Raw genomic sequence first — 57,671 nt, forward strand, 5'->3', positions numbered from 1 at the left:
TAGCGATATGCGAAGCGGTGACGCGACGTAAGGAGCTAATCCTTTAGGAATCCTTTAGGACTGCTTCAAGAAGCTTCGAGACCGAAGGGCGGAGTGCGGTTTATCCGTGAATCCGCGATTGGCAAATGCTTACTTCATACCTCTACGCATATAGCTTTTAGCTACGCAAATATATCTTTGATCTTCTTAAGATTAAACTAGAGGAATTATACGCTTTTATTTAATTAACTAAATGTTCCAAAATGAGAATTGTTGCTTATATTTACAGCGATCCGCTTTTAGAGCCTGCACCAAGCAAAGATATTTGGGGTTTAGAAGTCGATCGCGTTTATCAAGACTTTGGTGAGCATCAACAATTGGAACAGTTGATTGCCGACTGTAAACCAGACAAACTTGATTATTTATTAGTTCGTCGCCTAGAAGAATTAGGGGATAATGTCAAGATTATTAGCGATCGCCTCAATCAGTTGGAAGCCTTGGGGGTAGAAATTATCGCCACAGAACAAGAATATATTTCGCCCCAACAAAATCAGCTTAATTATGCAAATATTAAGTTAAACTTGGGCAATTTACTAGAAATACAGGCAGCTCAGCAGCGCGATCGCCTGAAGCAGGGTCATGCTCGTAATCGCTTAAAACTGCTTCCGCCTCCAGGTAAAGCCCCTTACGGATATCGCCGAGGACAAGATAAATACATTATCGACAAAAGTACTGCACCAGTAGTCAAAGATTTTTTTGAAAGATTTTTGCTATTTGGCTCTTTACGGGGTGCGGTTCGATATTTAGAAAAGCGTTATGGTAAAAAAATATCGCCCTCAACTGGACGTAGTTGGCTGATTAATCCCGTATACCGAGGCAGTTTGAAGTATAAAAACAACGAAATAATTTCTAATACTCATGCCTCAATTATCAATTCTGAAGAAGCAGCGCAAATAGATCGTCTTTTACGTCGCAATCGCCGTCTTCCTGCCCGTACAGCTAGCGCACCTCGTTCACTGGCTGGATTAGTTGTCTGTCAACAATGTCAGTTGACAATGAAGATTACTCGCGTCACCCAACACAATAAAAAGGCTGAGTATCTATATTTACGCTGCCATGGTTGCCCTCATAATCCGAAGTGCAAAGCGATCGCCTATACTCAAGTTTTGAATCAAACTATTGCTAAAATCTGTCTTGAGCTTCCTTTAGCAGTGGCTCAGTTAAATTTATCAAACAACTCAACTATTGAAAATAAGCTTAAACAAGAAATTATTCAAAAACAAGAAATTATTAAGCAATTGTCAGTCTTATTACAACAGAGTGTTTTGGATCGAGAAACTTACGAGCTTCGTAACTATAAATTACGCCATGAAATAGCTCAATTGGAAAATCAAATTGCTCAACTACCGCCAGCAAATTTAGCTGCGATCGCGCTTGCTGTTTCGCTACAACAGTTTTGGCTTGACCTCTCCGAAACAGAAAGACGATTCTATTTTCGCGAATTTATCAAGCAAATCAAAATTGTGCGCCCCGATCCTCAATCATGGAGCTTGGAGTTAGTCTTTATTTTCTAATTTACTTCCTAAGTTGACCAAACATTGAACATTAAACAAGTTGTTGATAAATGTTCAATGCTAAATGAAATGATTTGACGGTGCAGCATCTTTGGCTTTGTTTAACAATTATTGACATCAAATTTCAATAACTGTATTCTCAGTATTAATATTGGTTTCTGTTAGGCAAGAGTAGAAATAGCGATCATTATTTCTATTTCTCTAAATAATGTTAAATAATCTTTAATATTATTCAAAAACAAGAATCATTATCATTATCATATTTGCATTGGTGTTTGAGGATTTTCATGATTAATATTTTAGGCAAAACTGCCCCAATTGTTTTTGCTGCCTTGATCACAGCATTTTACAGCAATTCAGTCCAGGCTCAAACTACAACGAACGAATTAATTAACCAAGTCGAACAATACGGAGAAAATCAACCAAACAGCATTGGTCAAGTAACCAACGTCAATCAGCTACGAGATGTTTCGCCGACGGATTGGGCTTACGAAGCATTAAGAAGTTTGGTAGATCGTTACGGGTGTATCGCTGGTTTTCCTAACCAGACTTATCGTGGTAGTCAGCCTCTAACCCGTTATGAATTTGCTGCGGGTTTGAACTCCTGTCTCAATCAGATCGAACGTTTGATTGCTTCTCAAGGTTCTGTAGGTCAAGAAGATATTGAGACAATTAATCGTCTCAGCCAAGAATTTGAGGCAGAATTAGCTACCCTAGGTGGCAGAGTTGACGAGATTGAAAGCCGAACTGCCGTATTAGAAGATAGTCAGTTTTCTACTACTACTAAGTTAGCGGGGGAAGCAATTTTTGGTGTTGCTTCTGTGTTAGGCGGATCTAACCAGGAATTAATCGCAGAAAATGGTGATGACGAAATCGACCAAGAAACTGTATTTGGCTACCGTACTCGCTTGGAGTTAGAAACCAGTTTTACGGGAGAAGATTTACTATTTACTCGCCTGTCTACGGGGAATTTTCCTGAGTTTTCCGAGGTAACAGGCACATTCCAGGGAGAAATAGCTTTTGCCGAACCAGCAGATAACGATTTAGGTTTAGAAGTCTTATTTTACAATCGCCCGATTGGCGAAAATACCAATATTTTGATCGGTGCCGCAGGACTAGCAGCGGATGATATTGCCAATACTCTGAACGTGTTAGATGGTGATGGTGCTTCGGGGGCAATTTCTGCCTTTGGTACTCGCAGTCCGATTTATTTGCCACCAGGAGAAACAGGCGTAGGCATAATTCACAACTTTGGCGACAAGTTAGAGTTTAGCGCGGGTTATCTCGCAGGAGAAGCCAGCGATCCGAGTAATGGGGCTGGTTTATTTAATGGTTCATATAGTGCGATCGGGCAGCTGACTATTACTCCCTTGGAAAAGTTAGGTATTGCCTTGACTTATGTTCATGGTTACGACCAGAGTGATACTGGCGTAGGTAGCGATCTAGCCAATATTAAATCCTTGACCGCAGCAGGAGAAGTAGAACCACCTCTCGATCCAGACGTTTTTGTAGATGGTGTGCCTACTGTTAATAATTCCTATGGCGCACAGTTTTCTTTTGCCTTGAGCGATCGCCTTGTCATTGGGGGCTGGGGTGGCTTGAGTAAAGTCAAAACTCTCGCTCAATTTGTTGCCGATGGACAAACTGTAGAACGTGGGACGCAAGATATTTGGAATTGGGCAGCTACTCTAGCTTTTCCTGACTTGATTAAAGAAGGAAGCTTGGGCGGAATTATCGTCGGGATGGAACCCTGGGTAGAAAGTTCTACTATTGATGCAGAAGGGTTTGGTGAGGATGAAGAAAAATCTTTGCACGCGGAAGCTTTTTATCAATATCAGTTAAACGACAACATCGCTATTACCCCTGGAGTTATTTACGTCAATAAACCAGATAATAACAGCGATAATGATGATCTGTTTATTGGTACTCTGCGAACTACGTTTAATTTTTAGGGAAGCTTGAGTTAAAAGCTATTAGCTATTAGCTTTTAGCTTTTAAAATACCCTTTATGTTTCGATAATTTTAAAGCAGCAGTGGATTTTTTAAGATTTTTTAAACTGTTGCTGCTGCTTCCTTCTTCGCCGATCCTTGTGTACCTAGCTGAATTAATTCAATTTTGTAGCCATTGGGATCTTCGACAAAGGCAATCACAGTGCTACCGTGTTTCATCGGTCCTGGTTCACGGCTAACTTTACCGCCTTGAGCTTTAATGCGATCGCACGTGCCATAGATATCATCAACTCCTAAAGCAATGTGTCCATAGCCTTTACCCAGGTCATATTCAGACACACCCCAGTTATAGGTAAGTTCAATTACGGTGTTGTCTTTCTCCTCACCATAGCCGACAAACGCCAGAGTAAATTCGCCCCCTGGGTAGTCTTTGCGTCGCAATAGCTTCATCCCCAAAATATCGCAGTAAAAAGCGATCGACTTATCTAAATCACCGACTCGCAGCATCGTGTGTAGCATTCTCATGGTTCTAATTCTCCGATTAAAATCAGCTTTCTGTAATCTTAAGACTAGCGAAAATTACCAATTATTGAGTTGGGGAAATATTCAAAAAGGAACATTTTTCTAAAGGGCGATCGAATAGATGCAGATCGAAATCGGCTAAGGCTTCAAATACTTTGTGACCAATGTAACGACGAAACATATTTAATAACCGATTAAGCTTGTCCGTAGCATCAGTGCCTTTAATTAAACCAGCAGTAGCGTAGCGAAGCCATATGCCCTAAAGGACTAGCCCTAAAGGATTAGCTCCGCGTAGGACGCGTCGCGAAGCGGTATGCTAAAGCCCGTGCATGATTCACGGATAAACCGCACTCCGCCCTTCGGTCACATTTGCGAAGCTTATCATGCACGGACTAGCCCTAAAGGATTAGCGCCTCCAGGCGCGTCCTTCGCGTCGTCCTTTAGGATGCCATACACAAATACTTTGGAGATTGATTGAATCGTAAACTTTTCGGTGCTGTCGCCAATTTCAAAGACTTCTCCATTAGCTGTAATGACACCGATCGCAAACCAGTCTGGATTAGCTTTGGTTAGTTCGGGAATATAATTTGCTAAGTTTCCCGAATTAAGGTGACGATACTTTTATAAAAATATTAATAAATTCTGGCAATTCAGACATTATGGTAATTTCTCTAGCTGGTTAACTGAATTTTAGCTTTTTGCGCCCTCAGAATTAGTTTAGGGAATAATAAGAGCGGTTGCCGATTTATAAGAATTATCCAAAAGCTGGCTGAGAAAATATTTAATAAAGTCTTTAATAGTTAACAATCCTTCCTTTGGGGGAAGCCAGTATTGCCAAACAAGCATATACTTTCGGTTTGTTTATTTTATCTGTGTTGAATAGTGGTGGCTAGTCTTAACCGCTTGTAAAATTATAATTATGACTAAATCTATCAAACAGCCTCCCAACCCCGAACCAAAAAAGCCTAATCTTTTGCAGCGGTTGTTTAATCCGCTTAAATCTTCTCCTAAAAGGTTAGCCGGAGGAGTAGTTGCGATCGCAGCTTTTGGTAGTCTGGGTTACTGGGGAACGCAGGTATTAGTCAAAAAGAAATTACCGCCGTTTCTGGAAAATCAGATTGGTAAAATCATTGAACGCCCGATAGATTTGGGTGAAGTAAAAGGCTTTTCTCTCAACAGCATTGAGTTCGGTGAAACAATTATTCCGCCTACCGCTACCGACACGGACAAAGTAACGGTAGAAGGAGTGAAAGTAGGATTTAATATTTTCCCTGTCTTATTCGGCCGTACTTTACCCTTGGATGTTGCGCTGATTCAGCCAGACATTTATTTAGAACAACAACAGGATGGGGAATGGATCGATCTAGACTTTCTCCAAAGCGATCGAGAGCAAAAAGATCCTTTAGTCTATTTTGATGTTGATTTAGATGTCGAACAAGCTGATATTACCGCTGTACCTTATCAGCAAAATCCTCTCACGGGGCAAGTAGACGGTAGCGGTAGATTTAATCAGAAACAAGCGTTTTTAGAGTATGATTTAGACGCAATTATTGAACAAGCTAAAGCCAGCATCCAAGGAGAAACTCAGCTAGAAACTGGTGGTACCGATACCAAGCTGCTAGTTCAAAATTTAGCTTTATCGGATGCAGCAACTTTATTACCGATTCCTGTTGAAATTGATACTGGGACTCTCAATGCAGATTTAGATATTAACATTCCTTCCTTTGAGGAAATTACCGCAGCCAACATTAAAGGGATGGTCAATCTGCAAAACCTTGAGGGAGAAGCAACTAGTTTAAATGCTCCTATTTCAGCAGAATCAAAATTAAACTTTAGTGGACGTAATGCGGATGTTAAACAAACTCAGGCGAGTTTGGGTGATATTACAGCACGGGTAGATGGACAGGTTAATCTAGATACTGGCTATGACTTAAATGTCAACGTCTTGCCGTTTCAGTTAGCGACTTTGCCGAATAATTTAACCCAGCAGTTACCTGTAGATTTGGCCGGGGAGGTACAAGCCCAGGTTCAGCTGCGAGGAGCGATCAAAGATCCCCAGCTAACGGGTAACGTTAACAATACTCAGACGGTAATTATTGACCAAACCCCGTTAAAACAAATTGAGGCGGACTTTCGTGCTAATTTAGCCCGAGTTGTTTTGGAAAATGTGCAGATTATTCCGCTTGCAGGAGGCAATGTTACCGCCGAAGGCACAATTGAAACCAACCTCAGACAAGCCTTGGAGAGCGATCAGCCACTAGATGCGACTAAAATGCCTCTGGCGTTTAGTTTTCAGGCGGATTTGCCCACTCGCGAACTTATTTCACCCTATTACCAGTTACCTCAACAGGTGGCAATAGGCGAGCTTCAGGCGCAGGGGCAGATTGATGGAACAGTCGATAATCCCAAAGGCTTAGTTAAGTGGAATATAGCCGATACCAATGCTAGTAATTTAGAAGACATTGCTGGTTCAGGTGAATTGCTCATAGCTAACCAAAACTTAGTATTGCAAGATACTGAAATTATTTACGGTGATGGTCAGGTAGACTTAACAGCAAATGCCAATTTAGACAGTAAACAGTGGCAAGCTAGCCTAGACGCAAATTCCCTCAATCTTACGCCGTTTCTGTCCCAATTTAGTAATCCCAATCTGAACTTAGACCAACCTGTGGCGGTGGATAATGCTACAGCTAAGTTTAACGGCAAATTAGACCAACTGGATTTAGCCAAAATTCAGGGGACTGCTGATTTAAATCTAGATGTTAATGGTGGCGATGTTGCAGTTAATAGTCAAATTAATGCAGGCAATATTCAGGCAAATGCCACGACTAATAATATTCAACTCGATTCTTTTATTACTAGCTTACCCGTTCCTGCATCTGTTCAGTCTGGAGAAATTAGTGCTTCGGGAAGATTAAAACAACTGCTGGCGTTTAATGATAATCCCGGTTTAAATAGTCTCCAAGCGAATGCGGATTTGAATCTACAGGTAGATGGTGAAGCCGTGGCAGTTAATAGCCAGATAGATTCAGGTAGGATTCAAGCCAATGCTAACACCAGTCAAATTGACTTAAATCGCATTGCTCCTAATTTACCTGTTCCTGCCAATATTAGGTCGAGTCAGGTAACAGCTTCTGGGGAACTACGGCAGCTATTGACCTTTGCCGAACAGCGTAATCTTAGTACGGTTGATGCTCGTGTCGATGCGGATTTGAATGTAGCCGAGGGAACAGTACGGGCGATTGCTAATCTGAACAACAATCAGTGGCAGGCTAACCTTGACGCTAACAATGTTAGTTCTCGCCTACTGCTAGAAAAATTTGCTCCTAGCAATCTCGCCTCAGTAGAAGTAGACAACATTAATGCTCAAGCAAATTTGACGGGGGATATCCAGCCTATACTCAATAACGATACGAATATCCCCGTTGCCGTTAATCAATTTACGGTTAATTCTGGGGCGCAAAACGTTAATGCTCGGGGAAATTTAACCCTGGCTAACATTACTAGTAATTTGGACGTTGCTAATACCAATCTCAATATTGCTGCTAATCTCGATTTCGATCGCCTTCCAATCGACCAGATTGTGGCTGCGACTTCCCAGGATAATGAACTAATAGCCCAAAGCGTAAATGTTGGCGGACAGGCTGAGTTCAACGGACAATTTAACGGTCAGCAGTTGCTATCTGCACCAACAGAAAACGTCAGTCTAACAGGAGATTTACGCCTCTTAGACTTTGCCTTTAACGAGATCGACTTTGACCCTGTAATGACGGGTACACTTGATGTACAGCCATATGCGAAGCGGTATCCTTTAGGACAACAGGAAATAGCCTTAAACCTTCAGGGGCAACAGGATGTAATTGCAGCAAGAGCCGTTCCCTGTAATACTAGTGATTGCCAACTACCGTATCTACCAACTAATTTAGAAATACGACAGGGAGAAGATACTAATCAACCCGTAATTGCTACAGGCGATCGCCAGGGTGATATCTTTTCTTTAGATGTTGACAATTTTCCCCTCGCGCTACTCAACCTTGCCCCTGGTACAGCAGCGGGAATTGAAGGAGCTTTAGCGGGGAGAACTACAGGAGAAGTAGACCTCGATCTTTATACCCTAGCAGCAGAAGGAAACATCAACATTGACAATCCAGGATTAGGCTATATTCAGGCAGATTCACTTAACGCAGATTTTAACTATAATCCAGCTAGTAATATTGCAGCGATAAACAGTGCTTCTCTGAACTTAGGCGATAGTGAATATAATCTCAACGCTGCCTTAAATTTAGAGTCAGGACAAATTGACGGAAGACTTGGTATTCCCCAAGCCTATATTCAAGATGTTCTTACCACCCTGCGCTGGTTTACTGTCGAAGACGTTACCAATTTATTTAATATTCCCGATTATGCTGAAGCTAGTGCAATTAGACCAGCACCAGAAAAAGAAACAGTAGACGAATCTATTGCTCGTAAGTTAAATCAACTACGCAAGGTGAATAGCCAAATTCAGGCAAACGCCGCAGCACAAGAAGTTGGCAGTATTCCTACAGAATTAGATATCCAGGGAAAATATCAAGGAGAAGTAATCTTAGGCGGAACAATTCAAACGCCACAAGCAGACTTTAGAGTGGAGGGCAACGATTGGCAGTGGCAACCCAAATCTGCCTATCCCAATATTGTCAATCCTTTAGGCTTAGTAATCGAAGAAGCACAGTATATTTCTTTACCTAAACTAGTAATAGCAGGAGATCTTCAGGGAACAACGGTAGATTTAAACGAGGCAAGCATACAGCTTCAGGAAGCAGTGCTATCTCTACAAGGACAACTATCGCCAGAACAGTTAAACACGGAATTTAGCGTTGCCAATTTAACCGTGGATAACATCAGTAATTTTGTTAACATCCCCGTAGATCTAGCTGGGGAAATTAATAGCGTCGGCACAATTGAGGGAACGCCAAATAATCCTCAGATAGCAGGAAAAGTCGCCTTTTCTGATGGAGCATTCAACGGCAATCTTTTACCATCAAAGCTGGCGGGAAATTTTAACTATGATGGTAGTGAAGTAGTTTTCAATACCACCGCCCCTGATTCAATTCAGGTAAAAGCCACCGTACCCTATCCAATTATTCCTGGAAAAAGCGATCGCCTGACAGCTAGTGCTAATCTGGAGCAAGAAGCCTTTGTCTTTTTGGCTGCTTTTAGTCAGAATTACCTCAACTGGACTGGTGGAGAGGGAAATGCCCAGCTTGAGGCTAGTGCTTCGTTGGATTTAAACCGAGAAAATATAATTTACGATCTAGATGCTCAAGGAGTTGTTAATTTAAAAGATGCCAATGTTTTGGTGGAAACGCCCTTCTTCTCTGAACCATTTATCGGCACAGGCAAAATTACGCTTAATAATCAGATTGTTAACGTTGAAACCCTAAACGGAACCTTCGCCGATAAGGATTTATCCGTTACGGGTAAGCTACCAATTCTCACCGCAGTGAATAATTTAGATAATCCCCTCACTATCGATCTTCCACCAGGAGACATTGAGATCGATGAACTTTATCAAGGAGGAGTTGAAGGTCAGGTAACAGTAACGGGAGCATCCTTAAAACCCGTAATTGGGGGCGAAGTTACCCTAGAAGATGGAGATGTATCTATTCCTGAAAGCGAAACTCCCACTCAAGAAGATACAGTTCAATTTGCCAATACCAAAGTTAGTGATACGGTTGCAGGGACCAAAGCAACTAACAAAGCCCAAGCTCAACCGCAAAATGCTGCTGCTAAATCCTCTTTTGTTACAGCTTTAAATAACCTCAAGGTTAATCTTAAGGACTTCAATCTACAGCAAGATCCTCTATATACTTTTCAGCTTAAAGGCGGTTTAACCCTCAACGGTACAATCGACGAACCAAGCAACATTATTCCCCAAGGAAGGTTACTGCTAACTCAGGCGGATGTCGATCTCTTTAGTAATAGTTTTAGTGCCGCTCGTAATCGTGAAAATACGATTGTGTTTACTCCTAATGCAGGAATATTTAACCCTGAACTTGATATTATCTTGAGAACTACAGTTGAAGATGTTGACGGACAGGAATTTAGTAACCTTCGCCTAGCTGAAGCTAACTCTAATGAGATAGCCGATCCTCTATCATCAACTAATAGCAGTCAGACTGTCCGAATTAGTTTAGTAATTGATGGCGAAACTACCGAAATATTGCCAAACCTAGCGCAAACAAGAAACCTCAACTGTAATATTCGCCCTAACAATGAACCTTTAGTGGAAAAAAATCAATATTACGCTGAAGCAGAATTAAATCGATTTACTCAATGCTTTAATCAAATTGCTGATGCAGGTGGAGATAATCGTAATTTAATCAACTCTCCCGCTGTAGAATTAACCAGCATTCCTTCCCTCAATCAAGGGGAAATTGTGAACTTATTGAGCGGTCAATTTATTGCTTTTGCTCGAGATGTAAGCAATCGTAGTCAATCAGAATTATTTGATTTAGGAGTCAATAAATTTATCTTGACACCGCTGCAAAATGAGGTATTTTACTTTGTCGAGGATACGACAGTACGCTTAGGCAGAAATATTGGCTTGGATTACTTAACAGTATTTCCTAATTTGGAAGCAATTTATGAATTAAATCAGGATTCTTCGGTGCGTTCGACCTATAATTATGTCCTAAATGAAGCCACAATCGAATATCAGAGAAATTTTTAACGTCGATCGTTTAGGATAAATTGTTGAATATTAAATCTCTAGCCGAATGCAGCTCAAAATTACGGTTTCTCCCCATAAAATTGTCAGATATCTGATGATTGGAGTAGTTTTTTTTACCCTAGTCAGTACAGGGATTCAAATATGCAAGTATGTATTTGATTATCGAGATGATTGGATGGATTTATTTAATCTTGATCGCGAATTAAACTTCCCTACCTGGTATTCGACACTGATGATCGTATTCTGTGCAATTTTGCTCAGAATTATTGCTATGGGCAAAAAACAACAGGGCGATCGCTATACTAAAGATTGGCATTTATTATCGCTGATTTTTTGGCTTTTGGCGATCGATGAGATAGTTAGTATTCACGAAATTCTAATTATTCCAGAAGTTAGTCAAGCTCTTAACTTACCCTGGTTTCTCCATTCCATGTGGGTAATTCCTGGAGTTGTTTTTGTCGCTTGGTTTGCTAAACGCTATGGAAAATTTGTGCGCCATTTACCAGTTAAATCTAGACAACATTTCATCGGCGCAGCCTGCACCTATATTGGTGGTGCATTGGTGATGGAAATGATTGGCAGCTATTTTGCCCAATCTATCGGACAACAGCACATAGTCTATGCTCTAATTGCTACCGTCGAAGAAGTTCTAGAAATGACGGGAATTGTTATGTTTATTTATGCTCTACTTGATTATTTAAGTAAATGGGCTAATCATTTAGATCTGAAGCTAGATATTTCCGGCGTTGCTGAATAGAAGTATGAATTATAAGAAGTTTAAATTGATATACATCTTTAAAAAGCTAATAGCTAATAGTTAACAGCTAATGGCTATTAGCTATACGCCCTAAAGGACTAGCTCCGCGTCCGCTGCATCGCTTCTGACTTACCTAACCTTGAAGTGTTCTATCCAAACAGGATTTAGTATTATAACGAGTTACCGTAAATCCCCTGATTTCCAACTCCATTAATATAAGACTTTATCGTTACTTTATAAACAACTGGATAATTTTAAAGATTTAGTCAAGGACAGAGTTCGCTAAACTTTTTAATCCAAAAAAGTGTAATCTTCATCTTAAGTAATAAAATGATGATTTTAAAATTACTATAGTGCGCTCGAATATTACAAAAAACTATTATTCCTCAAGAGGATATTTTTGTAATTAAAGAGTGTTAATTAAAATTACTTGGCTATTGTTTAATTCACAGAATGTAGAGCGAAGTTTAGATTTAATCTTTGAGCATTCTCGTCAATATATATACAAATTTCAGCTAAATTATCATGTCGTCTTTATCTCATCGATTTTCTAATAATCAAAAAATACCAAATAACCTAGACAGTAGAGCCATTGTTTTTATTGATTCGAGACTGTCTAATTGTAATACTCTAATTCAAAAAGTAATACTAGAAGCAAGAGTGATTGTAATTGGTCTAAAAGATGATGGGATTAGAGAGATTACCCGCATCTTAAACTCTACCTGCTGTCAAGAAGTATATCTTATTAGTCATGGCTCTCCAGGATGTCTCTATCTTGGCAATAGTGAACTAAGTCTTAACACCCTAATTCACTACGAGCTAGAGCTTCAAAGCTGGTTTAAAATTAGTTCTCCTGACAATAATTTTACTTTTCCCAAACTGTTTTTATCAGGTTGTGATGTAGCGGCTGGAGACGCTGGCGAAGAATTTATGACTAAGCTAAATTCAATTACGGGCGCAACTATTGCAGCTTCAGTCAGTATCATCAATAATAATATTTTTAACTGAGAATAGCGCGATCGCTAATAAATGGGGACACCGCCTAAAAGTGTCCCCAAAAACCTAAAAAAAACATTTTAAAAAAGTAGTTTAATCAAATGGCTAGTCTATAAAAACCAGCCGTAAGAATGTAAACCTTGTCCTAACAAGTTGACTCCTAAATAGCAGATCCAAACTACGACAAAGCCAACTGCTGCCAAGATAGCTGGTTTTCTTCCTTGCCAACCACGAGTAATTCTGGCGTGAAGATAGGCAGCAAAGACTAACCAGGTAATAAATGCCCAGGTTTCTTTGGGATCCCAACTCCAGTAAGAACCCCAGGCTTCGTTAGCCCAAACTCCCCCAGCAATAATGCCAATAGTTAAGAGGGGAAAGCCTAAACCAATCACGCGGTAGCTAATGTTATCTAAAGTATCAGCTAGGCTTAAACGTTCAGGAGAAAGAGTTACAGTTTCTGTTTGCGGTAGATCCATAACTGCTGTGTTGCCACTAGTTGAACCGCTAGCATAAGCATTATCTACAGAATTTTTTAAAGTCTTTTGCTTGACGCGATCGCGAAAACTTCCCGTACCAACTGAACTTCCTTTTAACTGTACTTTTTGTCCACGAGTAATAATTAAAAAGCCAATGGCGATCGCGCTTCCTACCATTAAAGTAGCATAGCTTAACATCATGACGCTGACGTGCATCATTAACCAGTTAGATTTTAAAGCCGGTACTAAAGGGGCAGATTCTTGCATTTCCACAGGAAGACTCAAAGCAGCAAAGGCTGTAATTCCCATTGCTACAGGGCTAGTAACCACACCGACTAAACGGCTACGGCTCATTCTTTCAGCGACAAAGTGGATCGTAGTGACACCCCAGGCTAAAAAGAACAAAGATTCATAAAGATTGCTGAGGGGAAAGTAACCAGCCTCGATCCAACGAGAACCTAATAAAGTAGCCATGCAGAGGTTCGCCACTGCCATTCCTGTAGAACCTAAAGTTGCCATATAGGGCAGATTAGGAAAAGCAGCCCCGCCCCAGTAAATCAGCATGGTAACTAGCAATACCGCAAAAGAGGTATTGTCTAAGAAGCTTTCTAATGCGATTAAATCCATAGTTTTTTGCGATAATCGTGCTTAAATTCGCTTTGCTGCGCGATCGATATATTTTATTATCTCTCTTTACTTTAGTTTAAATTCAACGCTGTAGTCTAGGTCATATCATTTAGCATTTATCATTTAGCATCTATCATTTTTGTATAATGTTGGCGTTGTTCGTTATTAGAATTTTCGGTAGAGGTTTTGATGCTAAGACAGATTGATGATAGTCTTTGGGTAGCTGAACAACCGCTCAAGTTTCTGGGACTGGAAGTCGGGACGAGAATGACAGTGGTTAGGCTATTTGATCGATCTTTAGTGCTGATTTCCCCAATCAAAATAGACTCCAAAATACAGCAGCAGTTAAACACTTTAGGTACAGTTAAATATCTTTTGCACCAAATTTGTTTCACTATTTGTATCTTGATCGATGCCAGCGAATGTATCCCCAATCAAAAACCATCTCGCCTCCAGGATTAGCTAAGAAAAAGCCTGAATTAAGTATAGATAAAGTATTTACTGAAGATCGGATTAAGTTTAATTCTGAATTGGAATATACTCTGCTTGCAGGATTTCAGGCATTTGTCCCCCCCAAAATAGCAGTAGTAAACGAAGTCGTATTTTATCACCTTGCCAGTAAAACATTAATTATTACCGATTCCGCTTTTAATTTTGACAATACATTTCCTTTCGTCACTCAGTTAGCAACCAGGGTATTAGGCAGCTATCAAGTTTTAAAACCTTCTTGGTTAGAAAAGATCGCGCAGCAAAGATAAGCAGCAACTCAAGCAGTCTATCGATAAAATTCTGGCATGGGATTTTCCAAGAGTCATTATGACACACGGTCAAATTGTTGATTTTGAGGCTAAACAGCAATTAACTAAAGGTTATCAATGGCTCTTCAGTAAGCATATTGTCCCGGTAAACCCGATAAATATATTTGTCTTTAATTTATAATAGCAAAATGTGTAGTATGTTGTTTACAAAAACAATTCAAAATTGATATCAGCACATTGCAATCAAGAATTAATCATGAAACGTAGAACATTCTTCGATTGGGCTGGAATTGGATTACTAGCGAGTTATTTTCCTGTAGCTTTGGCTACCTGTTCTCAAACTAAGGATGACAGCAATACAACTGCTCAAACAACCTCTAATAGCTCTAGTACAGAAGAGTTTGTCTCATTGGGAACAGTTGAAGAATTAGAATCAACTGGCTATTTGTTAAATAAAGAGTCTCAGGTTCTTGTGGTTAAAGATAGTGAAGATGGGCTTTGGGCCTTAAATCCAACCTGTACTCATCAAGGATGTATTGTCGAATGGGAAAGTGCAACTAATACTTTGCTTTGTCCCTGTCATAACGCTAAATATGCTGCTAATGGAAAAGTCTTGGCTAAACCTGCACCAGAACCTTTAGCTGTTTACAAAATTAAACAAGAAAATAGCGAAATTTTGGTTAAAGTTAGCTCATAAAAAGCAAGTATCATTTAAGCTATACACTAATGAAGTTATTTACACCCAATGTAGTTCTACAAAAAATTAAAGATAAAGCAGGACACAAGTTTAGCTAGGCAAAATTAAGGCGATTTAAGCTGAAATCTATCAATATTAATACATGCTAGGTTTAGTTAATTCAATGCTATAAGCTTGGGGCTATTTTAATTAATTTTTCTGGTCGTAAAACCACTTTTAAAGGCAGTATTATTTAGTTGCCAACTAAACTTTTTGAATTAAAGTTTTCGTTAAGATATATTGAAAATTTACTAAAGCACAATATAAATAATATTATTTAATCAATATTGGCGCTCGCCTTAGTTTAATTATTATCTCTGATTGTAATTATCGGAGCGTAATAATCATTTTTGACAACTGGATTCACGCTCGTAGTCGAACAGCTATATTTGGCATATATCTAGCATATATTTTGCAATTGAAAATTAATAATAACTAGCGCCGATTTAAGCGATCGCTTTGATAGAATAGTCAGAACTTTATGTTTATTTCTTATTAGTTTGAGCTTTAATTCGCTAAAGCCTCACTGAATATTATTCATATTTTTAATCTTAAGCAAATGAGCCTCTGTATAAATCCTCAATGTAAGAATCCAATCAACTCTGACACCATTATTTTTTGTCACGGTTGTGGCTCAGAATTGCTATTAGATGGTAGATATCGTGTGATTCGAGAACTTGGTCAGGGAGGGTTTGGAATCACTTATGAAATAATTAGTGTCAATTCGCGTCCTTGGGTGCTTAAAGTTTTGATGGATAATCATCCCAAATATGTTGAGTTATTTCAACAAGAGGCTCAAGTTTTAAGTATTCTCAACCATTCGGGAATTCCCAAAATTGATTTAGACGGCTATTTCCTGTACTTTCCCCGAGGCGCAGAAGAACCATTGCACTGTCTAGTAATGGAAAAAATTGAAGGATTAAACCTAAGCGAGTATATCAAACAAAGAGGCGATCGCCCAATCCAACTCAAAAGAGCTTTACGCTGGTTGGCTGAGTTAACTTTAATTCTCGAACAAGTCCATAAAGAAAATTTTTTCCATCGAGATATTAAACCATCAAATATTATGCTGCGAGCGAATGGATGTCTGGCACTAATTGATTTTGGTACGGCTAGAGAATTAACCAATAGCTATATTCAGAAAAAAGCAGCAGGTGAAATTACAGGCGTTATGACCCAAGGATATACCCCAATGGAGCAGATGAGAGGCAAAGCCGTCTTACAGTCAGATTTTTATGCTTTAGGCGGTACGATGATCTATTTGCTAACTGCTCAAAATCCGAGCGATTTTTACCATTCTTTAAGTGACAAAATGGTTTGGCGCGATGCCGTACCGGGAATTTCTGATGAGTTTGCTGATTTAATCGACCGCATGATGGCATTTTCTCCTGCTAACCGTCCATCAAGCAGCAGAGAAATTTTTAATCAAGTTATCGCTATAGATTCCAGCTTACAAATATTAGATGAGCATTTTAATTCCGCTTCATTTACATCTACAATTACATCTACAACTGGAACTAGAGTAAATCAAACTTCAGCTAATTCAGCTTCGCTTTCCAACACAAGGCTGTTTTCTTCCTCAGATTGCCCCTTATCTCCAGAGTTTATCGAACGTTGTCGTCAGGAGCTAGCGGAATTTATTGGACCTATGGCAAATATTGTTTGTAAACGTACCGTAAAGCAAAATCCTCATATGTCCGAAAGTGAACTAAGCGCAGCTTTGGCGAAAACTATTGCTAACCCACAGCAGGCAAAAGACTTTCGGCAACGACTGAGGTAATCTATCGTCTTAGATTGCTATTGTCAGGCATTTTCTGCCTACAACTACAAATTTATCCAGCCAAAATTTATTTTTCCTCCAACATATCCATTGCCATTTTGATACTTACTTTCAAGCGATTAAGAGAAGCTGCTAAAATACCAATTTCATCGTTGCTTTTTTGTTCAAATTCCATGTCCATATCTCCCATACTGAGTTGTTTTGAGGCATAAGACATTTTTTTTAAGGGGTCGGTAATGGTGAACTTGAGGAATAAATTTAGTAAAACGCTAGCTAATAACAAGAAGATTACGACTTTGGTAATTACTAAATTACGTAGTTGACGAGCAGCATCCAACACCTGACTTGATGGTACAGAAATAATTTGCGCACCGACAATCTCATTGAGCTGCCAACCAAAACCGTTATCACTACCATAAGAAGCAATCAGGCTGGCTGGAGCTACTTTGGGGTCGCTATGGCATCGAAGGCAACTTTCTTTTTCGATTTTTAAAGGACGAGCAATATAAAAAATTTCTCCCCCAGGAATTGAGCGAAAACCTTGCATTTGCGCTTCAGAATTATTTTGGAAAGATTCAACAATCTCCGTCTCAAATTTATCTGCCTTATCTCGAACATTTGTCGGATTAAGAGTTGCCTCTTTGTAAAAAAACTGATTGTATTGCTCGTCTGTTCGCAGATGTTCAAAAACTTCTCTAGCAGAATAAGCAGGAACAGTTTGGGGTAAAAACACCTCTTCTGTTTCTAGCCGCGATGATAGTTCGGGATTAATTTGAGTACTGGTGTAGTTGCGAATTGAATTCATACTCTCAATTAACAGTGATGCTCGGTCTACAACTACCTGTTCTGCGTAATCTTGCAAAACCAGAGAGAGAACTATTCCCACAGCAGCTGTTAAAAATATTAAGATTATTGCCAAGAGAATATTTAGTTTTGTGCCTAACTTAAGATTTTTATACATGTTTGCAACATTTGTGTAATAAAACTTTAATTTTAATGTTTAGTTAGTTGTCAAAGATTTGGTTAATAATATTTTAAATATTACGTTTTGTTAGCTTTTCTGGTATTGTTTAAAGTTAAATTAATCAAATAATTATGAAAATATAAAGGGCAAAAATAAACTTGTGAGTAATAAGGTAAGCGTTAACGTCTAATTAGAGTATTCTATAAAAAATATGTATTTAAAGTGTATTTTGTTAATAATTGTTTTTACTTTGACGGCCTGTAATCGTTCACCAGAAACAATAATCAGCAAGCATAATATTGGAGTTGTCAGCTATGGAAAAAACGAAAATCCCCTCAAACAATACACCGATTTTCAAAACTATTTAGGAACAAGACTCAATAGCGTAATTGAGATTGAACCTACTTTTAATGAAGTTAGAGCTTTACAACAGATTTCTAGTAACAAGTGGGATTTAGTTTTTGCCCCGCCTGGTCTAGCTGCGATCGCAATTTCGCGCTACAATTATTTGCCTTTAGTTCCCTTAGAAGGAAGTGACAAAACTCGTTCGGTTTTAGTCGTCCAAAAAGATTCTGCGTTTGAACAACGTCAAGATTTAGCTAATCAAACTATTGCTTTAGGTCAAAAAGGTTCAGCCACAGATTACTATCTACCGATTTATAACCTTTATGGTCTGAAGTTTAAGGAAGTGTTATACGCACCTACTCCCCAGAATATTTTGCAGTTACTCAACGATGGTAAGGTCGAGGTAGGTGCGTTATCTTTAGCAGATTACAATCTCTACAGGCGCGATTTTGATGCCGATCGATTTAAGGTAATCTATCTCGATCGGCATAATGTGCCACCTGGAGCAATTTTAATTAGCGATCGCTTGGAACGAAATCAACAAGAACAAATTAGATTAGCACTGGTTGAAACCCCATCTTTTATTGCCTCTTCGGCTGGCTATCTACCCAACGAGGAGTTACCAGACTATAGCTACATGATTAAAGTAATTGAGAGGGTAAAGACTGTAATAAAAGAATCTCCAATGGTGTTTAAGTAATAGTATGGCAAAATTTTATTCTCAACTAACTTTACCGTTACAAACTTTTATCCAGAAGCAAAAAATCTTTTTTACCGCGACCGCACCTCTATCGGGTAGGATTAATTTGTCTCCTAAAGGTATCGATACTTTTCGCTGTATTGATGCTCAAACTGTTGTTTATCTAGATTTAACTGGTAGTGGTAACGAAACTGCTGCTCATTTACATGAAAATGGCAGAATAACTATTATGTTCAGTAGTTTTGATAAAAATCCTTTAATTTTAAGATTATACGGTCGAGGAGAAGTAATTAGCCGCCAGAGCGATTGCTTTAAGACTCTACATTCTCTATTTCCTGACACCCCTGGGGAAAGGCAGATAATATTACTCAAGATCGAATCGGTACAAACTTCCTGTGGTTTTGGCGTACCCATATATGAATTTAAAGAAGAGCGAGAAACTTTAATTGATTGGGCAGCTAAAAAAGGAAAATCGGGTATTGAGCAATATCAACAAGCAAAGAACCTAGAAAGTATCGATGGATTACCGACCAAGCTCGATCGCAATTGGCAAAATCAATAAGAAACTTAGTAGAGAAATTTCTGATTCATTTAATAAAAGCGATCGCTTGCTTATAATCTTGCCTTTGCCCAGTTAAGCCAAAGTAAACTGACATATACGTTACAATTAATCAAATAATAAAATTGCGATTTAGTAAGCAATTCCCGGGATTTAACTAGGTTTCCTGTTTCAACTTTTTATTAATATGACCGTAGCTCATCCTGTAGATTTTCAAGACGCTTTTGACATTATCGTGGTTGGTGGTGGACACTCTGGCTGTGAAGCAGCACTAGCAGCAGCCAGATTAGGCTGTCGCACTTTGATGTTGACTCTTAACTTAGATCGAATTGCTTGGCAGCCCTGTAACCCCGCGGTAGGTGGCCCTGCTAAATCTCAGTTAACTCACGAAATTGATGCGCTAGGAGGAGAGATCGGCAAAGTAAGCGATCGCACCTATTTGCAAAAGCGAGTCTTAAACGCTTCACGTGGCCCTGCGGTCTGGGCGTTACGGGCGCAAACCGATAAGCGAGAATACGCGACGGCAATGAAGCAGATTGTCGAAAATCAGGAGAATCTGAGCCTCCGCGAGGGGATGGTTACAGATCTGGTACTGGGTAAAAACGATGAAGTAATTGGCATCGAAACTTATTTCGGCACTTGTTTTGCTGCCAAGGCGGTGATTCTGACTACAGGAACGTTTTTAGGCGGAAAAATTTGGGTTGGCAATAAATCTATGGACGCAGGGCGTGCAGGGGAATTTGCGGTTACTGGTCTAACGGAAACCTTGAATCAGTTGGGTTTTGAAACAGCTAGGCTTAAGACAGGAACTCCTGCTAGAGTTGATAAGCGTTCGGTGGACTATAGCAAAATGCAGGCTCAACCACCTGATGAAGAAATGCGCTGGTTTAGTTTTGACCCCGCAGCCTGGGTACAAAGAGAGCAAATGAACTGCTATTTGACCCGTACTACTGCCGAAACCCATCAAATTATTCGCGATAACCTACATCTATCCCCCGTCTACGGTGGTTGGGTAGATGCTAAAGGACCTCGTTATTGCCCTAGTATTGAGGATAAAATTGTTCGCTTTGCTGATAAACAGAGCCATCAAATTTTTATTGAACCAGAGGGTCGAGAGATTCCCGAACTATATATTCAGGGCTTTTCGACAGGATTACCAGAAAAATTGCAGTTAGCAATGCTCAGAACCCTTCCTGGTCTAGAAAGCTGTGTTATGCTGCGACCTGCTTATGCGGTGGAGTATGACTTTATTCCTGCTACCCAGTGTTATCCCACCCTGATGACTAAAAAAGTTGAGGGGCTATTTAGTGCGGGACAAATTAACGGCACAACTGGTTATGAAGAAGCAGCGGGACAAGGTTTAGTTGCGGGGATTAATGCGGTGCGGTTTGTCAGAGGAGAACCTGAAGTAATTTTTGCTAGAGAACAAAGCTATCTTGGTACATTGATTGACGATCTCTGTACTAAAGATTTGCGCGAACCCTATCGAATGTTGACCAGTCGCTCAGAATACCGCTTAATACTACGTTCTGATAATGCCGATCGCCGTTTGACTCCTTTGGGTAGAGAAATCGGTCTAATTGACGATCGCCGATGGCAGCTATATACCGATAAGCAAGAGAAAATAGCCGCCGAGAAAGAACGGCTACAGGTCACTCGAATTAAAGAACTGGACGAGGCAGGAATGGCGATCGCGGCAGAAACTCAACAAAAAATCAAGGGTTCAATTACCCTCGCGGAATTATTATGCCGTCCTAAGTTTCATTATGCCGATCTCAAAAAACACGGTTTGGCTAACTCTGAATTAACTATCGCCGAGACAGAAGGGGCAGAAATCGATCTTAAATACTCTGGCTACATCAAGCGACAGCAGATACAGATCGACCAAATCGCCAAACATACTCGACGTAGATTACCTCAAGACCTAGACTACTTCACGGTAGAAACTCTACGGATGGAAGCCAGAGAAAAGCTAAATCAGGTTAAACCGCTAACGATTGGTCAAGCTACTCGTATTGGCGGTGTAAATCCAGCCGATGTTAATGCTTTGTTAGTTTATTTAGAAATTAAATCTCAAAAGCAAAAAGCGGTGGTAAATTAATAGGGGCTGTTCGCGACGCGAAGCTAGTGCTAAAGCATACCGCTTCGCATATCCTTTAGGGCGAACAGCCCCTACAGTTGAGTTGTAACTTTGACAATGAAAGCTTTTGTAACTGGCGGGACGGGTTTTATTGGGGCTAATTTAATTAGGTTGCTGTTGCAACAAGGATACGAGGTTAGAGCTTTAGTTCGTGGCAGTAGTTGTCTAAAAAATTTGGAGTCTTTGGATCTAGAGATCGTTCAAGGAGATTTAAACAGCAGCAATTTGACCCAGCAGATGTCTGGATGTCAGGTATTATTTCATGTCGCAGCGCAGTATTCTTTGTGGCAAGCTGATACTGACTTACTCTATCGTAATAATGTTTTAGGTACGCGTAATATATTAGCCTGCGCCAAGCAAGCAGGAATTGAACGTACTATATATACTAGTTCGGTTGCAGCAATCGGAGTCAAGCAAGACGCTCAAGCAAATGAGGCCGATCAAAGTCCCGTAGCTAAGTTAGTGGGAGACTATAAAAAATCAAAGTACTATGCCGAACAAGAAGCGGTCAAGGCAGTCCAACAAGGGCAAGATGTTGTAATTGTTAATCCCAGCACTCCTATAGGTGCGTTCGATCTTAAGCCTACCCCAACAGGCGAGATTATCGTTCGTTTTCTGCAACGCAAAATGCCTTTTTATGTAAATACGGGACTGAATTTGATTGACGTTAAAGATGTCGCCTGGGGACATATTCTGGCTTTAGAAAAAGGCAAAACTGGCGATCGCTATATTCTCGGCAATCAAAATTTAACTTTTAAACAATTGTTAGGTAAACTCGAGCAAATTACAGGCTTACCTGCACCACAGTATACTATTCCCTATTGGATTCCTTACAGCGTTGCTTGGTTAGAAGAGACTGTTTTGGCTAAGTTGGGTAAACAGCCGACAATTGCTCTTGATGGAGTACGTATGTCCCAACAAAAAATGTTCTACGATGCCAGCAAAGCAGTGACTGAATTGAACTTACCCCAGTCGGATATCGATCTGGCTTTGGCGAAGGCGGTAAAGTGGTTTCAAAGGTAGGGGATAATATTATCTTGCGCTCTTTATGAAAAATAACATAAGCAATGTTTTTAAGCTTCCGCAACAGTTACCGCAAGAGGAGTTGTTTAAGACTTTATTAGATAACGACCAAGTTTTGATTGAACGGATTGTTTCGACAGGACAGGTTACGCCAGAAGGGAAATGGTATGACCAAGAAAAAAATGAGTGGCTGATGATACTTCAAGGTGTGGGGGAATTAGGCTATGAGGATGGTTCTCGTATTAAGCTAACTACAGGGGATTATTTATTTATACCTGCTCATCAAAAACATCGAGTTGAGTATACCAGTACTGAACCTCCTTGTATTTGGCTGACGATCTTTTTTTAATTGAAGATGAATTTTACTGACAAACTCAATCAGGCGATCGCAATTAATAATAGTTTATTAATTGTAGGACTCGATCCTAATCCCGAAATGATGTCTTCTGAATATCTTCATGAAGATTGCGATTTGCTCGAAAGTATCGAAACTTGGTTGTTATGGGTAATCAAATCAACCAGCGATCGCGTCTGCGCCTACAAGCCAACTTTAGGTTTTTATCAGGCATTGGGTATACCAGGATTACGGCTATTAGAGCGAATCTTGATGGCTATCCCTGAATCTATTCCCGTCATTTTAGATGCTAAACACAGCGATCTTAATACTAGTACTGTCTTTGCTAAAGCTATTTTTGAGCAGTGGCAGGTGGATGCGATTACTCTTACTCCCTATGCAGGACAAGATCATGCTGCACCCTTTTTAGTTTATTCTGACAAGGCGGTATTTATTCTCGCTCATACCTCTAACCCCAAAGCTGAAACTTTACAGCGGTATCCTAATCTAGAACAACCATTTTATCTACAGGTAGTTAAAGAGGCGCAGTCTTGGGCAACTCCCCAACAGCTATATCTGGAGGTTGGTACGACTAATGTTGAGGTGCTAGGAAAAATTAGAGCGATCGCACCTGAAAGGACAATCTTACTACGTAGTTTATGGAGTAAAAAAAATAACCTAGAATCTTTAATCAATATTGGGCTAAACAGTACTGGTGAAGGACTATTAATTCCTATTCCTCAGGACTTGCTCTCTGATAGTAATCTCGCTACAGAAGTTGCCAATCTCAATCAAAAACTTAATATCTATCGCGAAGCCAAAAGCATTCACGGTCCTACCTGTGAACTCTGGACACCTGATGTCTGTTTGTTGACACAGCATCCTTATCAAGATCTGATTCTCGAACTGTTTGATATTGGCTGTTTGCTGTTTGGAGAATACGTTCAGGCTTCGGGAGCGACTTTTTCTTATTATATTGACCTGCGCAAAATAATTTCTAATCCGCATCTGTTTAATCAAGTTCTCGATGCCTATAGCGACATTGTACGGACGTTAAAGTTCGATCGCATTGCTGGCATTCCTTACGGTGCATTGCCCACTGCTACAGGATTAGCCCTGAATCTTCAGCGTCCGATGATTTTTCCCCGCAAAGAAGTTAAGGCGCATGGTACTCGTCGTCTCATTGAAGGTAACTTTTACCCAGGAGAAACGGTAGTTGTTATTGATGATATTTTAATTAGTGGTAAAAGCGTAATGGAAGGGGCAGATAAGTTAAAGTCTGCTGGTTTAAAGATTAAAGATATTGTAGTTTTTATCGACCATGAAGGAGGAGTAAAAGATCGGCTAGCAGACAACGGTTATTGCGCTCATTCAGTTTTAAGTATTTCAGAAATTACCAATACTCTTTACGAATCTGGGCGAATTAATCAAGAGCAATATAATTCTTTTAAGGAAAATCATTAAACAACAACTCAAGAAAAAGCTAGACCTTTTAGATTTAAAAACAATTATGACAATACCCGCTGAATTCAAGCTATCACTTATCAGTAACTTATATCAATAATTAATTTATACCATTGATTTAAACCAGTCGATTAATTAGGTCATAAATTCTAGACGTTATTTACGTTTCAGACATTAAACTTTTTTCAAATGACCTCTTTAACTTTGTTGTAACTAGGTTTTGGGTCAATTAATGATAAATGGTGATTTAGCCAATAAAGGCAAAAAAATCAGAATATTTCCAAACAGCTCGCAAAACACGGTATAGTTTATTGCAAAATACTTTTAATTAGCTATAAGGCAATTAATGCGAGGGGTAAGGACTTGAATCTGGTCAAATATAGTTTTTTCTTATTTCAATTAAGCTTATTACAGTTATTTATTATTAAACTTATTGCTGAAACAAAAAGCGATAATCAGAAACCCCTACCCTTAGAAGATTTACTGCAACGAGCCGATACCATCTTTCCCAAAGCTAAAACCACTTCCATCACCATCCCCCACAAACCAGAAGATGCCTTTATTGTTGGCAAAAAACAAGCAGGGGAATCCATTTCGTGGGGAAGTACAACCATCGCTTTAGGTCAATTTTCAGATGAGGTGGTACAGTTAGAAGTCGGCATGAACCCCTCTCGTGCTAAAGCAATTTTAAATCAGCTTACCCCCTTCACTACGGTACATTGGCTGGTATCTACTCACGCATTCTCTATTTCTTTGTGGGTTTAGCTCCAACTATCTTGATTACGGGCTTTGTGATGTATCGTTTGCGCCGTCGTCCTCAAAGAATCATTGAACCCAACAGAAAATTAATCAAAAAATAGATTTTAGATGAAAACATGAATTACATGAATTTAATTAAATACTGCTTTTATTTGATTAGTAGCTTATCGGCAGCAGTGACAGTTATTCAACCCGTTGCTGCTGAAAAAGTAAACCAACAATTTTTAGCAACTAACTTCAAATCTTTATACATTTCACGTCCAACTATTACTCCTAATTGGTTATCTGTGGGGAAGTTTCTATCCTGCCAAATTTAGCCAGAAGAACGCTTGAGAGCAATTGCGCGAATCAGAATCAAGTATGGATAATGACTAATTCTTTCCGCGCAGCTTATCTTACTTGGGATCGCAGTAATAATTTAGCTACATCACAACCAGAAACCGAACGCTATTTTGATTATGGAGAGTTTCCCCTGGAACAATTTTATAACCTAATGTTAGAAACAACTCAGGAGTTTGAGACTGAAATAAAACAAGCAACCACAATTGGCATCGAAGTTAATAAAAATCCGTTTATTCTCTCTGGTGAAGGGGTTGTCACTCTCAATCCACTTCCAATAAATGATTCAGTTCTTCCAAGTCCTTATCTCAGTCAAGATTTTATTAGTAAGAAGAACTATTTAGGCTTATTTATCGAACATGAAATTGCTTTAAGCGATCGCCTGTTCCTGAATTTTGAAGGCACTTTGGATGTAGTCATTAGCGACACTACAGATTTACCCGAACTACCTTCGGTTGAACCAGTTGAAAACAATAATTTTTATCCCGAACTCAGTCTTGATTATGAGTTAAGCGAGCGTTTATTTCTCTTTACTACGGTTAACTATCATGCCGAACCAATTGAAGGGACAGATATTAAAGATCGGCCTTTTGATTCGCAAACATATCGCGGAATTGAACTGGGAATTGAAACTGAATTTGGCGATCGCTGGCTAGCAACACTATCTTTGTACCATGAAACCCAAAATAATATTACGACCATTGACCCAAATGAACTAGATTTCGAGCTACAAATTAACGAACAAAGAAGCCTTTCATGGACGGGAGAATTAAGAGGAGAAATAACTCCTGGCTGGTGGCTGTATGGATTTTATAGTTATACCGATGCTGACGTTATTGAAGATGAAGTAATTACAGTCGGCAGTCCAGTTACAGGAGTAGCGCGTCATAGTGGTGGTTTGTGGACTAGCTATGAAATTACCCAAGGTACATGGCAAGGCTTAGGTTTTGGAAGTGGAATAACTTGGAATGGCGATCGCGCAGCATGGGCTACGCCCAATCGCTTTGGAGATACAGCTAATAGTTTAATTTTGCCTAGATATTTCCAAACTGATGCTGCTATTTTTTATTCTCAAGCTAAATTTAAAGCAGCAATTAGCGTCCAGAACCTATTTAATGCAGGAATAGAGGATGAAGAAGTTACCCAGCGATCGCTTTTGGGTACGGCTTTATGGGAATTTTGAGGTTTTTGGGGCGATAAGCCACTAGAAAAGCAGGAGAGCATAATGACTGATAAACCACAAGTTGAAGATAAAAACAATTAGAAGATAAATTTCTTTAATAGAATTGTTTTAGCTTGGATAGTTTCGTTAGTTTAAAAAATTAGTTAATCAAAATTAAAGCATTTTCAACTTAGTTTACTCAAGTTTGTTATTAAAGATTGCAGTCTTGTATTTTGCTAATTCTGCGCTTTTTTGACCATAAACTCCAGCAATTTGTTGCTGACAACAGGCGATCGCAAATTCATTAAACTCTGCTGGTTCGATACCAAACATGGATTCAAAGTTAGCTGATTCAACTCGGCAAAAACGAGGACGTTGCTCATAGATCTGACATTTTCTCTGGTCGTGGTCATAATTAATACACCAGCCGTCTTCCCCCACCATACTCAAATATGTCTCTAACTCTTCTTGAGAAAGATACTTTTCTAAATCTGGTCGTTCTTCAGGGGTAAGATTACAACAGGCACCACAATTACTAATGCACTGCCATTTGCCAACTTTTGAATGTTTAACTGTCAATTTTGATTGCTTCACTGCTTATCTCGATTTTTAAAAGGATTTATACGATAATTATTTATTCGGTCAGCACTTCTCCAAAAGCAAATTCGGGAGCAGCCAAAATAAAGATAGTAGACGGTAAATTAGCTACTCTTTGCTGGAGCTTTTCATAATATTCTATAAAGCCATTTGATGGTGCAGCCATACCTAAAAAGACTAGGTCAGAATTACCAGAAGATTGCTGCAAAATTTCATCAAAAGAACGACCTTCAGCAACAATGACTTGAGGAATTACATCAATGCGTAGATTTTGGCTAAAGCGATTGAGATTATCTTTAGCAGCATCAGCAGCAGCCTGGTTAGGAACAACCAACTTAAGGTAGATTTTTGCATTGCGCCAGTTGATGTCAGTACGCAATAAATATGCCAATAATAACATCAAACTACCGTTTGCCTGTATTCCCCCTCCCCACCATACGTCTATTTGGCGGCGGAAACCGAATTTTTGCTGTTGATTTTCGTGAAAAACAACTAGATTTCGTTTACTATTGTGTATTTCAGCGATCGCATTACAAAAACCCTCTCTATGCTCTGGTTGCTCGCTGTCTCCCATAACTACAGTGTTAGGAACAAGAGGACCTAAGCCGTAAGTTTCTACTAATCTTACCGCACCCTCAAAGGGATCGTCAGCAGTCACTACTCGCACTAGGGCTTTAACACCTCTTTTTTGTAGATAGTCCCGAATAGTTTTTTCTAAATTTAGCTGTTGTTTGAGATCGCGAGAACCACTGGGAAGCACACTAGAAACCGTCATCAAACTGCGATTATGACTAAAACCATCGGCAAGCTCGATTAGCGACCAGCGTTTTTGCGGTGCGCCAGACAAAACCAGAATATGAGGTCGCCAGTTTTTCGGATCTTCTTGCTCTTCGATTTGAAAAATGCCTTGACTGATTAATGCCATCCACATTCCCCGACGCACGTCACCCCAGGTAGTTTTTACTTCCCGGCGCTGTAACCAAAGATAGATACCTAAAACAATTACCGCAGCACAGATAGTAGCCAAGGCGTTAATTAAGAACATTACCCCCAAACAGCCAATTGCGCCCAAAAGCGATAGCGACCAATGCACCCGAAAGCTGGGACGAAAAGAAGGACTTTGTAAAAAGCCTTCAATAGCTGCCGAAACATTTAAGACAAAATAGGTGGTCAGAAAAAACATTGACAGTATCGGCGCAATTAAGTTCAAATCTCCTATACATACAGCAGCGATCGCAATTGCCAAGCTGACTAAAGTACCGTTACGGGGTTCATCATTCCTACCCTGTCCCTTGCCTAAAAAGCTGAATAATGGCGGCAATACCCCATCTCTTGCTAATGCTTGTAAGACGCGAGGTGCGCCCAAAATACTCCCGATGGCACTACTCAAGGTTGCTCCCCAAACTCCCAGCAGCATCGTAAAGCCAAAACCTTGCAAAGCAGTTTCTTGCATCACAAAGATGTCCTCGTCAATCAGGCTCGCTGAATCAGCTCGCATCGCCAAAAAGATCGGCAAAACCATGTATATTACATATCCTGTACCCACTGCTGCCAATGTCCCTGTCGGTAAAGATTTAATCGGATCTTTTAAATCTCCCGACATATTGACCCCAGCCATAATTCCCGTTACCGCTGGAAAAAACACGGCAAACACCGTCCAAAAAGGCAGCGCAGTCGGCGGAGGTGCAGCTAACCACTGTGGCTCTACATTAGGTAAGGGACTACCAAGGATAAATGCCAGCAGTGAGATGGCGATCGCAGCCATAATAAAGTACTGCGCCTTAATTGCCAAGCTAGCTGAAGCGATCGCGAGAATACCGACTAAAACAGTGATTATTAATGCTACATAGGTTTGATTTAACTCCCAGTCCTGAAAATTAATGCTGTTACCAAAAATATTAATTTTGGCATTAACTACACTTTCAGCAAAACCAATAGTGTAGAGTGCTACCGATACCGCCTGAGCAAAGTAAAGAGAAATGCCTACTGCACCCCCTGTCTCAATCCCTAAAGAGCGACTAATCATGTAGTATGCACCCCCTGCACGAACCACTTTGTCAGTGGCGATCGCACATACCGATAAAGCAGTAAGAAAGGTAATCGCAGTCGAAATAGTCACGATCATTAGAGTGCCGATTAGACCTGCATTGCCGACAACCCAGCCGAAACGCAGGTACATAATTACCCCTAAGATAGTCAATATCGAAGGAGTAAAAACCCCGCCAAATGTATCTAATCCCGTAGCTTGGGCTGCTGAATTAGAACTTGGTAATGAATTGGAATCGGAAGATGATTTCACTTTTGGTATGGTCGCTCAAAAATTAGGGCTTGCTGATGATTAATTAAAAACTGCGGGGATAATTATGCCACCAGTTTCAATCGAGGATGAAAGTTTTAAAAAATCGATGATAATATAATAGTCTGCAATTCAAATATATCAAGACAATCTAAAACTAGACTAACTATGACTCTGACTCAACAGCGCAAACAAGAATTAATGGCAGAATACCAAGTTCATGAAACTGATACTGGTTCTGCCGATCTGCAAATTGCCGTTCTTACCGAAAGAATCAACAAACTAACTGCTCATTTAAAAGCTAATAAAAAAGATCATTCTTCTAGAAGAGGTCTATTAAAAATGATCGGTCGCCGTAAAGGTCTTTTGGCTTATATCCAAAAAGAAGACTACGAACGTTACCAAAAGTTGATTGGTCGTCTTGGCATTCGCCGTTAATATATCAAATATCATGTCATCAGATTCTAAACGGGGTCGCTTACCCTTTGAACCCCGTAACAATAATAAAAAAGAAAAGCCCGACAAAACTACTTCCAAGGCATCTACTAGCCCAGCACCAAAAAAACCTAAATTCACTTCGAGAAATTCACGTCAAAATTCCAATCTATCAGCAATTCCTGATGTGGTTAGCAAGCGTATGGGGCGACGCATGGCAGTATTCTGTGGAATCCCTTCAGTTTTGGGAATGTCATCTTTGTTCATTTTTTACTGGCTTAAGATGAAAGAAGTTGTAGACCTGCCACCATATCTTGCCCTGGCTGTTTCCTTTGGCTTTTTAGGTTTAGGTGTCCTGGGTTTGAGCTATGGTCTGTTTTCCGCCTCCTGGGATGAGGAACGGACTGGTAGTGCTTTGGGGGGTGATGAATTTAAACTTAACCTGGGCAGAACTAAAGACGCTTGGAAAGCCTCGAAAAATGCTAAGGCTGATTGATTGAGTCTGTTTTTAAATCGAGTTGGGGCGATCTATCAAGCATTAGCATTAATAGCTGATTAGAAATTAATCAGCTGTTTCCAACCAACGACCAACTAATTGATTTGTACTTCAAATATCTTTAGTTCGAGTTTTCTAGATATTGAGGATTCAACATTAAAATCACTTCATCACTTTCGTCTACCTCATACTCATCTTGAGGTTTGTCAATTCAACCGAAACAGGTAACTAAGTGAAACTGTTTTTTGGTGGAAGTCGCGATCGCTTCAATATCGGGGTTTAGCTAATCATATTGCAATTGCGCTCTGCGCACTGCCCTTTGAATAGCTTTTTAATCAGGTTGACCAACGGTCAGGCAAGCCCCGTCGTTTTATATGCTTTAGGACGGCGGGGATCCTGACCTACTGAGGCTCGAGCGCGACCTATACTAGAGATCGGGAGGTTAATTAACAATGAATAAGTTATATGGACAAGATTTTAACCTTTGGCTCGAAGAAATAGCGATCGCGATTAAAAACCGAGATGTTAGCAAGATGGATTGGGACAATCTGCTAGAAGAAATTGAAGATATGGGAGCGAGTCAAAAAAGGGCTTTACGGAGCTATATGAATCGTTTGATCGAACATATCTTTAAGCTAAAGTACTGGACAAGTGAGCGCGAGCGCAACAGAAATAACTGGCGGATTGAAATTACTAATTTTCGCAGGGAAGCTAAAAGCATTTTAGAAGATTCTCCCAGCTTGAAAAAATATTTAGCAGCAAATTATTTGTTTTGGTACGACAAGTGTGCAACAGGAATTCAGAAAAGTAAAGTTTTTGATGTACCCAATCACGAGCCAATCAGCTTAGATCAGATGTTGGACGACAGTTATTTTGGCTAATTAAACAAAACAAACACGTTGAAGATCATCGATTGCGATCGCTTTGATCGGCTAGAGTTCAAGATGCAAATCCGTTCTTATAATGATTTCAGTTTTGTCGATTAAATTGAGGAGATGAGTCGATTACAAATACGCCAAGATGACTTGACAGGAGAAAAGTTGCCAATCTTCTTAAAGAGCATCTTGAAAACATGAAACAGATTACACCCCCTCAAAGCATTCATGCTCTTAATTTCAAAGCATTGCGATTAGGCTCCGCCTACGCTTCGCGATCGCCTGATATTACTTTTTGGACAGCTTGGGAAGATGATGAACTGTTGGAATGCGGTGCATTAAAAGAACTAGATTCAAGAAGTGGTGAAGTAAAATCAATGCGTACTGCTAAAGTTCACCGTCGTAAAAAGATCGCCTCAAAAATTCTCGAACACATTATTAGAGAAGCCGAACGACGTAGTTACGCTCATCTAAATTTGGAAACGGGTAGTTTTCCTGAGTTTGCTCCAGCAAGAGCTTTATATACACTCTATGGGTTTAAGTATCGAAGCCCTTTCGCTAAATATATTGATGACCCCAATAGTGTTTTTATGACGAAAAAGCTTTAGTAGCTACTGTATTAATGCTTGAGAGAAAGGTAATTCGCCAGATTGGCGATCGCTTGCGCTCCATTTTGTAAAAAAATTTACTACCATTACTGTTAAGATAATTTACTTAATAAATTGGGGTTATTAATCATGATTGTAGTCATGAAAGTCGGTTCTCCTGAGCAAGAGATTCAGAGAATAGAAGCCGAATTACAGGATTGGGGATTAACTCCAGAAAAAATCATCGGCAAACATAAAACAGTTATGGGTTTGGTGGGCGAAACTGCATCTTTAGATCCTTTGCAGTTAAAAGACATTAGTCCTTGGATTGAAAGCGTATTGCGCGTCGAAAAACCTTATAAAAAGACCAGTTTAGAATATCGTAATGGAGAGCATAGCAGCGTCGTTGTCTCTACTCCAAATGGCAATGTTACCTTTGGACAAAATCATCCTGTAGTAGTAATTGCGGGGCCTTGTTCGGTAGAAAATGAGACAATGATTATTGAGACAGCAAAGGCAGTGAAGGCTGCTGGAGCTAGTTTTTTGCGGGGTGGGGCATATAAGCCTCGTACTTCTCCCTATTCTTTTCAAGGTCATGGAGAAAGCGCGTTAGAGTTACTTGCTGCTGCGCGAGATGCTAGCGGTTTGGGCATCATCACTGAAGTAATGGACACTGCCGATGTGGACAAGGTGGTGGAAGTTGCCGATATTGTCCAGGTGGGAGCGAGAAATATGCAAAATTTTCCTCTGCTGAAAAAGGTTGGCGCACAGGACAAGCCAGTGTTTCTTAAACGGGGAATGTCAGCTACTATTGATGACTTGTTGATGGCATCAGAATATGTTCTGGCGGCAGGAAACTCTAACGTAATTTTGTGTGAGCGAGGCATTCGCACTTTTGATAGCCAATATGTGCGTAATACTCTAGATCTAGCTGTAATACCAGTATTACGCTCTTTGACTCATTTACCGATCGCGATCGATCCCAGTCATGGCACTGGCGTAGCTAAATTTGTCCCACCAATGGCAAAAGCAGCGATCGCAGCAGGAGCAGATTCTTTGATGATTGAAGTTCACCCCAACCCCGCCAAAGCCCTATCTGATGGGCCTCAATCCCAAACCTTTGAGGGTTTTGCCAACTTAATGCAGGAACTAAGTGTGATCGGCAAAGCCGTTGGTCGTTGGTCTGAATCTCCTGTAAGAGTGGGCTAAAGCTGGGGGATAATAGGAGTAATTGAGTAATTGTCCAGGCTAATTATGACCTGTTTTCCCCAAATTAATTAAAGATTATGAAAGATACCCCTAATGATTCTGCCGTCAGTGATGCTCAAACAGACGTTTCTTTAGACAAAACAACAGAAAAAACGACACCATTAAGCTGTTTCTTTGCTTCTTGCATTTCTGGAGTACTTGCCTTTGCTTCCTATTCACTATTTAGTTCGATAGTGCAGACTTATGCGACGAAGGCAGTGACTTCTAACAATCCAATCGTAATTAATATAACTTCCGCCGTTAGAACATTGGTAATGGGAGTTGTGGCGTTGGCTACAGGAGTATTTGCGATGGTGGCGATAGGATTGTTTTTGTTGGGGATTCAATTGACGGTACAAAGTCTGAAAAAAACTTAGATCGGCTGTATTAAAACTGTTTTTTCAATCTTGCACTAGAGCGATAAGCCTTACGGCATCCTAAAGGACGTTGTCTCTGTGCGGATACACCTGCGGATATACCCTTGTGGTATACCGCTTCGCGACGCGTAGCTAGTCCTAAAGGATAAGCTTCGCAAATGCTAAAGCATACCGCTTCGCATATCCTTTAGGGCATATCCTTTAGGGCATATGGCTTCGCTACGTAAATTGTCGGATCTTCAGTAAAACTTCTTACAGAAAAAGAATAATTTCAACAGCGCGATCTCTTTAATCATCAGTTTATTTATTTTTTTATTATTGACTGATTAGCTGTATTTGCTTCAGCATTTTTTGATAACCCTGCACATTATCATTTTCTATATATATTTGAGCAGCTTTTTTAAAATCTTCTAAAGCTCTAGGATAATAATCTATTTTTATAAATAGCCATGCTCTATTGTTGTAAAAATTAGGATTATCAGCATCTATTGATATTGCTTTATTATAATTTGTAAGAGCAGCTTGAAATTCATTCAATTCTACCAAGGCGATTCCTCTATTCATATAGGCTCCTACATTGTAAGGTTCTATAAGTAGAATTTTGTTACAATCATTAATTGCTTCTTTATATTTACGCAAATAATAATGAACGACAAATCGATTCAAATAGCAGTTAACGAATTGTGGATTTATTTCTAACGCTATATTATAATTTTCTAATGATTTATAGAAATCTTCTAACAAATAAAAACAATATCCCCGATTGTTATAAGCCTTAGCATTTCTTGGATCTATTTCTAAAGCCAAATCAAAATATTCAATTGCTTTTACATTGTCTCCTGCATCTGATAAGTCTATAGCTTTGTCAATTAATTTTTCGACTGATTGTTCAAGATTATGTTCTGCCTTATACTGCTGTTGGCTTACACAATCTATATATATTTGCTCAAGATTGTGTAAATAGTCTTTCGCAGTTTTAGGGTCAATCTTAAAAGCTGTGTCAGAATCCTGTAATGCTCCTAAAAAATTATTTAATGCTCTACGACTACTTCCTCTATTAAGATACGCTTTTGTATGTTTAGGATTAAAATTTATTGCAGTTGTAAAATCAATAATCGCTCTTTGATATTCTTTTAAAGAAGAATATCAAAGAGCGATTATTATAAGCATCTGCATTTTGTGGATCTAGTTGAATAACTGAGTTGAAATCACTAATTGCTCTCTCGTATTCTTCAACGTGAGCATATGAAATTCCTCGATTCAAATAACTATAAATAGAATTGGAGTCTATTATTAGCGCCCGATTGTAATCTTTAATCGCTTCTAAATGACCACCTATTGAAGCAAAAGCATAACCTCTATTATTATATGCTTCCTGATTATGAGGATTAATTTTTATTATTTGACTACAATCTTGAATAACTCCTTGATGATTACCGAATATGGGATAAATTAAGGTTGCTCTTACTATTAAAGCTTCATAATAGTTAGGCTTGACTTCGATTGCTTGATTGATAATTGCAAGAGCATTTGAGTAATTTCCTGTTTGAAACTCGTATATGCCTCTTTTCAGTAGTTCTTGAGCTACATCACGGTTGGTTATTGTATCTTTATTGTTCAACATAAATTATTTATTTTCCCTATAATTTATAATGTTATTTTGAACAAGTTAATAGTTCTGTGATGTAGATCTTTGAATTAAAATTCGTTTTGCAACGCAGCATTACAGCCATAGGCCTCAACTACGCAAATTATCGGATCGTCGGCAAAACTTCCTACAGAAAAAGAATAATTCCCAAGCGCGATCGCACCTGTTAAATTAATTTTTTTTATAGTTAGCAAACAAACGTTCAGCTTCTTGACGACGATCGATCTTATTGTTGCGAATACCTGCTTGTGTACTTGCTATTGCTTCATCTAAGTCATATTGAGACCATCTAACATTAAACAAGCTTCTTTGAGACGTGATAGTCACTTTTCTCTAGTTTCTGTGTCAGGCATTTTATTTTTATTCATGATAAATTCCAGTTATTTTTAATTTCTTTAATACTGACTTAAACAAGCATCAATAGTTAAATCTGCTTGCTCAATCGCCCGATACAGTATTGAATTATTACTAATAATTTTTAATAGGAATAATGTCTTTACTATTCCTATCACGCTTATTAGAATTAAAATTCGCCTTTCAATGCTGCATTACAGCGATCGCAAATTGTCGGATCGTCGGCAAAACTTCCTACAGAAAGAGAATAATTCCAACAGCGATCGCACTTCTCACCGTCGGCTTTGACTACAGCAATATTTGCCAGATCTGATTCACTTTTATATTCTGCATCTCCAATAGAATCGACTAACTCGACTTGGGAAGCCAAGAAGAAGTAACGCAACTCATCTATATGCGAAGCGGTATCCGAAGAGACGTCTTTTTCACTAAGGGTATTAGCAGAATTATAGGATGCAAGTTTATTTTTCAACTCCGAATCAGGAACATGAAGCAAGACTTTAGCATCCAGAGAAGAACCAATCGCTTTGGCTGTTCTTGCCAGTTCCATTACCTTGTTGACTTCATCTCTTAGATCTCGAATTACGTCCCATTGTAGGGGTTGTTCGTGAGACACTTGCGTTGCGGAGGTATTCTCGGTTGAGCAAAGTGTCGAACCCGAAGGGCGAACAACCCCTACGCGCCATTCGTCTTTGGTTTCTACCCAACCAGATTCAAATACGGATTTATAACCAGTGTCGTAGGGCAAAGCCTGCCAAATATCTTCTGCCATATGACACAATACAGGGGCGATCGCTTTAGCAATATTTTCAATGGCGATCGCTAATACTGTCTGACAACTACGGCGACGGAAGCCATCGAGACTGCTGATATAGAGTCTGTCTTTAGCGATATCTAAATAAAAGTTAGACAGATCGACAACACAAAAGTTTTGGATCGCCTGGAAAAAGCGGAAGAATTGATAGCTATCGTAAGCTGCGGTAACTTCGGCAAATACCTCTGTCATACGATGCAGCATATACTTATCTAATTCTGGTAAGTCTGCATAAGCGATCGCATTTTTACTCGGATCGAAGTCATGTAAGTTGCCTAGTAAGAAACGGGCAGTATTTCGCACCTTGCGGTACATATCAGAAGTTTGCTTGATGATATTCTTCCCAACGCGAACATCAGTCGAATAGTCTACAGAAGATACCCAAAGGCGCAGCACATCAGCACCATAAGCAGGTTCTTGTTTCTGATTATTACCCCCTTCAACAATCAATTCAGGGGCGATACCATTGCCTTTAGACTTACTCATTTTAAAGCCTTGCTCATCCACTACATAACCATGAGTAAGAACGGTTTTATAAGGTGCAATGCCATTAACTGCAACACTGGTAAGCAAACTCGATTGAAACCAGCCTCGATGCTGATCCGAACCTTCTAAATACATATCGACGGGATATTTTAATCTTCCCTTCGCTACCGCAGCCCAAGATGAACCAGAATCGAACCAGACATCCATCGTATCAGTACCCTTGCGATAGGTGCGTCCATTGTTACGATAAGACTCAGGTAATAATTCTTCTACCGATAACTCCCACCAAGCATCAGAACCTTTTTGCGCGACGATCGCCTTTACATGATTAATCGTTTCTTCAGTCAATAAAGGTTGATTTGTCTCTCGATCGTAAAATACAGGAATCGGTACACCCCAACTACGCTGACGCGAAATACACCAGTCAGAGCGATCGCTGACCATAGGAGTAATGCGTTTTTCCCCTTGTGCAGGTATCCAGGTGACATCAGAAATTGCTTTTAATGCTGCATCGCGGAATCCTTCTACTGAAGCAAACCACTGTTCAGTGGCACGAAAGATAGTCGGTTTACCAGTGCGCCAGTCATAAGGATATTTATGGGCATATTCTTCATGCTTGAGTAATGCACCAGCTTCGGTCAAAGCATCGATAATTGCTTGATTACCCGCGCTAACTTTTTCATTTCCTTTAGCGACTACCTGCAACCCAGCAAACTTACCAGCTTCCTCGGTAAACTTTCCGCCATCATCCACTGGGGAGAGAATCGGCAAACCATACTTTTGCCCTGTGATATAGTCTTCCTGTCCATGTCCAGGGGCAGTATGTACTAGTCCTGTACCAGATTCAGTCGTGATATAGTCACCACCGACTACAACTTTACTTTCTCGGTCAAATAAAGGATGACGATAGACAGTATTTTCCAAGGCTTTACCTGTTAGGGTAGTTTTAACTTTTAACTCTACTGCCAAGGTTGCCGATAATCTTTCAACCAAATCTTGAGCAACGATTAAATAAGATACCCCTTCCTTTGCCATCATTGACTCTATAGAGGGCAGCGATGCAGCGGACGCGACGTAAGGAGCTAATCCTTTAGGGCGGTCTTGGGGGTTTCCCCCATGAGCGACTGCATCAAGACAAGGCGGACTCATTTCCACAATTGCATATGTTAATTCTGCGTTGACAGCTACCGCTAAGTTACCAGGGATAGTCCAGGGGGTAGTAGTCCAAATAGCTACGCTTAGATTTGGTAAATATGGCTCTAATTCCGTTGCACCTTCTCCCAATTCAGTTACCCGAAAGGCTGCATAGATACTGGGGGAAGTATGTCCTTCTGGATATTCTAATTCCGCTTCAGCCAGTGCCGTACGCGACGAGGGACTCCAGTGGACGGGTTTTAAACCCCGATAGATATGCCCTTTTAACACCATTTCCCCAAAGACATCAATTTGCGCTGCTTCGTATTCAGGCTTCAGGGTTAAATAAGGATGTGACCAGTCACCCCAAATTCCATAGCGTTTAAAGCTTTTACACTGTTCCTGTTGAGCTTCGAGGGCAAATTCTTTGGCTTTTTGACGTAATTTAAGAGGAGTTAATTCTTTTCTCTCTTGGGACTTCATTTTCTGAAGAACTTTCAATTCAATCGGCAGTCCATGACAATCCCAACCAGGAATGTACTCTATCTTATGTCCCTGCAATAACTTATATTTATTGATAATATCCTTCAGCACTTTATTCAACGCATGACCCATATGCAGCGAGCCATTGGCATAAGGAGGGCCATCATGAAGAATAAAAGAGTCATTAGGATTATTCTGCGACAGTTGCTCGTAAATCTGATTATCCGTCCAAAATTGCTGTAATTCTGGTTCGCGCTGCACGGCGTTTGCCCGCATATTAAATTCTGTTTGGGGCAGATTTACGGTTTCTTTGTAAGAACGCGTCGCCTGAATCGAATTCAGGCGTTCATGTCGTTCGTAGCTTTTTGCTTCTGTCACTTTCTTAACAATCTAACTAAGGGTTTCATTCTCCACCTGTATATTATTACTCGATCGCGTTTTTATAGTATCGATTCGCAAATTTCGATTTCTAGTAGTGATTATTGTCCCCTAAAGGATATGCCAATCACGGATTCACGGATAAACCGCACTCCGCCCTTCGGTCTCGGAGCGGTATGCTTTAGCATATGCGAAGCGGTATCCTTTAGGACTAGCTCTGCGTCGCACAGAAAAACACGAATAGAACAAATTAAGGTGATGTGATTAAAAAGGGAATTCAATATTCAGCCTAGATTCAAAATTACCGTCGGTTTTTAGATCGGCATTTAAGCCAATTGAACCTAATCCTGCTTTAGTTTTCCAGAAAGCACTCCCGCTAGTAAAGTTGGTGTCGCGATCGAGATTAGCTTTTATTCCTAAGTCACCTAAACTAGTATTTGTACCCAACTTAATACTGCCGCCTGTAAAAGTACTATCTTCATTGAATTGGCCATCAACTCCGATCCTTGAACCAAATAAAAGCTTAGTATCCCAGGAAGCATCGCCACCGTTAAATTTAGTATCTTCATCTATACGAACATTGACAGCTACGAAACCAATTACAGTATTGCTTGCAACCTTGATGTTTCCTCCAGTAAAAGCGCTGTGGCGATCAAAGTTACCTTTGATTGATAGTGAAGCCAGATCGTTTTTGGCATTCCAAGCAGCATTACCGCCACTGAAGTTAGTGTGCTCGTCAAAATTTCCTTGAACTACAATTACACCCAGGGATGTCTTGGCATTCCAAGCAGCATTGCCTCCAGTAAAAGCAATATTTTCATTAAAGTTACCTTTGATTGCCAAAGAACCTATAGCTGTCTTGGTTTGCCAACCAGTAGTAGCTTTAATTGGTTTAATTTGATTATTGACATTAACCACCAAATTGATCGAACCTATAGCTGTATTGCTTTGCCAAAAGGCTTTGCCTCTATTGAAATTGGCCTGAGAATCAAAATTGCCGTCGAAAGCCAGAGAACCAAGCTGAGTATCGGTTTTCCAAGTGGCATCCCCTGCTTTAAAAGGAATTGAGCGATCGTCGATATTGTAATTTGTTTCCCTTTCTAAATTGCTATGGTGTTCTAAAGTAAGAGTGGTAAAAGTTGAATTAAAAGGTTGAACGCGATTAGTAGCTATTTTTTGCTTAAAATCGAGCAAATATAAAAGTTCAGAGTCAGTAGTTCCTAAAAACTGTTTTGGAGCAATTAACTCTAGATTTTCTGGGGCGTAGTAGCTAAAAGAAACAGGCTGTCCAGATTCATTCAAAATCTGAATCGGTTCCAGAAAAATAATTGATGTGCCGAGAAATACTTCTGTTACAGTTAACCACATGAATAGCTCTGTAAATAAATCTGAGCGCTAAAAAAAAATTATAAAAATTACAAATGAGCATTTTTACTCATCACCAGTTTATCCGATCTAAAATTTAATCGCCATAATCTAAAAGCTAAAGAATATTGCTATGTCGTAAATGGGCTTGAGTAACAATTTTGTAACTAAAGTGATTAAGCGCGTCGGCAACTATTAAGAAGTTTATCAACGCCATATCGGAGTGCCTTTTAACTTAAAACGTGGAACGAATGCTTTATGGCGAGATGGCGGTTTGATGTATTCTCTTCGTTAGGCATAAATTAGTTACGAGTTATTGCCTTATTTTCGGAGTTACCAAGAATTTTTTAAAGCATAACTACTAAATTAGATCATCATTAGATTATCGCTATGCAACATTGATTACAAACAAACAATCGAAGTAAATATTACCTTTTTATTACGAAGATTAATACATTATAAATTATGGCTTTATACTCAGGAAATTAACCTATAAATTAACCAAAAAAATATTTTTAAAACTAGTTATGTCTGCGAGGATCGATTTAAAATTTAAGCTAAGCTCTATATTAATAGCATTGATACTAATTATTGGCGGTGGCTGTAGCAATAGCAATAATTCTGAAAACAATGCAGCACAAACAAAAGATAGCGCTAATGCTGGCCGTTTGGCGACAGTGAAAGAGCGGGGTAATTTAGTCTGTGGCGTAAATGGTCAGCTACCTGGATTTAGCTTTGTCGATGAAAATGGTGAATATTCAGGAATGGATGTCGATCTTTGTCGCGCTGTGGCAGCAGCGTTATTCGGCGACTCTACCAAAGTAGAGTTTCGAGATCTCGGCGCACAAGAGCGATTTGTAGCGGTGCAGTCAGGAGAAGTAGATTTGCTCAGTCGTAATACAACCTGGACCTTAAACCGTGATACTTCAGTGGGGATGGAATTTGCCCCCACAACTTTTTACGATGGTCAAGGACTATTAACAACCACAGCGAGCAATATTGAAAAATTAGAAGATTTAAATGGTAAATCCGTCTGTGTTCTATCTGGAACAACTAATGAACAAAATTTAGCCGATCGCATGAGAAGATTAGATCTAAACTATTCTCCTGTAGTATTTGAAGATGTAGACTTGCTGTACGCTGCTTATGAACAAGGGCGTTGCGTCGCTGCAACTAGCGATCGCTCTCAATTAACCGCCCGTCGTGCTGTATTGCCTAATCCAGACGAGCATCAAGTCTTAGACGTAGTATTATCAAAAGAACCTCTAGGTCCTTTGACGGCTAACGGTGATTCTCGGTGGTCTGATGTGGTTAAATGGTCTACTTATGCCATGATTGAAGCCGAAGAATTAGGCATCAATTCCCAAAACGTAGATAGCTTTGCCCAGACAAAAGACCCTGAAATTAGGCGATTTTTGGGGCTAGAAGGAAACTTGGGACAAGATATGGGATTACCAAATGATTTTGCTCAGAAAATTGTCAAACAGGTAGGCAATTATGGCGAAGTTTATCAGCGCAATATTGGTGAACCTTTTAAATTAGAAAGAGGCCTTAATGCTCTATGGACAAACGGCGGTTTAATGTACTCTCCTCCCTTTAGATAGAGAAGCACCATGCAGGCTGAAAAAGTTCCTCTATGGCGAGACAGTCGGTTAATTAAAATTGCCGGGCAGATTGTAGTTTTGGCGATCGTTATTATGGCGATCGCCTGGTTGGGGAATAATTTGCTCAACAATTTCCGACGATTGAACTTAACCTTTGGCTTCGATTTTTTGTCTCGCGCTGCCTCATTTGGAATTGCTAACCCCCCAATTGAATACAGCCCTACCGATCCTTATACCCGCGCTTTGGTAATCGGGCTATTAAATTCTCTCAAGGTAATGTTTTTTGGCATTATTATCGCCGGTGTTTTGGGAATTAGCGTCGGCATTGGGAGACTATCTGATAACTGGCTGGTACGAAAATTGGCCGCGGCTTATGTTGAAATATTACGTAACACTCCGTTGTTGCTACAGCTGTTCTTTTGGTACTTTGCGGTTTTCTTGCGACTGCCAAAGATCGATCGCCCTTTAATTGTGGGTGACTTTCTTTTTCTAAGCAATCGTGGATTAGATATTCCCTGGCTGATAATTAACTCACGTACTGGGATAGCGCTCGCAGCTATTATCGGCTGTATTTTACTGGCTATAGCTGCCTGGAGAAAAAGAAATAGCGCAGTTGAACAAGGACAAAATCCTCAACCCTGGATCTGGTTGGTTGGGGGAAGTGCGATCGCGATGCTGCTGCTTTTTTTGTTTGGTATTGATTGGGCTGTACCTCAGCTACAGAACAATTCCCTTACGGGTGGGCTAAATCTATCCCCCGAATTTGCAACTCTTTTAATCGGCTTGGGCATATATACCTCGGCGTTTATTGCCGAAGTGGTGCGGGCGGGTATTCAATCCGTAAGTCAAGGACAATGGGAAGCTGCCAAGGCATTAGGCTTAAAATCATCAGCGATGATGCAGCTAGTAATTTTTCCCCAAGCATTGCGGGTAATGATTCCGCCTTTGACTAGCGAATTTTTAAACTTAGCTAAAAATTCTAGTTTAGCGATCGCCGTGGGCTACAGCGATATATATGCGATCGGCAGTACAATCTCTAATCAGACAGGTAAGTCGGTAGAAGTCTTGCTAATTGTTATGACTGTTTATCTAGCCATTAATTTGATTATTTCTTTTATGATGAATCGCTTGAATAGTTCGGTTCAGTTAAAGGAAAGATAAGTCAAGTAATAAGTCTATCACGGATAAGCGGAGCAGCGGACGCGAAGCTAATCCTTTAGGGCGGTCTTGGGCTTTGCAAGGCGCGTTTTGGGCGGTCACGTTTCTCGTCACGAATACTCTTACTCAGTGCGATTCGTTTCTAGCCTAATAAATAAGCTAGACAGATTATAGACCCCTTGGTTTATAACTGAACTCTCAATTGATGAAGGTGAAAGTCCTTCCCGCCAAGTCCAGGCGTGACTCAAACCTGTCCACTCTGACCAGACTCGGAATTCTGGAGGGAGAAGCTGGAAACAGGGCGAAATCAGAGGTTATTTGTACTAATCACACTGCCGCTAAGGAAATCCCATGATGAAACAGAGCCTAAAAAAGCATCCTAGAGTAACACGAGAGTACAAAAATCAAAAAATCTCGATGTCGTTGATGTAATAATGCTCGCAGCATATTGAGTAGATAGCTGTAAGGACATGAGCAATCAACGGATGAATTGGCTACATCTAAAGGAACGAAAATAAACATCCTGAAAAGGAAAGTTTAATCAAATGAGGGAACGAAAAGAAACAAGTGCAGAGTCCAAGACTAGTCGAAGTCCTGGTAGGTATGACGAGATACGGAAATCTCAGCACTTGGGTAGGATGACCCGTAACTGGGTCAAGGCTTAAAGAAAATATTTTACGGAGTAGAAGCGCATGATTGGACACAGCAGTAATGCTAGTGAATTATGGGAATTCGAGGACTGGAAGAAATTCCAAAAGACGACTTTCCGCCTTCAAAAGAGAATATATTCAGCAGTTAGAAACGGAGACAAGCGTAAAGCAAAGTCATTACAAAGACTCTTACTAAAGTCGGAATGTGCGAGGATGATAGCTATTCGCCAGGTAACACAACTCAACGCAGGTAAGAAGACTGCTGGAATTGATGGCAAAACTGCGCTCACGCATGAAGAGAGATATGAACTCGAATCAGTATTGAACGAAGATAGTCACAACTGGAAACACAATAAACTTCGTGAAATACCAATCCCCAAAAAGGACGGTACAAAACGAATACTAAAAGTTCCCACTATCGCAGATAGAGCATGGCAATGCCTTGTGAAATTAGCTTTAGAACCAGCACATGAAGCAACATTCCATGAGCGAAGCTACGGGTTTAGAACAGGTCGAGGAGCGCATGACGCTCAGAAAATTCTATTCTTAAATCTCAACAGTAGAGCTAACGGAAAAGATAAAAGAGTTATTGAACTCGATATCGAAAAATGCTTCGACAGGATTAACCATACCGCTATTTTAGACAAGGTAATAGCACCTCAGTTTATTAAACAGGGATTATTTAAATGTCTAAAAGCTGGAATTAATGCCGAGTTCCCCGAACAAGGTACACCCCAGGGTGGAGTAGTTAGTCCATTACTTGCAAATATCGCTCTAAACGGAATTGAGGAAATACACCCATCTGTACGTTATGCAGACGATATGGTAATAATCCTCAAACCCAAAGACGATGCAGAACAAATACTTGAAAGAATTAGCCAATTCTTAGCAGATAGAGGACTAAAAGTAAGCGAGAAAAAGACCAAGCTAACCGCTACGGCAGATGGATTTGATTTCTTAGGATGGCATTTTAAAGTGCAGTCCAACGGAAAGTTTCGGTGCGTTCCCAGTGAAGGCAATTATCAGAAATTCCGTGAGAAGGTTAAGGAAATTGTCAACAATTCTAACTATGGTGCAGAGGTGAAAGCTAGTAAACTAGCACCTATCGTTCGAGGATGGAGATTTTATCATAAGTACTGCAAGATGGATGGCTCTAGATTTAGTCTATGGCACATAAATCACAGAACTTTTACAGTCTTCAACAAAGAAAAAAAACAAGACCGTTATAAAGCTACGAAATTAGTCGATATGGCGTTCCCAAATGTTTCTTACTCCGAGAACAGATTCGTAAATGTCAAAGGCAATAAATCTCCATATGATGGTGATTTAGCGTACTGGTCTAAAAGGAACAGTGTCCTATACGACGGATATACAGCCAATGCATTAAGACGACAGAACCATTCATGTGAACATTGTAAACTCAAATTGACTTCAGAACAGAGAGTACATCTACACCATGTAGACGGAAATCACTCCAATTGGAATTATAGCAATTTGAGAGCAATACATGAGTCATGTCATGACTACATACATATGAAGCACAAGGGAATCAAGCCCTAATTAAGTCGGGAGCTGGGTGCGGTGAAAGTCGCACGCCCAGATCTAACAGAGAGGCGCGGTAGGTAATACTACCCGTCGACTCTACCAAAGCCGCCGCCCAAGTATAGCGATATGCGAAGCGGTGACGCGACGTAAGGAGGACGCGACGTAAGGAGCTAATCCTTTAGGAATCCTTTAGGGCTAATCCTTTAGGAATCCTTTAGGACTGCTTCAAGAAGCTACGCCCTAAAGGACTAGCTTCGCGTCGCAAATAATGAGTTTTTTCTATTGCAACCAACTGTTTTTTTCAACCAATTGTCCGTAATATCAAATAATTAATGACGCAGTGCGATCGCCGATAAAATTTAGAATACTTGTTTTTGGCCGAGTTTATCGTAATTATGTCTTAAATCGGCTTGAACTCATACTCGCAAGCGACAAGTTGAATAGTACAAAGTACAATGTCAACTGTCTCGAACAGCAAGAATCATGAACAAACTAATTAATTTAATATTAATATTCGTTTTGACAATAGTTGGTAGTGGCTTGGGCATAGAACATCAGGTTTATTCGCAAACTGAACCAGAAATAGAGCAAATTAATTTTCAGCAGCATTTTGCTAATTTAGGAGTAAATGGTTCGATTATCATTTACGATCTTAACCGCGATCGCTTTTATCAACATAATCCCAATCGCAATAATGCTACCTTTCTCCCAGGTTCAACCTATAAAATTCCTAATTCACTAATTGCTTTGGAAACTGAGGTAATTAAAAATGATGTTGAGGTTCTTACTTGGGATGGAATTGAAAGAGGTTTAGATGATTCTCCTATTCCAGAATGGAATCAAGATTTAAATATGCGCCTAGCTTTTAAGTATTCTGCTATTTGGTTTTATCAAGTCCTTGCCCGTAAAATTGGTCATCAAAGAATGCAGGATTTTGTTAATAAAATTCAATACGGCAATCAAAATATTGGTGCAGCCGAAAATCTCGATAACTTTTGGCTTGAGGGAGAGTTGAGAATTACACCTCAACAGCAAATTGACTTTCTCCGCCGTCTTGAGCAAAATGAATTACCTGTTGCTCCAAAAAATCTCGCTCTAGTTAAAGATATTGCAATTACCGAACAAACATCTAATTATGTGCTTCGAGCAAAAACAGGATGGGTTACTTCCGTGACACCACAAATAGGTTGGTATGTGGGTTATTTGGAACAAAATAATAATGTTTATTTCTTCGCTACCAATATTGATATTGTGACCGAAAAAGATTCCGCAGCACGATTAGAAGTTACTAGACTATGTTTACAAGACTTAGGACTATTCTGATTTCTTCAAGCGATCGCTCTGCCCCAAACTGAAACATCTGCGTCTTATTATGAAATCTACCTTCAAGCAGGGTACTATCCGATCCCAGTTATCTACAAATCGTACTCAACTAAAAATTTTTATCGAAAAGCGTCTTGGCATAAATGAAATTCCTCTTGCTGAAGACGATGGATTTTTTGTACGATCAATAAAGACTCTTTAAATATTAAACCTCATAAAAATTGTGACTATAAAATCGTTATCTAAAAACGATCGCTGGTCAAAACTAGACTGGCATTGGCAAGGACATAAAATTCGCTACACTGTGGCTGGGACAGGCAAACCATTATTATTAATTCATGGCTTTGGGGCATCAATTGGTCATTGGCAGAAAAATATTCCTGTACTAGCAGAGGCAGGGTATAAAGTTTTTGCTTTAGATTTATTGGGCTTTGGCGGATCTGATAAAGCTGCTTTAGATTACAGTTTAGAACTATGGCAATCACAGATTAAAGATTTTTGGTCAGAACATATCAATGAGCCAACCATATTTATTGGTAACTCTATCGGTGCTTTACTAGCATTGATGCTATTAACCAACCATCCTGAAATTGCTGCGGGAGGAGTGCTGATCAACTGTGCGGGGGGTTTAAATCATCGACCAGGCGACCTCAATCCTATTTTAAGTGCAGTAATGGGTACATTTAATAAATTGATTAGCCATCCCGTTGCTGGTAACTTTATTTTTAATAATATTCGTCGCAAAAGCCAAATTCGCCGTACTCTCTATCAAGTTTATTGCGATCGCAATGCAGTGACGGACGAACTGGTAGAAATGCTTTATCAACCATCCTGCGATCTAGGCGCACAAAAAGTTTTTGCCTCAGTCTTGAGCGCGCCCGCAGGTCAATCTCCTAACGAGCTTTTAACTAATCTCTCCTTGCCATTACTGGTAATTTGGGGCGAAAAAGACCCCTGGACACCAGTAGCTGGGGCAAAGATCTATCAGGACTTGGCGAATAATAATCCTGAAGTTCAGTTTCAGATTATCCCCAATGCTGGACATTGTCCTCACGATGAAAACCCCCAAGCAGTCAATGCGATAATTATCAATTGGCTGGCTAATTTAAATTAAAGCAAAAAGTCAGGCGTAATTTGCTTACGCCTGACTTTTTATGGGTAGCATAAATACCCATGTCAATTATTACTAGCTAATCGTTTTTTCAATCTTCGTGATCTTCAAAAGGATCGCCTAAATCAGCGGATGGTGGACCAAAAGCTGTATAGATAGAATACCCAGTGATAGCTACTAATATAGTGCCAATGCTGATGCTAAGAACTATTGCAGGTTCCATAAGTAAATATAAATTATGATTACTCTTACTCTATAATATTACAGAAGATTACGAAAAATCTGATATTACATTATTATTGGACTATGTCACAACAAACTCGTTTGGGAAATATTCTCAGGCCGCTTAACTCTGAATATGGTAAAGTTGCTCCTGGCTGGGGAACAACCGTGCTAATGGGAGTATTCATGGCTTTATTTCTGGTTTTCCTCTTAATTATTTTGCAGCTTTATAATTCTTCTTTAATCCTAGAAGGAATCGATGTGGATTGGAGAACTTTAAGTCGCTAGACGTAAAGCAACACATTTATTGACTATTGAATTAGCTAATAACCCTGCTCGATCCGCAACCAACTGAGGATCGAGCCAATATCTAATTAATTTACTAAATTTACAGGAAGTCAAGATAATGAACATTTTTGGCATTGGTTTACCAGAAATGGCTTTAATTACAATTGTTGCTCTATTAGTATTTGGTCCGAAGAAACTACCAGAAATTGGTCGCAGCGTTGCTAAAACTCTGCGCAGTTTTCAGGATGCTTCTAAAGAGTTTGAAAATGAGTTTAAAAAAGAAGCGCAAAAAATTGAAGAATCTGTCAGCATGAATGCCAAGCTAGAATCTGCAAGCGATCCTAAGCTAGCCGAACATACTGATAGTACTCCTACTACTAAGTCTTAAAATATTAGCCAGATTCAACAAAGCTTAATTGTCTTAATTAAGCACCGTTCAAACTGTTGTTCTATATGTTGATTTAGGTTGCTTCATAGGAGTAAATGGCAATAGTTATAATAAGTTACGGGTTTTTAATTGCAGATAGCGATCGACTAACTCTTCACTAAGGCGATCGCATGGTGCATCTAAGACTAATACACCTCGCTGTCTTAATTGAGCAAAAGCTAGCTGACGTTGGGCTAATAAGTATCTTTAGTATTATCTGTGGGAGAATGGGCAATCTGCTCGACTATTGGATCGTTTAGAGTAACACAAAAAGGTAAATAGCGCGGGGTTAGACGAGTCATTGCGCCGAGTAATTCACTAGAAGCCGTAACATCAACTAGATCGGTAATTACAACCACTAAAGCGCGTCGAGTCTGCTGGGTAATTACCTTAGTTACGGCTTTAAGATAATCAGGTTCTAATAATACAGGTTGAATTGATGTCAGGCGATCGACTAGTTTTGATAAATGATGGTTACCTCTTTCTGGAGGTATCCAAGTAGTAATATCGCGATCGAATACAGCAACTCCAACTTTATCGCCACGACTTAACCCCGCCAAAGCTAGAGATAGAGTAGCATTTAAACCCCAGTCAAATCGTTTCAAGCCTCCAACCTTAGCCGTCATCAAGCGCCCGCGATCTAATAAGATAAATAAAGTTTGCTCTTGTTCTGGTTCTAATACTCTTACCACAGGGCGACTGGCAAAGCCACAGGGCGAACCAAGAACGCGCCGCGCCGTAGCTTTCTAATCAATCAGACGAATATCTTCTCCTGTGCGATATTCGCGTAATTCGGCAAATTCTGTACCTTTTCCGCGTCTTTTTGCCTGACGCATAGCACCACTATTTTCAATAGTTAAACGGATTGAAAGTTCCCTTAAGGCAATTAAGTCAGGATAAACAGTTACTTTCTGTTTGGCTGGTATTGTCCAATTGCGCCAGGTTAAACCGAATTTACCCAACTGACGTACTTGAATATCTCCCCATTCATATTCTCCACGACTATTGGGGCGAATAGTATAGGTTTGCTTGCTAATGCTATTGCCAGCTAGGTTAACCTCTAAAGTGTTTTGGTTTGCCATAAATTCTGAAGGAAAAGCATCACGGATTAAGGCGATCGCCTTTTCTTTGCCAGATTTGATGTTTAATTCAATTAAATTATCTCTACCAACAGAAAGACGATCTATCTTCTCTCGTGTTACTTCAGCAGCATGGTTTTTAACCTCAGACGCATCCATAATTGTTGCAATCAATAAAGCAAAATTATAAATTCGTAAAAAATTCAGACTTATTTGGCGATTAGTCAAAACATCTAGCAGCGCAGCACTAATACCACCTATTGATAGCAGTACATAACATCGTCGGGATGGAATCATGTTTTATCTAAGATAAAAATTTGTTTAACAAACGGCTGAAGCACGATAAATTGCGATTTAAACTGCGCCATTATTGCGATCGCTAATACTCCGAAACTAATTTAACCCAGCCTTTAGCCTTTGAGGATCTTTGATCTAGTTTAGTAGTAGCCTGTTCGACTGTTGGTGCTAACCACAAATAGACATATTCGATAAAGCCTCGTAACTCATGACTGTTTAAACTATGGAAAGGATTGATTATCTACCTGCTTAAAACCAGCTTGAACCAGCAATGTTCCTAGAGATTGTCGTTGAATTAGTCTTATTTGTTCCTGATTAGAGTAACCATGAATATAATCCATATTTTTGCAGGATAAAAAATAAATTACCGCGGCACAGATACTTGTTTCAATACAAATGCTATAAGTTCATCAAGCTGTACATTGTCTAGCTGCGCTTCGGGTTTGAGAATTAAACGGTGGCGCAGAAGTGGCGCAGCAATTTCTTTTACGTCATCAGGGATAACGTAGTTTCTTCCCGACAGGCAAGCGTTAGCTTTACTAGCATTCAACCAAGCCACAGCCGATCTCGGTGATGCACCTAAAGCTAAATCTGGATGTTGACGGGTGCGTTCAACTAAATCAAGTAAATAGTCTAATATATTATCTTCCACCTGAATATCTTGTACCTGTTGCCTTAAAGTCAAGATATCTTCTACAGTTGCGATCGGGTCAATTAAGTCTAAATCAAGTTTTTTTGCCTTAAATCCACTTTGTGCATTGACTAACATCTGTTTCTCTGCCTCTTTGACAGGATAGTTGACCAGTAGCTAAAACATAAAGCGATCTAGCTGTGCTTCGGGTAGAGGATACGTTCCCTCAAATTCCCAAGAGTTTTGCGTAGCAATTACCCAAAATAGCGACGGTAAAAGCATTGTTTCCCCATCCAAGGTAATCTGCTGTTCTTCCATAGCTTCAAGTAAAGCTGCTTGAGTTTTGGGAGGAGTGCGGTTAATTTCATCAGCTAGTAAGATTTCAGTAAAAATAGGTCCTTTTTTGAGGATAAAATTACGGCTATTAAGGTCAAAAATATTTGTCCCCAAAATATCTGAAGGGAGAATGTCAGGAGTTAATTGAACACGACGAAAATCCGCAACAATTAGTTTAGACAATACCTTGACTAATAAAGTTTTACCTGTTCCTGGCACACCTTCAATAATGACATGACCACCACTTAGTAAAGCAACCAGTAATTGTTTCACTAAATCTGATTGACCAATGACGATCTCGTCTATCTTTTGACTGAGATTATTTAGCAAAGAATTATTTGACATTAAACATTGCACTTAAAATTTAATTTTTGCTCTTGGAGATTTGATTACAGTAGTCGTTTTAACTCTTTGCTAGCTTGATGTAAAGCTGAAAACGCAATAGACTTATCTCGACAATCCTTGTCTCGATTAATTCAACGCATCGCTCGATTTAAAATTTTAGGGGACAGATTATATTTTTGCTCAAATCAGCACTACAGCTTTTATACTTTCTGTGGCAAATAAGTTTGCATAAAAAACTCTAATGCTGTTATACTAACCAAGTGTCAAATTAAAAGCTTAAAACTTACAACTAACAAGGTTTTCAAGCTAATAAAGGTTCTGGGGCGATTAGCTCAGCGGTAGAGCGCCTGCCTTACAAGCAGGATGTCACTGGTTCAAATCCAGTATCGCCCATTCTTTTTTAAATACTAATGTACATTAATGTGTGTGACAGGTGTTGTACATTAACTAATTATTTGTCATCGGTAACAAATTATTAGTTAATGTACAACCAATCAAAGCCTTGCTTAATAACCAGGCAGAAAGATTAAAAACCTACACCGAAATGGTAGGTTTACGACGTTTTGTTTGGCATGGAGATATCAAAGCATCAGAGAAAAAAGCGTCGCTCAAAGAACCTGCCCATATTTTAATGACTACCCCTGAGTCATTAGAGGTAATGCTTTTGTCTTCCAAAGTTCCTCACGCGAAACTTTTCGCAGATTTACGAACAGTTATAGTAGATGAGATTCATGCTTTAGCAGGAAGCGATCGCGGTACTCATTTAATTTCTGTATTTGAAAGGTTATTTCGCTGTACCCAAAACGATGTGCAGCGTATTGGCTTAAGTGCAACAGTTGGCAATCCTCAAGATATTTTGCAATGGCTACAGGGAACATCTCAACGACAAGGCTGCATTATAGATCCGCCTCACGTTCCCTCTAAAAAAGACCTCCGCATTTACTATCAAGAAACCACAAGAGCGATCGCTCAACAAGCTAGTCAAATAGCTCAAGGTCAAAAAAGTCTTTTTTTCTGTCAAAGTCGCTCATTAGCCGAAAAAATTGCCGAGCAAATGCAAGATAGAGATATAGACGTATTTGTACATCATAGTTCTGTATCAGCAGAAGAAAGAACCACTGCCGAAGAACGTTTTCATCGTGGTGGTAACACCAGTATTGTCTGCACTTCTACCTTAGAACTAGGAATTGATGTGGGCGACTTAGATTTAGTGCTACAAGCCAATGCTCCTACTACTGTTTCTTCATTTCTCCAGCGCTTGGGAAGAACAGGCAGAAGATCGGGTCAAAGAGCTAACACCACCTTTTTTTGTGAAGATACAGAAACAGTTCTCCAGGCGATCGCATTAGTCGAATTAGCCAAAAAAGGCTGGGTTGAATCTGTATCAATAAACAATCGAGTTTGGTCGGTATTAGTTCATCAGATTTTAGCTCTCACACTTCAATTTGGCGCAATTAGTGCAGACCAATGTTGGCAACAATTATCAGTCATTTCCGATTTCTCTGGCATTAGCCACGCTGAATTTGAACATTTAATCGCTCACATGGTTCGGGAAAACTTCTTATTTCTCTCACAAGGATTGCTTTCGATCGCAGATAAAACAGAAAAAACTTTTGGTCGCCGAAACTTCAGGGAAATTTATGCCGTTTTTAGTAGCCCTCAACTTTACAAAGTTGCCACCGAAACAGATTACGTTATCGGTTCATTAGAACAAAATTTTGTTGATAAGCTTGTTGAGGAAATGAGTTCTTTTCTTTTAAGCGGTAAAGCGTGGATAGTAAATTACATTAATCATCAAGATAGAACAGTAAAAGTAATACCCGCCCCTCGTGGCAAACAACCTACCTGGGGTGGTTTTATTCCTCAGCTACTTAGCTTTGAGGTGTGCCAACAGATCCAGGAATTGCTCGTAAAACGCGATCGCATTCCTTATATAGATGAAAAATCACAATTATCCCTGAATGAATGGAGAAAAGAACTAAGTCCAGTTTTAGATTGTGCAGGAATTAACATTAGTATTGAAGGGGAACGAGTTCTCTGGTGGACTTTCGCTGGCGGACAAATCAATCACACTCTTAAGTATGGAATCCAGGTTCAAAAAGACTGGAAAATCGTCGCTGACAACTTTAAATTAAAAATTGAAGGTAGTGGACTTACTCCTCAGACATTACAGCAAACAATTGTCTATTTGAGTACTAAAGATTTTTGGCAAGATGCTTCAACTAAATCATTCATCAAAGCTAACTTACCGAACTATAGACTGAGCAAATTTCAATCTGCTTTGCCAGCCAACTATTCTTTAGAAATAGTTGAGAATTACTTGTTGGATATATTTAACACTATCAATTTTTTGGGTGAATTTTTAAACAGAACAAAAATAAAACAAGAAGCGTTTGGTGGAGATTGATAAGTTTTGCCATTTTGGGAACACTTAAATTAATGAAGCAATAAACAAATTTTTTAAAATGGTTCAAACGATTACTGATAATAATAAGCTTTCCAGATCTGTTCAGATTGAACAAATTATTAAAAAACGGCAGCCATTAGTCAATCAAATAAAAGCAGTACAAGAAAACCTCAACTTTATATCCGACTCAGTAAATGAAATCAAAGATAAACGCGACTGTCTATTAAAACAGGTAGATGATGCGATAATTATCGCCAAATTGGAGGATATTAGCTGTTTATCTATCATTGACAAAATTAGCTCTGAATTGAATGCTTTGGAAAAGCTAACGTCTCGTTTTTCACGCCGTACTTTAAACATTGGAGTTGTGGGTAGAGCAAGACAAGGTAAAAGCCGATTATTGCAAAGTTTAACTGGACTATCGAAAGCTGAAATTCCCGATGGAGACGATCAACACTGTACGGGAGTTAGAAGTAATATTTATCATATTGCGGGAATAGAAACTTATGCTGAAGTTTATTTCCATTCAGAATATTCTTTTTTAAATGAAGTTATTACTCCTTATTACCAACAGCTAAACTTAGGAGATGTACCTAAATCTGTAGAGAAATTTGCTAATTCTCCATTGCCAGAATTAGACACAATCAAGGTAGCGTTAGACAAAGCCAAGTACGAGCATCTTAAAAAATATCATCAGCATATCGAGCGATACAACCACTTATTTCAGCAAAATACTCATCTACGAATCACCAAAGATCAAATTAGAGAGTATGTAGCTCAAGACAATGTACAGGGAGACCGTATTTACTATACATATCTGGCTGTAAAAAAAGTAGATATTTATTGCACCTTTCCTAATCAAGATATCGGACAGATTGCATTAGTAGATATGCCAGGTCTAGGGGATACGGGAATTGGCGATGCCGAACGGATGATTAAGACTCTGGGACAAGATATAGATGCAGTCTTGTTTGTTCGTATGCCCAAATCGATGGGAGATGTTTGGTCAGAAGAAGATGTAAGTCTTTATGATTTAGCAAATAGCACCTTGACTGACTTACCAATTCAAGAATGGTCTTTTATGGTTCTCAATCATGTTGTTGCCATTGATAATTATAAAAACTGTATTAGTCTGAAAAATGATATTGCTAATCAGCACATTGATGTTCAAGCCGCTATTCTTTGTGACTGCGCTAATCAAACAGAAGCACAGACAGCAGTACTAGATCGAGTAATTGATTATTTAACTCAAAGAATTGATGTTTTAGATCACAAATATGCCTCAGCTTGCCAGTATAGACTGCTAGGACTTCAAAAGGAAATCGATCGAGAATTAGAAAAAGCTAATACTGCCTTTGGACAGAAAACAACTTGTGATTGGTCTCGATATTCTGTCCGCTTATTTCATAAGCTCTGGAATGAACTGAGAGAAAACCTTGAAGGGCTTACCAGATCTATGATTCAATACAGAGATGCTGAAGATGAGAGTTTTGCTTCAGCAGTAAACCAAGCCGTTAAACATTGTCGCGATCATCCTGGTGTTCCCAGTGTCGAGCAAATTCTCAAGAAACGAGATCGCTATGGTTCATTTGAAAGTGCCTATTCAGAATGTCAACATGAAGTAAGAACTAGATTATCTAAACGTTTTCTAAACCTTAATATTGCTCTACGAGAATCTTTAGAAAAATCAAAGTCCCAAGTAGCTACCGTATTAGCAGAATATGCAAAGCTAAAATACATCGCATCAGGGGAAGGTAGCGTTCTTTTACTCAACATGGAAAGAAAAATACCTGAAGATTTGGCAGATCTTAAATTGGGTTTTTCAACCTTAGCTAGCTTCGATTTGCAATATCATGGTTTAATTCAGCATCGAATTAGAAAACATTTAGATGTTTTGACTCCCGACAGAACCAAATATAAGTTTAATGATTTATTTAGTAATTTTTTGGGTCAGCCTAATAGCAACGAAGAAAAGGCTAAGAAAATATATCAAAATCTTCGTCAGGCACAAATTGAAGCCGTAAATAATTGTGAAAAAGAGCTTAAAAATATACTGGTTGAACCTAGTCAAGCAGGTTTTGCAATTATCGAAGAATTCGTAGATCGTGTTGTTAGAGCTGAAGGGATAAGAGAAGAATGGGAGATTTTTTTACAGGAGTTTGCTTCTCAAATTTGGCAAGAACAGTTTGCATCAGTAAATTCTAGTTCTCTTCTCAAAGAAGAATGGATGTACGTAATTAAGCAAGTACAGCAAAAGAACACAATAGAAAGTTTTAAATTTGCTCATAAGTGAGCAAGATGATCGACGCTAGTTTTTTATGCTTGATTGGTTAGTTAAGAAAAACGTCAAACTAATTTAAATTTACAGTCTCTTTGAAAGCGGGCGATCGCTCGCTTTCATTTTAAAATTTTAAAAGTGCGGAAGAAGAGTCTGTCTTTATTTCTTGCTCAACAAGGTAATGTGTACCAACTAGCCTCTTCTTGTTTACTAGGTAATAGCTCAAGACTACTTTTAACTCCTGTTTTTTGGCATAGGAAAGCAAAATCTTGTAAGGTTTCTAATCTAGCTGATAGCTCGCTAAAAGTATCTAGATATTCTGCTACTGCTACTTGCTGATAAATCCAACTGCGATCGTATTGTGAAGTATAAGACATCTGAAATTCAACTGCAATGTCATCCTGCTTTTCTTGTTTTTTCTCTAGAGATAAATTGCGATCGCCTGAAGAAATATTGATGATTCTATTTACTCTTTCTTGACTAATATGTTGCTTGAATACTGGTGCTGTAAATCGATAGGTTGTGTTTAGTTCAGGACGCTCTCGTTTTAATAAACTATTTGCCCATTGTTCGGCATTTTGTTTAAATTTGGGAACTTCTAAACTGAGTAATTCTTGTGCCTCATCAAACATCCCAACTTCTAATAATAAATGAGCCTCTGTTGCGGTAGCTACCGCCCATCCTTGAGTAGCTATATCAGCTAATAACATCTTTTGGGGTTCTAATTCAGGGGTAATTTGTAATGCTTGGTCACACACGATCATCCGTACTTTAGAAGCAACTTTTAAAGCGGACTGAATAGAAGTATTGGGGAAGCGATCTTTTGCTATTAATTCGGCACGTAGTTCGGCTATTTCTTTAATTAGAATTGTCCGATAAAGTTGATTAATCGCATCCGCGAGATGAATTTGCCCTTGTCGATTTTCTTGCACTAATAAATGTAGGTATGCTAATTGTCCAGATAAGACATCAAAACGTTCGTTAATATTTTTAAATCCTGCTTCCATTGACTGCTGCATTTTACCCAAGGAAGTTTGGATTTTATTGAGTTTGTAACCCATATAAGCAAATCCAGCGACGCTAATTCCTACATTGAGTACGCTAGCTCCTGCTGCAATTTGAGATAATCCTAATATGGGATTTAGCATTTGTTGAACTTGATTCAGTTGGCTACTAACTTTATTCAACTTGTGAATAGTAATACCATGACCAGCAATATCTGAAGTAATTTTAGCTGCACCCAACAATGGATTGGCAGCAAAAGTCATTAAATTACTTGTTAGTGCAGGAGATTCTACTAAATGACGTACAATTTGACCCGTGGCTGTTTCTCTAATCACACCACCATATCGTGTCAAAGTTCCATTTAATAAACCTTGAATTATAGCTGGATCTTTAATTAAAAAAGTTGGATTAATTATCATCAGTATTACCTCAAACTAGCGACTGTAAAACTCAGTATTTTCATAAGCTTTACACGATAATCTGGGAGAAACTGTAAATTGAGGCGATCGCTTTCCTAATTCGATCCAATAGTCGCAATAGTAAAATTAGGATTAGTTAACCTAGCTACTGACTCTTCATAAGCCTGTCGAAACTCTAATAAAGAATCTTGAATATTCGGACTATCTAAAATATCAGCATGATTTTGAGCTAAGTCAGCGATAGCATTACCTAATTGTTTCAAGCGCTCGCGAACTTGCTCAAAAATACCGTTAATTTCTGTTGTCATGTATTTTAT

The 57,671-nt window shown here is 39.4% G+C and carries 50 protein-coding genes and 1 tRNA gene; 33 read left to right on the forward strand and 18 right to left on the reverse strand.

The genetic code is table 11. The features are described from left to right. The first annotated feature begins 242 nt into the window (after window positions 1-242). Window positions 243-1,553: a recombinase family protein gene (locus V6C71_18650; protein ID HEY9770481.1), complete on the forward strand. Its 1,311-nt coding sequence runs from the start codon at window positions 243-245 to the stop codon at window positions 1,551-1,553. Between the two features lie 287 nt (window positions 1,554-1,840). Then, the gene (locus V6C71_18655) at window positions 1,841-3,505 is read left to right on the forward strand and encodes an iron uptake porin (protein HEY9770482.1); all 1,665 of its coding nucleotides are present in this window, start codon (window positions 1,841-1,843) and stop codon (window positions 3,503-3,505) included. 100 nt (window positions 3,506-3,605) lie between these two features. Here the strand turns inward: V6C71_18655 and gloA are convergent, their stop codons facing one another. Then, a complete protein-coding gene (gene gloA, locus V6C71_18660) occupies window positions 3,606-4,028 on the reverse strand; it encodes a lactoylglutathione lyase (protein HEY9770483.1) in 423 nt (140 codons plus the stop codon). A 916-nt stretch (window positions 4,029-4,944) separates the two neighbouring features. On the opposite strand from gloA, the gene V6C71_18665 reads away from it, so the two are divergent. The 3 genes from V6C71_18665 to V6C71_18675 all read left to right on the forward strand — a co-directional run bounded on the left by V6C71_18665 (window position 4,945) and on the right by V6C71_18675 (window position 12,502). After that, window positions 4,945-10,737: a translocation/assembly module TamB domain-containing protein gene (locus V6C71_18665; GenBank protein HEY9770484.1), complete on the forward strand. Its 5,793-nt coding sequence runs from the start codon at window positions 4,945-4,947 to the stop codon at window positions 10,735-10,737. Between the two features lie 46 nt (window positions 10,738-10,783). Further along, window positions 10,784-11,494: a hypothetical protein gene (locus tag V6C71_18670; GenBank protein ID HEY9770485.1), complete on the forward strand. Its 711-nt coding sequence runs from the start codon at window positions 10,784-10,786 to the stop codon at window positions 11,492-11,494. A gap of 525 nt (window positions 11,495-12,019) precedes the next feature. Further along, entirely contained in the window at window positions 12,020-12,502 is a 483-nt protein-coding gene (locus V6C71_18675; GenBank protein ID HEY9770486.1) for a DUF4347 domain-containing protein, read from the forward strand. 98 nt (window positions 12,503-12,600) lie between these two features. Here V6C71_18675 and ccsB read toward each other — a convergent pair whose 3' ends face one another. Next, a complete protein-coding gene (gene ccsB / locus V6C71_18680) occupies window positions 12,601-13,593 on the reverse strand; it encodes a c-type cytochrome biogenesis protein CcsB (GenBank protein HEY9770487.1) in 993 nt (330 codons plus the stop codon). 189 nt (window positions 13,594-13,782) lie between these two features. On the opposite strand from ccsB, the gene V6C71_18685 reads away from it, so the two are divergent. The 4 genes from V6C71_18685 to V6C71_18700 all read left to right on the forward strand — a co-directional run bounded on the left by V6C71_18685 (window position 13,783) and on the right by V6C71_18700 (window position 16,867). After that, complete coding sequence (locus V6C71_18685; protein HEY9770488.1) at window positions 13,783-14,055, forward strand: hypothetical protein; 273 nt, start codon at window positions 13,783-13,785, stop codon at window positions 14,053-14,055. After that, window positions 14,016-14,351 (forward strand): hypothetical protein, encoded by a 336-nt coding sequence (locus tag V6C71_18690; protein HEY9770489.1) that lies wholly within the window; start codon window positions 14,016-14,018, stop codon window positions 14,349-14,351. Before V6C71_18685 ends, V6C71_18690 begins: the two co-directional genes overlap by 40 nt. A 256-nt stretch (window positions 14,352-14,607) precedes the next feature. After that, window positions 14,608-15,048, forward strand: a complete 441-nt coding sequence (locus V6C71_18695) for a ubiquinol-cytochrome c reductase iron-sulfur subunit (protein ID HEY9770490.1) — start codon at window positions 14,608-14,610, stop codon at window positions 15,046-15,048. A 598-nt stretch (window positions 15,049-15,646) separates the two neighbouring features. Then, the gene (locus tag V6C71_18700) at window positions 15,647-16,867 is read left to right on the forward strand and encodes a serine/threonine-protein kinase (GenBank protein HEY9770491.1); all 1,221 of its coding nucleotides are present in this window, start codon (window positions 15,647-15,649) and stop codon (window positions 16,865-16,867) included. A 67-nt stretch (window positions 16,868-16,934) separates the two neighbouring features. Here the strand turns inward: V6C71_18700 and V6C71_18705 are convergent, their stop codons facing one another. Next, window positions 16,935-17,828, reverse strand: coding sequence for a DUF3365 domain-containing protein (locus V6C71_18705; GenBank protein HEY9770492.1), 894 nt, complete (start codon window positions 17,826-17,828; stop codon window positions 16,935-16,937). Window positions 17,829-18,042: 214 nt separating this feature from the next. Between V6C71_18705 and V6C71_18710 the strand changes: the two genes are divergently transcribed. The 8 genes from V6C71_18710 to V6C71_18745 all read left to right on the forward strand — a co-directional run bounded on the left by V6C71_18710 (window position 18,043) and on the right by V6C71_18745 (window position 26,677). Continuing rightward, on the forward strand, window positions 18,043-18,876 hold the full coding sequence (locus V6C71_18710; protein ID HEY9770493.1) for a PhnD/SsuA/transferrin family substrate-binding protein: 834 nt from the start codon (window positions 18,043-18,045) through the stop codon (window positions 18,874-18,876). 4 nt (window positions 18,877-18,880) lie between these two features. Next, window positions 18,881-19,438 (forward strand): pyridoxamine 5'-phosphate oxidase family protein, encoded by a 558-nt coding sequence (locus V6C71_18715; protein ID HEY9770494.1) that lies wholly within the window; start codon window positions 18,881-18,883, stop codon window positions 19,436-19,438. Between the two features lie 184 nt (window positions 19,439-19,622). Further along, complete coding sequence (gene mnmG / locus V6C71_18720) at window positions 19,623-21,536, forward strand: tRNA uridine-5-carboxymethylaminomethyl(34) synthesis enzyme MnmG (GenBank protein ID HEY9770495.1); 1,914 nt, start codon at window positions 19,623-19,625, stop codon at window positions 21,534-21,536. A 96-nt stretch (window positions 21,537-21,632) separates the two neighbouring features. After that, window positions 21,633-22,598, forward strand: coding sequence for a hopanoid-associated sugar epimerase (gene hpnA / locus V6C71_18725; GenBank protein HEY9770496.1), 966 nt, complete (start codon window positions 21,633-21,635; stop codon window positions 22,596-22,598). A 25-nt stretch (window positions 22,599-22,623) separates the two neighbouring features. After that, window positions 22,624-22,947, forward strand: coding sequence for a cupin domain-containing protein (locus tag V6C71_18730; protein ID HEY9770497.1), 324 nt, complete (start codon window positions 22,624-22,626; stop codon window positions 22,945-22,947). Between the two features lie 6 nt (window positions 22,948-22,953). Next, on the forward strand, window positions 22,954-24,396 hold the full coding sequence (locus V6C71_18735; protein HEY9770498.1) for a bifunctional orotidine-5'-phosphate decarboxylase/orotate phosphoribosyltransferase: 1,443 nt from the start codon (window positions 22,954-22,956) through the stop codon (window positions 24,394-24,396). A 363-nt stretch (window positions 24,397-24,759) separates the two neighbouring features. Then, on the forward strand, window positions 24,760-25,161 hold the full coding sequence (locus tag V6C71_18740; GenBank protein HEY9770499.1) for a hypothetical protein: 402 nt from the start codon (window positions 24,760-24,762) through the stop codon (window positions 25,159-25,161). A 271-nt stretch (window positions 25,162-25,432) separates the two neighbouring features. Next, entirely contained in the window at window positions 25,433-26,677 is a 1,245-nt protein-coding gene (locus V6C71_18745) for a TonB-dependent receptor (GenBank protein ID HEY9770500.1), read from the forward strand. Between the two features lie 174 nt (window positions 26,678-26,851). Here the strand turns inward: V6C71_18745 and V6C71_18750 are convergent, their stop codons facing one another. Both V6C71_18750 and V6C71_18755 read right to left on the reverse strand, forming a co-directional pair. After that, on the reverse strand, window positions 26,852-27,250 hold the full coding sequence (locus tag V6C71_18750; GenBank protein HEY9770501.1) for a YkgJ family cysteine cluster protein: 399 nt from the start codon (window positions 27,248-27,250) through the stop codon (window positions 26,852-26,854). 40 nt (window positions 27,251-27,290) lie between these two features. Continuing rightward, window positions 27,291-29,552, reverse strand: coding sequence for an amino acid permease (locus tag V6C71_18755; GenBank protein ID HEY9770502.1), 2,262 nt, complete (start codon window positions 29,550-29,552; stop codon window positions 27,291-27,293). A 165-nt stretch (window positions 29,553-29,717) separates the two neighbouring features. Between V6C71_18755 and rpsO the strand changes: the two genes are divergently transcribed. The 6 genes from rpsO to V6C71_18785 all read left to right on the forward strand — a co-directional run bounded on the left by rpsO (window position 29,718) and on the right by V6C71_18785 (window position 33,567). Beyond that, window positions 29,718-29,987, forward strand: coding sequence for a 30S ribosomal protein S15 (gene rpsO, locus V6C71_18760; GenBank protein HEY9770503.1), 270 nt, complete (start codon window positions 29,718-29,720; stop codon window positions 29,985-29,987). 13 nt (window positions 29,988-30,000) lie between these two features. Beyond that, on the forward strand, window positions 30,001-30,480 hold the full coding sequence (locus V6C71_18765; GenBank protein HEY9770504.1) for a PAM68 family protein: 480 nt from the start codon (window positions 30,001-30,003) through the stop codon (window positions 30,478-30,480). A gap of 452 nt (window positions 30,481-30,932) precedes the next feature. Continuing rightward, complete coding sequence (locus V6C71_18770) at window positions 30,933-31,361, forward strand: DUF29 domain-containing protein (protein HEY9770505.1); 429 nt, start codon at window positions 30,933-30,935, stop codon at window positions 31,359-31,361. Between the two features lie 191 nt (window positions 31,362-31,552). Further along, the gene (locus tag V6C71_18775; protein HEY9770506.1) at window positions 31,553-31,963 is read left to right on the forward strand and encodes a GNAT family N-acetyltransferase; all 411 of its coding nucleotides are present in this window, start codon (window positions 31,553-31,555) and stop codon (window positions 31,961-31,963) included. A gap of 129 nt (window positions 31,964-32,092) precedes the next feature. Beyond that, window positions 32,093-33,151, forward strand: coding sequence for a 3-deoxy-7-phosphoheptulonate synthase (gene aroF, locus V6C71_18780; protein HEY9770507.1), 1,059 nt, complete (start codon window positions 32,093-32,095; stop codon window positions 33,149-33,151). Between the two features lie 77 nt (window positions 33,152-33,228). Next, window positions 33,229-33,567, forward strand: a complete 339-nt coding sequence (locus V6C71_18785) for a DUF3082 domain-containing protein (protein ID HEY9770508.1) — start codon at window positions 33,229-33,231, stop codon at window positions 33,565-33,567. A 315-nt stretch (window positions 33,568-33,882) separates the two neighbouring features. Here the strand turns inward: V6C71_18785 and V6C71_18790 are convergent, their stop codons facing one another. From V6C71_18790 to V6C71_18815, 6 genes are all read right to left on the reverse strand, one after another. Then, a complete protein-coding gene (locus tag V6C71_18790; GenBank protein ID HEY9770509.1) occupies window positions 33,883-34,683 on the reverse strand; it encodes a tetratricopeptide repeat protein in 801 nt (266 codons plus the stop codon). Then, window positions 34,676-35,191, reverse strand: coding sequence for a tetratricopeptide repeat protein (locus V6C71_18795; GenBank protein HEY9770510.1), 516 nt, complete (start codon window positions 35,189-35,191; stop codon window positions 34,676-34,678). The genes V6C71_18790 and V6C71_18795 overlap by 8 nt, the downstream gene beginning before the upstream one ends. Before the next feature lie 74 nt (window positions 35,192-35,265). Continuing rightward, the gene (locus V6C71_18800) at window positions 35,266-35,409 is read right to left on the reverse strand and encodes a hypothetical protein (protein HEY9770511.1); all 144 of its coding nucleotides are present in this window, start codon (window positions 35,407-35,409) and stop codon (window positions 35,266-35,268) included. After that, window positions 35,387-35,542 carry a hypothetical protein gene (locus tag V6C71_18805; protein HEY9770512.1) on the reverse strand — a complete coding sequence of 52 codons (156 nt, stop codon included), beginning with the start codon at window positions 35,540-35,542 and terminating at the stop codon, window positions 35,387-35,389. Before V6C71_18805 ends, V6C71_18800 begins: the two co-directional genes overlap by 23 nt. Before the next feature lie 196 nt (window positions 35,543-35,738). Continuing rightward, window positions 35,739-38,864, reverse strand: a complete 3,126-nt coding sequence (gene ileS, locus V6C71_18810) for an isoleucine--tRNA ligase (protein ID HEY9770513.1) — start codon at window positions 38,862-38,864, stop codon at window positions 35,739-35,741. 264 nt (window positions 38,865-39,128) lie between these two features. Next, window positions 39,129-40,232: a hypothetical protein gene (locus V6C71_18815; GenBank protein HEY9770514.1), complete on the reverse strand. Its 1,104-nt coding sequence runs from the start codon at window positions 40,230-40,232 to the stop codon at window positions 39,129-39,131. A 575-nt stretch (window positions 40,233-40,807) separates the two neighbouring features. Here V6C71_18815 and V6C71_18820 point away from each other — a divergent pair. The 5 genes from V6C71_18820 to V6C71_18840 all read left to right on the forward strand — a co-directional run bounded on the left by V6C71_18820 (window position 40,808) and on the right by V6C71_18840 (window position 47,623). Beyond that, window positions 40,808-41,833, forward strand: a complete 1,026-nt coding sequence (locus tag V6C71_18820) for an amino acid ABC transporter substrate-binding protein (protein ID HEY9770515.1) — start codon at window positions 40,808-40,810, stop codon at window positions 41,831-41,833. 9 nt (window positions 41,834-41,842) lie between these two features. Continuing rightward, on the forward strand, window positions 41,843-42,994 hold the full coding sequence (locus V6C71_18825) for an ABC transporter permease subunit (protein HEY9770516.1): 1,152 nt from the start codon (window positions 41,843-41,845) through the stop codon (window positions 42,992-42,994). Between the two features lie 689 nt (window positions 42,995-43,683). Continuing rightward, entirely contained in the window at window positions 43,684-45,201 is a 1,518-nt protein-coding gene (locus tag V6C71_18830) for a reverse transcriptase domain-containing protein (protein HEY9770517.1), read from the forward strand. Between the two features lie 468 nt (window positions 45,202-45,669). Beyond that, window positions 45,670-46,509 carry a class D beta-lactamase gene (blaOXA, locus tag V6C71_18835; GenBank protein ID HEY9770518.1) on the forward strand — a complete coding sequence of 280 codons (840 nt, stop codon included), beginning with the start codon at window positions 45,670-45,672 and terminating at the stop codon, window positions 46,507-46,509. Window positions 46,510-46,732: 223 nt separating this feature from the next. Beyond that, window positions 46,733-47,623, forward strand: a complete 891-nt coding sequence (locus V6C71_18840; protein ID HEY9770519.1) for an alpha/beta fold hydrolase — start codon at window positions 46,733-46,735, stop codon at window positions 47,621-47,623. Window positions 47,624-47,711: 88 nt separating this feature from the next. Here V6C71_18840 and psbN read toward each other — a convergent pair whose 3' ends face one another. Next, window positions 47,712-47,843, reverse strand: coding sequence for a photosystem II reaction center protein PsbN (gene psbN, locus V6C71_18845; protein HEY9770520.1), 132 nt, complete (start codon window positions 47,841-47,843; stop codon window positions 47,712-47,714). A gap of 83 nt (window positions 47,844-47,926) precedes the next feature. Here psbN and psbH point away from each other — a divergent pair, with 83 nt between their 5' ends. Both psbH and V6C71_18855 read left to right on the forward strand, forming a co-directional pair. Beyond that, window positions 47,927-48,130: a photosystem II reaction center protein PsbH gene (gene psbH / locus V6C71_18850; GenBank protein HEY9770521.1), complete on the forward strand. Its 204-nt coding sequence runs from the start codon at window positions 47,927-47,929 to the stop codon at window positions 48,128-48,130. 118 nt (window positions 48,131-48,248) lie between these two features. Further along, on the forward strand, window positions 48,249-48,518 hold the full coding sequence (locus tag V6C71_18855; GenBank protein HEY9770522.1) for a TatA/E family twin arginine-targeting protein translocase: 270 nt from the start codon (window positions 48,249-48,251) through the stop codon (window positions 48,516-48,518). 233 nt (window positions 48,519-48,751) lie between these two features. Here V6C71_18855 and V6C71_18860 read toward each other — a convergent pair whose 3' ends face one another. The 4 genes from V6C71_18860 to V6C71_18875 form a co-directional block, all read right to left on the reverse strand. Continuing rightward, a complete protein-coding gene (locus tag V6C71_18860; protein ID HEY9770523.1) occupies window positions 48,752-49,249 on the reverse strand; it encodes a DUF58 domain-containing protein in 498 nt (165 codons plus the stop codon). Between the two features lie 54 nt (window positions 49,250-49,303). Next, window positions 49,304-49,933 (reverse strand): hypothetical protein, encoded by a 630-nt coding sequence (locus V6C71_18865; protein ID HEY9770524.1) that lies wholly within the window; start codon window positions 49,931-49,933, stop codon window positions 49,304-49,306. Window positions 49,934-50,297: 364 nt separating this feature from the next. Then, window positions 50,298-50,702: a MoxR family ATPase gene (locus tag V6C71_18870; GenBank protein HEY9770525.1), complete on the reverse strand. Its 405-nt coding sequence runs from the start codon at window positions 50,700-50,702 to the stop codon at window positions 50,298-50,300. A 39-nt stretch (window positions 50,703-50,741) separates the two neighbouring features. After that, on the reverse strand, window positions 50,742-51,245 hold the full coding sequence (locus tag V6C71_18875; protein HEY9770526.1) for an AAA family ATPase: 504 nt from the start codon (window positions 51,243-51,245) through the stop codon (window positions 50,742-50,744). A 321-nt stretch (window positions 51,246-51,566) separates the two neighbouring features. On the opposite strand from V6C71_18875, the gene V6C71_18880 reads away from it, so the two are divergent. The 3 genes from V6C71_18880 (at window position 51,567) to V6C71_18890 (ending at window position 55,945) form a co-directional block, all read left to right on the forward strand. After that, window positions 51,567-51,638, forward strand: a tRNA-Val gene (locus V6C71_18880). Between the two features lie 67 nt (window positions 51,639-51,705). Beyond that, the gene (locus V6C71_18885) at window positions 51,706-53,652 is read left to right on the forward strand and encodes a helicase-related protein (GenBank protein ID HEY9770527.1); all 1,947 of its coding nucleotides are present in this window, start codon (window positions 51,706-51,708) and stop codon (window positions 53,650-53,652) included. A 58-nt stretch (window positions 53,653-53,710) separates the two neighbouring features. Then, window positions 53,711-55,945, forward strand: a complete 2,235-nt coding sequence (locus tag V6C71_18890) for a hypothetical protein (GenBank protein HEY9770528.1) — start codon at window positions 53,711-53,713, stop codon at window positions 55,943-55,945. Window positions 55,946-56,100: 155 nt separating this feature from the next. On the opposite strand, the gene V6C71_18895 is transcribed toward V6C71_18890, so the two are convergent. Then, window positions 56,101-57,354 (reverse strand): hypothetical protein, encoded by a 1,254-nt coding sequence (locus V6C71_18895; GenBank protein HEY9770529.1) that lies wholly within the window; start codon window positions 57,352-57,354, stop codon window positions 56,101-56,103. Between the two features lie 95 nt (window positions 57,355-57,449). Further along, window positions 57,450-57,662 carry a hypothetical protein gene (locus V6C71_18900; protein ID HEY9770530.1) on the reverse strand — a complete coding sequence of 71 codons (213 nt, stop codon included), beginning with the start codon at window positions 57,660-57,662 and terminating at the stop codon, window positions 57,450-57,452. Between the last annotated feature and the right edge of the window lie 9 nt (window positions 57,663-57,671).

It is taken from the genome of Coleofasciculaceae cyanobacterium, from assembly GCA_036703275.1.
In the GTDB taxonomy this organism is placed as follows: domain Bacteria; phylum Cyanobacteriota; class Cyanobacteriia; order Cyanobacteriales; family Xenococcaceae; genus Waterburya.

Coding starts and splice junctions, on each gene's coding strand:
- mnmG (HEY9770495.1), top strand. CDS start 19,623: ATGACCGTAGCTCATCCTGTAGATTTTCAAGACGCTTTTGACATTATC.
- V6C71_18705 (HEY9770492.1), bottom strand. CDS start 17,828: ATGTATAAAAATCTTAAGTTAGGCACAAAACTAAATATTCTCTTGGCA.
- V6C71_18770 (HEY9770505.1), top strand. CDS start 30,933: ATGAATAAGTTATATGGACAAGATTTTAACCTTTGGCTCGAAGAAATA.
- V6C71_18650 (HEY9770481.1), top strand. CDS start 243: ATGAGAATTGTTGCTTATATTTACAGCGATCCGCTTTTAGAGCCTGCA.
- ccsB (HEY9770487.1), bottom strand. CDS start 13,593: ATGGATTTAATCGCATTAGAAAGCTTCTTAGACAATACCTCTTTTGCG.
- V6C71_18735 (HEY9770498.1), top strand. CDS start 22,954: ATGAATTTTACTGACAAACTCAATCAGGCGATCGCAATTAATAATAGT.
- psbH (HEY9770521.1), top strand. CDS start 47,927: ATGTCACAACAAACTCGTTTGGGAAATATTCTCAGGCCGCTTAACTCT.
- V6C71_18730 (HEY9770497.1), top strand. CDS start 22,624: ATGAAAAATAACATAAGCAATGTTTTTAAGCTTCCGCAACAGTTACCG.
- V6C71_18895 (HEY9770529.1), bottom strand. CDS start 57,354: ATGATAATTAATCCAACTTTTTTAATTAAAGATCCAGCTATAATTCAA.
- V6C71_18765 (HEY9770504.1), top strand. CDS start 30,001: ATGTCATCAGATTCTAAACGGGGTCGCTTACCCTTTGAACCCCGTAAC.
- hpnA (HEY9770496.1), top strand. CDS start 21,633: ATGAAAGCTTTTGTAACTGGCGGGACGGGTTTTATTGGGGCTAATTTA.
- V6C71_18685 (HEY9770488.1), top strand. CDS start 13,783: ATGCTAAGACAGATTGATGATAGTCTTTGGGTAGCTGAACAACCGCTC.
- blaOXA (HEY9770518.1), top strand. CDS start 45,670: ATGAACAAACTAATTAATTTAATATTAATATTCGTTTTGACAATAGTT.
- V6C71_18855 (HEY9770522.1), top strand. CDS start 48,249: ATGAACATTTTTGGCATTGGTTTACCAGAAATGGCTTTAATTACAATT.
- psbN (HEY9770520.1), bottom strand. CDS start 47,843: ATGGAACCTGCAATAGTTCTTAGCATCAGCATTGGCACTATATTAGTA.
- V6C71_18830 (HEY9770517.1), top strand. CDS start 43,684: ATGATTGGACACAGCAGTAATGCTAGTGAATTATGGGAATTCGAGGAC.
- V6C71_18655 (HEY9770482.1), top strand. CDS start 1,841: ATGATTAATATTTTAGGCAAAACTGCCCCAATTGTTTTTGCTGCCTTG.
- gloA (HEY9770483.1), bottom strand. CDS start 4,028: ATGAGAATGCTACACACGATGCTGCGAGTCGGTGATTTAGATAAGTCG.
- aroF (HEY9770507.1), top strand. CDS start 32,093: ATGATTGTAGTCATGAAAGTCGGTTCTCCTGAGCAAGAGATTCAGAGA.
- V6C71_18695 (HEY9770490.1), top strand. CDS start 14,608: ATGAAACGTAGAACATTCTTCGATTGGGCTGGAATTGGATTACTAGCG.
- V6C71_18890 (HEY9770528.1), top strand. CDS start 53,711: ATGGTTCAAACGATTACTGATAATAATAAGCTTTCCAGATCTGTTCAG.
- V6C71_18795 (HEY9770510.1), bottom strand. CDS start 35,191: ATGTTGAACAATAAAGATACAATAACCAACCGTGATGTAGCTCAAGAA.
- V6C71_18875 (HEY9770526.1), bottom strand. CDS start 51,245: ATGTCAAATAATTCTTTGCTAAATAATCTCAGTCAAAAGATAGACGAG.
- V6C71_18825 (HEY9770516.1), top strand. CDS start 41,843: ATGCAGGCTGAAAAAGTTCCTCTATGGCGAGACAGTCGGTTAATTAAA.
- V6C71_18665 (HEY9770484.1), top strand. CDS start 4,945: ATGACTAAATCTATCAAACAGCCTCCCAACCCCGAACCAAAAAAGCCT.
- V6C71_18675 (HEY9770486.1), top strand. CDS start 12,020: ATGTCGTCTTTATCTCATCGATTTTCTAATAATCAAAAAATACCAAAT.
- V6C71_18865 (HEY9770524.1), bottom strand. CDS start 49,933: ATGATTCCATCCCGACGATGTTATGTACTGCTATCAATAGGTGGTATT.
- V6C71_18670 (HEY9770485.1), top strand. CDS start 10,784: ATGCAGCTCAAAATTACGGTTTCTCCCCATAAAATTGTCAGATATCTG.
- V6C71_18870 (HEY9770525.1), bottom strand. CDS start 50,702: ATGTTAGTCAATGCACAAAGTGGATTTAAGGCAAAAAAACTTGATTTA.
- V6C71_18775 (HEY9770506.1), top strand. CDS start 31,553: ATGAAACAGATTACACCCCCTCAAAGCATTCATGCTCTTAATTTCAAA.
- rpsO (HEY9770503.1), top strand. CDS start 29,718: ATGACTCTGACTCAACAGCGCAAACAAGAATTAATGGCAGAATACCAA.
- V6C71_18700 (HEY9770491.1), top strand. CDS start 15,647: ATGAGCCTCTGTATAAATCCTCAATGTAAGAATCCAATCAACTCTGAC.
- V6C71_18900 (HEY9770530.1), bottom strand. CDS start 57,662: ATGACAACAGAAATTAACGGTATTTTTGAGCAAGTTCGCGAGCGCTTG.
- V6C71_18710 (HEY9770493.1), top strand. CDS start 18,043: ATGTATTTAAAGTGTATTTTGTTAATAATTGTTTTTACTTTGACGGCC.
- V6C71_18715 (HEY9770494.1), top strand. CDS start 18,881: ATGGCAAAATTTTATTCTCAACTAACTTTACCGTTACAAACTTTTATC.
- V6C71_18690 (HEY9770489.1), top strand. CDS start 14,016: ATGTATCCCCAATCAAAAACCATCTCGCCTCCAGGATTAGCTAAGAAA.
- V6C71_18815 (HEY9770514.1), bottom strand. CDS start 40,232: ATGTGGTTAACTGTAACAGAAGTATTTCTCGGCACATCAATTATTTTT.
- V6C71_18785 (HEY9770508.1), top strand. CDS start 33,229: ATGAAAGATACCCCTAATGATTCTGCCGTCAGTGATGCTCAAACAGAC.